This is a genomic window from Streptococcus sanguinis (assembly GCF_003943735.1).
Classification (GTDB): Bacteria; Bacillota; Bacilli; order Lactobacillales; family Streptococcaceae; genus Streptococcus; species Streptococcus sanguinis_E.
The window spans coordinates 1-57671 of the sequence record NZ_RJMV01000011.1 but is presented as its reverse complement, the minus strand read 5'-3'; the positions used below and the strand labels follow the sequence as shown (position 1 = coordinate 57671).

57 protein-coding genes, 12 tRNA genes and 1 rRNA gene (1 of these 70 running past the window's edge) are annotated in these 57671 nt (G+C 44.3%); 7 read left to right on the top strand and 63 right to left on the bottom strand.

Annotated features, from left to right (window positions below; genetic code table 11):
* The 3 genes from D8877_RS10115 to D8877_RS10105 all read right to left on the bottom strand — a co-directional run.
* On the bottom strand, positions 1 to 480 hold the 5' portion of the coding sequence (locus D8877_RS10115) for a sensor histidine kinase (RefSeq protein WP_125341193.1). The gene continues 834 nt to the left of window position 1, outside the view; the window shows 480 of its 1314 coding nt (coding positions 1-480); it begins with the start codon at positions 478 to 480; its stop codon lies off the left edge, out of view.
* A complete protein-coding gene (locus D8877_RS10110) occupies positions 480 to 1466 on the bottom strand; it encodes a substrate-binding domain-containing protein (protein WP_125341194.1) in 987 nt (328 codons plus the stop codon). The genes D8877_RS10115 and D8877_RS10110 overlap by 1 nt, the downstream gene beginning before the upstream one ends.
* A 280-nt stretch (positions 1467 to 1746) precedes the next feature.
* Positions 1747 to 2142, bottom strand: coding sequence for a single-stranded DNA-binding protein (locus tag D8877_RS10105; protein ID WP_002896737.1), 396 nt, complete (start codon positions 2140 to 2142; stop codon positions 1747 to 1749).
* Between the two features lie 128 nt (positions 2143 to 2270).
* On the opposite strand from D8877_RS10105, the gene D8877_RS10100 reads away from it, so the two are divergent.
* Positions 2271 to 2858: a hypothetical protein gene (locus D8877_RS10100; RefSeq protein WP_125341195.1), complete on the top strand. Its 588-nt coding sequence runs from the start codon at positions 2271 to 2273 to the stop codon at positions 2856 to 2858.
* 89 nt (positions 2859 to 2947) lie between these two features.
* On the opposite strand, the gene D8877_RS10095 is transcribed toward D8877_RS10100, so the two are convergent.
* From D8877_RS10095 to D8877_RS10075, 5 genes are all read right to left on the bottom strand, one after another.
* Complete coding sequence (locus tag D8877_RS10095; protein WP_002910814.1) at positions 2948 to 3307, bottom strand: rhodanese-like domain-containing protein; 360 nt, start codon at positions 3305 to 3307, stop codon at positions 2948 to 2950.
* Positions 3300 to 3731 carry a MarR family winged helix-turn-helix transcriptional regulator gene (locus tag D8877_RS10090; RefSeq protein ID WP_125341196.1) on the bottom strand — a complete coding sequence of 144 codons (432 nt, stop codon included), beginning with the start codon at positions 3729 to 3731 and terminating at the stop codon, positions 3300 to 3302. Before D8877_RS10090 ends, D8877_RS10095 begins: the two co-directional genes overlap by 8 nt.
* A gap of 84 nt (positions 3732 to 3815) precedes the next feature.
* On the bottom strand, positions 3816 to 4442 hold the full coding sequence (gene ytpR, locus D8877_RS10085) for a YtpR family tRNA-binding protein (RefSeq protein WP_125341197.1): 627 nt from the start codon (positions 4440 to 4442) through the stop codon (positions 3816 to 3818).
* The gene (locus tag D8877_RS10080; RefSeq protein WP_125341198.1) at positions 4439 to 4774 is read right to left on the bottom strand and encodes a thioredoxin family protein; all 336 of its coding nucleotides are present in this window, start codon (positions 4772 to 4774) and stop codon (positions 4439 to 4441) included. Before D8877_RS10080 ends, ytpR begins: the two co-directional genes overlap by 4 nt.
* Positions 4771 to 5058 (bottom strand): DUF4651 domain-containing protein, encoded by a 288-nt coding sequence (locus tag D8877_RS10075; RefSeq protein ID WP_002903480.1) that lies wholly within the window; start codon positions 5056 to 5058, stop codon positions 4771 to 4773. Before D8877_RS10075 ends, D8877_RS10080 begins: the two co-directional genes overlap by 4 nt.
* Positions 5059 to 5228: 170 nt before the next feature.
* Here D8877_RS10075 and pepA point away from each other — a divergent pair, with 170 nt between their 5' ends.
* Both pepA and D8877_RS10065 read left to right on the top strand, forming a co-directional pair.
* Entirely contained in the window at positions 5229 to 6293 is a 1065-nt protein-coding gene (gene pepA / locus D8877_RS10070; protein ID WP_125341199.1) for a glutamyl aminopeptidase, read from the top strand.
* A gap of 119 nt (positions 6294 to 6412) precedes the next feature.
* Entirely contained in the window at positions 6413 to 7897 is a 1485-nt protein-coding gene (locus D8877_RS10065) for a DUF1846 domain-containing protein (RefSeq protein ID WP_125341200.1), read from the top strand.
* 54 nt (positions 7898 to 7951) lie between these two features.
* Here the strand turns inward: D8877_RS10065 and D8877_RS10060 are convergent, their stop codons facing one another.
* From D8877_RS10060 to pbp1b, 32 genes are all read right to left on the bottom strand, one after another.
* Positions 7952 to 8386, bottom strand: coding sequence for a DUF2178 domain-containing protein (locus tag D8877_RS10060; RefSeq protein ID WP_002901684.1), 435 nt, complete (start codon positions 8384 to 8386; stop codon positions 7952 to 7954).
* A 9-nt stretch (positions 8387 to 8395) separates the two neighbouring features.
* Positions 8396 to 8560, bottom strand: a complete 165-nt coding sequence (locus D8877_RS10055) for a hypothetical protein (RefSeq protein ID WP_125341201.1) — start codon at positions 8558 to 8560, stop codon at positions 8396 to 8398.
* The gene (relB, locus tag D8877_RS10050; protein WP_002901686.1) at positions 8557 to 8760 is read right to left on the bottom strand and encodes a type II toxin-antitoxin system RelB family anti-toxin; all 204 of its coding nucleotides are present in this window, start codon (positions 8758 to 8760) and stop codon (positions 8557 to 8559) included. Before relB ends, D8877_RS10055 begins: the two co-directional genes overlap by 4 nt.
* Positions 8761 to 8909: 149 nt before the next feature.
* Complete coding sequence (locus tag D8877_RS10045) at positions 8910 to 9947, bottom strand: sensor histidine kinase (RefSeq protein WP_125353231.1); 1038 nt, start codon at positions 9945 to 9947, stop codon at positions 8910 to 8912.
* Positions 9914 to 10612: a response regulator transcription factor gene (locus tag D8877_RS10040; RefSeq protein ID WP_125341203.1), complete on the bottom strand. Its 699-nt coding sequence runs from the start codon at positions 10610 to 10612 to the stop codon at positions 9914 to 9916. The genes D8877_RS10045 and D8877_RS10040 overlap by 34 nt, the downstream gene beginning before the upstream one ends.
* A 12-nt stretch (positions 10613 to 10624) precedes the next feature.
* Positions 10625 to 11347, bottom strand: a complete 723-nt coding sequence (locus D8877_RS10035) for a lantibiotic ABC transporter permease (protein ID WP_125341204.1) — start codon at positions 11345 to 11347, stop codon at positions 10625 to 10627.
* A complete protein-coding gene (locus tag D8877_RS10030) occupies positions 11347 to 12135 on the bottom strand; it encodes a lantibiotic ABC transporter permease (protein ID WP_125353229.1) in 789 nt (262 codons plus the stop codon). Before D8877_RS10030 ends, D8877_RS10035 begins: the two co-directional genes overlap by 1 nt.
* A gap of 1 nt (position 12136) precedes the next feature.
* Positions 12137 to 12844 (bottom strand): ABC transporter ATP-binding protein, encoded by a 708-nt coding sequence (locus D8877_RS10025; RefSeq protein WP_125353227.1) that lies wholly within the window; start codon positions 12842 to 12844, stop codon positions 12137 to 12139.
* A gap of 94 nt (positions 12845 to 12938) precedes the next feature.
* Entirely contained in the window at positions 12939 to 13751 is an 813-nt protein-coding gene (gene folK / locus D8877_RS10020; RefSeq protein WP_125353225.1) for a 2-amino-4-hydroxy-6-hydroxymethyldihydropteridine diphosphokinase, read from the bottom strand.
* Positions 13752 to 13838: 87 nt separating this feature from the next.
* A complete protein-coding gene (gene folE / locus D8877_RS10015) occupies positions 13839 to 14393 on the bottom strand; it encodes a GTP cyclohydrolase I FolE (RefSeq protein WP_002903492.1) in 555 nt (184 codons plus the stop codon).
* Positions 14374 to 15768: a bifunctional folylpolyglutamate synthase/dihydrofolate synthase gene (locus D8877_RS10010; RefSeq protein WP_125353223.1), complete on the bottom strand. Its 1395-nt coding sequence runs from the start codon at positions 15766 to 15768 to the stop codon at positions 14374 to 14376. The genes folE and D8877_RS10010 overlap by 20 nt, the downstream gene beginning before the upstream one ends.
* 1 nt (position 15769) lies before the next feature.
* A complete protein-coding gene (gene folP, locus D8877_RS10005; protein WP_125353221.1) occupies positions 15770 to 16726 on the bottom strand; it encodes a dihydropteroate synthase in 957 nt (318 codons plus the stop codon).
* Positions 16727 to 16919: 193 nt separating this feature from the next.
* Entirely contained in the window at positions 16920 to 17558 is a 639-nt protein-coding gene (locus D8877_RS10000) for a CPBP family glutamic-type intramembrane protease (protein ID WP_125353219.1), read from the bottom strand.
* Between the two features lie 117 nt (positions 17559 to 17675).
* Positions 17676 to 18425: a CPBP family intramembrane glutamic endopeptidase gene (locus tag D8877_RS09995; protein ID WP_049538928.1), complete on the bottom strand. Its 750-nt coding sequence runs from the start codon at positions 18423 to 18425 to the stop codon at positions 17676 to 17678.
* A gap of 142 nt (positions 18426 to 18567) precedes the next feature.
* Positions 18568 to 19761, bottom strand: coding sequence for an acetate kinase (locus tag D8877_RS09990; protein ID WP_061592324.1), 1194 nt, complete (start codon positions 19759 to 19761; stop codon positions 18568 to 18570).
* A 36-nt stretch (positions 19762 to 19797) separates the two neighbouring features.
* Positions 19798 to 20763, bottom strand: coding sequence for a class I SAM-dependent methyltransferase (locus D8877_RS09985; RefSeq protein ID WP_125353215.1), 966 nt, complete (start codon positions 20761 to 20763; stop codon positions 19798 to 19800).
* 81 nt (positions 20764 to 20844) lie between these two features.
* On the bottom strand, positions 20845 to 21237 hold the full coding sequence (comGG, locus tag D8877_RS09980; RefSeq protein ID WP_125353213.1) for a competence type IV pilus minor pilin ComGG: 393 nt from the start codon (positions 21235 to 21237) through the stop codon (positions 20845 to 20847).
* Positions 21218 to 21655, bottom strand: coding sequence for a competence type IV pilus minor pilin ComGF (gene comGF / locus D8877_RS09975; RefSeq protein ID WP_002927109.1), 438 nt, complete (start codon positions 21653 to 21655; stop codon positions 21218 to 21220). Before comGF ends, comGG begins: the two co-directional genes overlap by 20 nt.
* The gene (comGE, locus tag D8877_RS09970) at positions 21639 to 21932 is read right to left on the bottom strand and encodes a competence type IV pilus minor pilin ComGE (protein WP_048771942.1); all 294 of its coding nucleotides are present in this window, start codon (positions 21930 to 21932) and stop codon (positions 21639 to 21641) included. Before comGE ends, comGF begins: the two co-directional genes overlap by 17 nt.
* Positions 21898 to 22332: a competence type IV pilus minor pilin ComGD gene (gene comGD / locus D8877_RS09965; protein WP_048771939.1), complete on the bottom strand. Its 435-nt coding sequence runs from the start codon at positions 22330 to 22332 to the stop codon at positions 21898 to 21900. The genes comGE and comGD overlap by 35 nt, the downstream gene beginning before the upstream one ends.
* Positions 22292 to 22609, bottom strand: coding sequence for a competence type IV pilus major pilin ComGC (gene comGC / locus D8877_RS09960; RefSeq protein WP_048771936.1), 318 nt, complete (start codon positions 22607 to 22609; stop codon positions 22292 to 22294). The genes comGD and comGC overlap by 41 nt, the downstream gene beginning before the upstream one ends.
* On the bottom strand, positions 22609 to 23643 hold the full coding sequence (gene comGB, locus D8877_RS09955) for a competence type IV pilus assembly protein ComGB (protein WP_260468727.1): 1035 nt from the start codon (positions 23641 to 23643) through the stop codon (positions 22609 to 22611). Before comGB ends, comGC begins: the two co-directional genes overlap by 1 nt.
* On the bottom strand, positions 23573 to 24514 hold the full coding sequence (gene comGA, locus D8877_RS09950; RefSeq protein ID WP_002927124.1) for a competence type IV pilus ATPase ComGA: 942 nt from the start codon (positions 24512 to 24514) through the stop codon (positions 23573 to 23575). Before comGA ends, comGB begins: the two co-directional genes overlap by 71 nt.
* 130 nt (positions 24515 to 24644) lie before the next feature.
* Entirely contained in the window at positions 24645 to 25025 is a 381-nt protein-coding gene (locus tag D8877_RS09945; protein WP_125353209.1) for a DUF1033 family protein, read from the bottom strand.
* Positions 25026 to 25402: 377 nt separating this feature from the next.
* Complete coding sequence (locus D8877_RS09935; RefSeq protein WP_185760215.1) at positions 25403 to 26509, bottom strand: family 8 glycosyl hydrolase; 1107 nt, start codon at positions 26507 to 26509, stop codon at positions 25403 to 25405.
* A gap of 8 nt (positions 26510 to 26517) precedes the next feature.
* Positions 26518 to 27828 (bottom strand): glycosyltransferase family 2 protein, encoded by a 1311-nt coding sequence (locus tag D8877_RS09930; RefSeq protein ID WP_125341215.1) that lies wholly within the window; start codon positions 27826 to 27828, stop codon positions 26518 to 26520.
* Positions 27821 to 27964, bottom strand: coding sequence for a hypothetical protein (locus D8877_RS09925; protein ID WP_002896778.1), 144 nt, complete (start codon positions 27962 to 27964; stop codon positions 27821 to 27823). The genes D8877_RS09930 and D8877_RS09925 overlap by 8 nt, the downstream gene beginning before the upstream one ends.
* A gap of 11 nt (positions 27965 to 27975) precedes the next feature.
* Entirely contained in the window at positions 27976 to 28764 is a 789-nt protein-coding gene (locus D8877_RS09920) for a hypothetical protein (protein WP_125341216.1), read from the bottom strand.
* On the bottom strand, positions 28757 to 29914 hold the full coding sequence (gene wecB / locus D8877_RS09915; protein ID WP_125341217.1) for a non-hydrolyzing UDP-N-acetylglucosamine 2-epimerase: 1158 nt from the start codon (positions 29912 to 29914) through the stop codon (positions 28757 to 28759). The genes D8877_RS09920 and wecB overlap by 8 nt, the downstream gene beginning before the upstream one ends.
* Before the next feature lie 762 nt (positions 29915 to 30676).
* Positions 30677 to 34324 (bottom strand): DNA-directed RNA polymerase subunit beta', encoded by a 3648-nt coding sequence (rpoC, locus tag D8877_RS09910; RefSeq protein ID WP_125341218.1) that lies wholly within the window; start codon positions 34322 to 34324, stop codon positions 30677 to 30679.
* A 40-nt stretch (positions 34325 to 34364) separates the two neighbouring features.
* Positions 34365 to 37931 carry a DNA-directed RNA polymerase subunit beta gene (gene rpoB, locus D8877_RS09905; RefSeq protein WP_002910862.1) on the bottom strand — a complete coding sequence of 1189 codons (3567 nt, stop codon included), beginning with the start codon at positions 37929 to 37931 and terminating at the stop codon, positions 34365 to 34367.
* A gap of 394 nt (positions 37932 to 38325) precedes the next feature.
* Positions 38326 to 40740 carry a penicillin-binding protein PBP1B gene (pbp1b, locus tag D8877_RS09900; RefSeq protein WP_125353207.1) on the bottom strand — a complete coding sequence of 805 codons (2415 nt, stop codon included), beginning with the start codon at positions 40738 to 40740 and terminating at the stop codon, positions 38326 to 38328.
* Between the two features lie 154 nt (positions 40741 to 40894).
* On the opposite strand from pbp1b, the gene tyrS reads away from it, so the two are divergent.
* A complete protein-coding gene (tyrS, locus tag D8877_RS09895) occupies positions 40895 to 42151 on the top strand; it encodes a tyrosine--tRNA ligase (RefSeq protein WP_125341221.1) in 1257 nt (418 codons plus the stop codon).
* 91 nt (positions 42152 to 42242) lie between these two features.
* Positions 42243 to 43091, top strand: coding sequence for a putative RNA methyltransferase (locus D8877_RS09890; RefSeq protein ID WP_125341222.1), 849 nt, complete (start codon positions 42243 to 42245; stop codon positions 43089 to 43091).
* An 83-nt stretch (positions 43092 to 43174) separates the two neighbouring features.
* On the opposite strand, the gene D8877_RS09885 is transcribed toward D8877_RS09890, so the two are convergent.
* Positions 43175 to 44305, bottom strand: a complete 1131-nt coding sequence (locus D8877_RS09885) for an ABC transporter ATP-binding protein (RefSeq protein ID WP_111676967.1) — start codon at positions 44303 to 44305, stop codon at positions 43175 to 43177.
* A 171-nt stretch (positions 44306 to 44476) separates the two neighbouring features.
* Positions 44477 to 46705 (bottom strand): SIALI-17 repeat-containing surface protein, encoded by a 2229-nt coding sequence (locus D8877_RS09880; RefSeq protein WP_125341223.1) that lies wholly within the window; start codon positions 46703 to 46705, stop codon positions 44477 to 44479.
* A gap of 355 nt (positions 46706 to 47060) precedes the next feature.
* On the opposite strand from D8877_RS09880, the gene D8877_RS09875 reads away from it, so the two are divergent.
* Together D8877_RS09875 and D8877_RS09870 are read left to right on the top strand one after the other, a co-directional pair.
* Complete coding sequence (locus D8877_RS09875; protein ID WP_125353204.1) at positions 47061 to 47663, top strand: TetR/AcrR family transcriptional regulator; 603 nt, start codon at positions 47061 to 47063, stop codon at positions 47661 to 47663.
* Positions 47664 to 47875: 212 nt separating this feature from the next.
* The gene (locus D8877_RS09870; protein WP_125353202.1) at positions 47876 to 48448 is read left to right on the top strand and encodes a TetR/AcrR family transcriptional regulator; all 573 of its coding nucleotides are present in this window, start codon (positions 47876 to 47878) and stop codon (positions 48446 to 48448) included.
* A gap of 142 nt (positions 48449 to 48590) precedes the next feature.
* Here the strand turns inward: D8877_RS09870 and D8877_RS12290 are convergent, their stop codons facing one another.
* From D8877_RS12290 to rrf, 21 genes are all read right to left on the bottom strand, one after another.
* Positions 48591 to 49193 (bottom strand): DUF6287 domain-containing protein, encoded by a 603-nt coding sequence (locus D8877_RS12290; RefSeq protein ID WP_185760214.1) that lies wholly within the window; start codon positions 49191 to 49193, stop codon positions 48591 to 48593.
* An 85-nt stretch (positions 49194 to 49278) separates the two neighbouring features.
* Complete coding sequence (locus tag D8877_RS09855) at positions 49279 to 49497, bottom strand: heavy-metal-associated domain-containing protein (RefSeq protein WP_125353200.1); 219 nt, start codon at positions 49495 to 49497, stop codon at positions 49279 to 49281.
* A gap of 4 nt (positions 49498 to 49501) precedes the next feature.
* Complete coding sequence (locus tag D8877_RS09850; protein ID WP_125353198.1) at positions 49502 to 51763, bottom strand: heavy metal translocating P-type ATPase; 2262 nt, start codon at positions 51761 to 51763, stop codon at positions 49502 to 49504.
* Complete coding sequence (locus D8877_RS09845) at positions 51763 to 52206, bottom strand: CopY/TcrY family copper transport repressor (RefSeq protein WP_011836340.1); 444 nt, start codon at positions 52204 to 52206, stop codon at positions 51763 to 51765. The genes D8877_RS09850 and D8877_RS09845 overlap by 1 nt, the downstream gene beginning before the upstream one ends.
* Before the next feature lie 148 nt (positions 52207 to 52354).
* Positions 52355 to 53857, bottom strand: coding sequence for a metal ABC transporter solute-binding protein, Zn/Mn family (locus tag D8877_RS09840; RefSeq protein WP_125341227.1), 1503 nt, complete (start codon positions 53855 to 53857; stop codon positions 52355 to 52357).
* Between the two features lie 9 nt (positions 53858 to 53866).
* Positions 53867 to 54673, bottom strand: a complete 807-nt coding sequence (locus tag D8877_RS09835) for a metal ABC transporter permease (protein WP_002919889.1) — start codon at positions 54671 to 54673, stop codon at positions 53867 to 53869.
* A complete protein-coding gene (locus D8877_RS09830; RefSeq protein ID WP_125341228.1) occupies positions 54666 to 55376 on the bottom strand; it encodes a metal ABC transporter ATP-binding protein in 711 nt (236 codons plus the stop codon). The genes D8877_RS09835 and D8877_RS09830 overlap by 8 nt, the downstream gene beginning before the upstream one ends.
* A complete protein-coding gene (locus tag D8877_RS09825; protein WP_002919891.1) occupies positions 55373 to 55816 on the bottom strand; it encodes a zinc-dependent MarR family transcriptional regulator in 444 nt (147 codons plus the stop codon). Before D8877_RS09825 ends, D8877_RS09830 begins: the two co-directional genes overlap by 4 nt.
* Before the next feature lie 362 nt (positions 55817 to 56178).
* Positions 56179 to 56262: transfer RNA gene (locus D8877_RS09820), tRNA-Leu, on the bottom strand.
* 12 nt (positions 56263 to 56274) lie between these two features.
* Positions 56275 to 56346: transfer RNA gene (locus tag D8877_RS09815), tRNA-Gln, on the bottom strand.
* A 13-nt stretch (positions 56347 to 56359) separates the two neighbouring features.
* A tRNA-His gene (locus D8877_RS09810) sits at positions 56360 to 56432 on the bottom strand.
* Positions 56433 to 56442: 10 nt separating this feature from the next.
* A tRNA-Trp gene (locus D8877_RS09805) sits at positions 56443 to 56513 on the bottom strand.
* Positions 56514 to 56521: 8 nt separating this feature from the next.
* Positions 56522 to 56602, bottom strand: a tRNA-Tyr gene (locus D8877_RS09800).
* Positions 56603 to 56615: 13 nt separating this feature from the next.
* A tRNA-Phe gene (locus D8877_RS09795) sits at positions 56616 to 56688 on the bottom strand.
* 5 nt (positions 56689 to 56693) lie between these two features.
* Positions 56694 to 56767 (bottom strand) — tRNA-Met (locus tag D8877_RS09790).
* A 19-nt stretch (positions 56768 to 56786) separates the two neighbouring features.
* Positions 56787 to 56876: transfer RNA gene (locus tag D8877_RS09785), tRNA-Ser, on the bottom strand.
* A 7-nt stretch (positions 56877 to 56883) separates the two neighbouring features.
* Positions 56884 to 56955, bottom strand: a tRNA-Glu gene (locus tag D8877_RS09780).
* Between the two features lie 15 nt (positions 56956 to 56970).
* A tRNA-Ile gene (locus D8877_RS09775) sits at positions 56971 to 57044 on the bottom strand.
* 33 nt (positions 57045 to 57077) lie between these two features.
* Positions 57078 to 57148 (bottom strand) — tRNA-Gly (locus tag D8877_RS09770).
* A 7-nt stretch (positions 57149 to 57155) separates the two neighbouring features.
* A tRNA-Val gene (locus D8877_RS09765) sits at positions 57156 to 57228 on the bottom strand.
* Between the two features lie 104 nt (positions 57229 to 57332).
* Positions 57333 to 57448: ribosomal RNA gene (gene rrf, locus D8877_RS09760) — 5S ribosomal RNA — on the bottom strand.
* Positions 57449 to 57671: the final 223 nt, after the last annotated feature.

The following is a 57671-nucleotide window of genomic DNA, read 5'->3' as shown; positions in this document are numbered from 1 at the left end:
CTTGATAAAGAGCGACATGAGGTCATAGTTGGACAAGAGCAGCATGCCAAAGCTCAAAATAATGAAAGAAAACCAATACTTCTTGTCCTTGGAAGAATTGAACTCCTTAGATCCATAGAAAATATCCGCAAACACCAAGAGAATCAAGCCATTGTAGGACGAATGCAGGACGGAAAAGATGACCAGCATGAGCAGGATTTCAATAATGGTTGCCTTGTCATAGACGGACAGCTGATTGGGGTGGCGCTCGCGATAGTACATGACCAAAAGCAAACTACCATAGAGGCTAATTGATACCCAGAAAATCAAGCTGGGAGAGCCCGGAATAGCATCCAAACGCTCCAAAAGCGAATGACTGAAGCCCTTAGCTGCTACATAGTTGGTCGCAAAGAGATAGATGGACGCATTATAGACAATGGCAACCAGATTGATGACCATCAAGGCTATTTTGCTGTAAAATATACTTTTTTGAGGTCTCATTATTGCCACCCTGTAACTGTGTATTGACTGATATTATCTCTATTAACCAGATGAACTGGAATCAGGTATTGGCTGTCGTAGGATTTCCCCTCTTGCATCAGCTCAATTACCTGCGCCACCTTGCGTCCCATCTGAATGGGCGATTGGGCCACGGTTCCCTCTATATCGCTAGTCGTAGCCAGAAAGTTTTTGATATCTGGTGAACCATCCACGCCATAGATTGAGATTTTCTTATCAAGACCTTGATTTTTAATAGCAGCCAAGGCCCCGATGGCTGCCCGATCATTGAGAGCCATAACTACATTAAAGTCCAACCCCTCGTCTAGAGCCCCTTTAACCTGCGGCATGGTTTCCTCGGTCTGGCCCAGTGTTTCTTTCTGAGAAATAATCTTGTAGCTGGGCTGTTTTTCAATCGTATCAATAAATCCCTGAATCCGATCCATGGCAGAGACGGCATTGCGGTGCTCTAAAAGGAGAATGTTGGCAGAAGGCAGACGCTTCATCATGTCCTGGGCAATCAGGACGCCTGCTTGGTAGTTATCAGACACAATGGTCGTATCCACTTTTACATCCTGACTGATAGGCGCATCCACTACGATGATTTTAATACCAGCTTTCTTGGCCTTTTGAAGAGAGGAAATGATACTTGGACTATTGCTTTTCACCGGATTGATGACAATGACATCAACCTTTTCTCGGACAAAAAAGTCAATCTGCTGGCTCTGCTTGCCCTCATCCAGCTCAGGATCCCGAACGTAGAGCTTGCTGCCCTGCTGGTTGGTTTTCTTCTCCAGCTCCGCATTTAAGGTCTTGTAAAAGTCATTGTTCATGGTCATGTAGGTCACCCCGATCTTGACCTGCTTCTCATCTGGCAAAACGCCCTTGAAATAAACAAAAAGCAAACTCAAGATAAGCAGAATGAAAAGCGGCCAGAGAGCCTTTTTCTGATAATGCTGTATCCGTTTTTTGACCTTAGCTGATACCATTTTTCACCCCCTATGCCGTAAGCACCTTTATGAAACATATAGGATTATTATATTACAAAGCCGGCAAAAAGCAAAATCTTTCCAGAAATGACTATAATAAAAGAGGCGAGACAGAATCTAAAAAATCCATGATTTTTGATTCTTGGTCCCACCTTGATGATCATAATTAAACTTTTAAAATCTTGATAGAAAGAGACTTTCACTCACACAGATCTTGCATCCTGCAAAACTGAATGATGATTTTTTAGAGCAAGGTCATTTCCCAGTCTTTGCTTCTTGCTTAAAAGGGAAGTTCCTCTTCTTCCAATACTAAATCTGCTAAATCAGCTCCGCTATTATTTTCACGCAGAGCGCGCTGAGCCCGACTTTCCAGGAGCTGGAAGCTATGACAGAGCACCTCTGTCACATAATGAGTCGCCCCCTCCTTTTCATAGCGACGAGTCCGCAGCTCACCATCTAGAGAAATCAAGCTGCCTTTACTTGCATAGCTGGCTAAAGTCTCAGCTAGACGACCCCAGACAACGACATTTACAAAATCCGCCTCACGCTCACCACTCTGAGATTTATAACGGCGATTAACCGCGACCGTTGCGCGGGCCACAGATTTTTCATTCGCAGTCTTGTGCAGTTCAGGCGTAGCCGTCAGCCGGCCGATTACAATTACTTTATTATACATTTTATATCCTCCTAACTTATCATTCGTAATAGGAGGCAAAAAGTGAAAAAAATGTGGTATAGTATAGATAAAAAGGAAAGTTGCAGCTTCTGCCCCTTTCCTACTAGACTTGTGCAACGGAGGCCCCGATGACCATTAAACATTCCCCTGTGAAAAATATTCTTTTTATCCTGATTTCTCTGTGGTTCGGAGGCTTTTCTGCCTTAGCTGCCGTAGACTACCTGACTAGCTCCAACCCCTACAAAGACACTAGTTTCTTTGTCCTTAGTCTGCTGGTTGCTGCTTTCTTCTTACTGCTCCTTATCTTTGCTATTCGCAGGCTAACCATTCATGCGACTATCCTCTCCTTTGACCACGAAAATGTAACCTACTATTATAGCGGACTCTTATCAGCTGCCACCTACTGCATTCCTATGCAGCAGATTAGTCATGCTCGCTACAGCCGAGACAGTGAAGAATCCGAGATTAGTCTTTGGATGGAGGACGGTTTCCATGACTTTGCAGCCTTTAACCATCCCCACCACAAAATTTATGCCTATCCTGACAGCCAGCTCATCGGCATTGTTTTCAAGAGAAAGCGCCTCAAAGCATTGGAAGACTACAGCCTAAACAGCCTTATCTACCAATACAAATACAGCACTCCGAGCCAGATTCCCACAGCCACTCCTCAATCATCAACCGACTCGCAAAGCAATAGCGACAGCGTCTTCTTTTGAGACAATGTGAGGAAAATTTTTAAAATACTTACAATCATTACAGCAGTGAAGCAAATGAGAAATTAAGCTCATTTGCTTCACTGCTATTGTTAATTATGCAAATCTTCTGTAGATAAACCTAAAGTTTTCCAAGCAGCTATACCACCAGATAATTCTCTTACTTTGAAATGATTTTCCAACAAGATAATGGAAGCTTTTTTAGCCATATTGCACCAAACATCCCAACAATAAACAACAATTTCCTTATCCTTAGGCAACTCCTCTAAACAGGAAGCTAAGTTATTCAGAGGAATTTCTATCGCTCCTTGAATTTTTTCTTTCTTCAAATGCGGAGGGGCATTTCGCACATCAATTAACATGAACTCTGTTCCTGATTTAGCTTGTGCCAAATAGTCCATCGGACTAATAGTCAACTCTGTTTGCAGTTTTAAAAACTCTAATTTATCCATTGTTCTTCTCCTTTATAAATTGAGCAATATCTAAGATAACCTTCTCTTGAATACCTGATAAGTCATTCAGCACTTCTTTCTCGACTTCTAGCATTTTTAGCCACATTGTTTCTACAAGTTCTCTACCGCTATCTGTTAGCAACACAATGTTTTGCCGGCGATCCAGTGGATTCCGCTTCCGAAAAATTAGTCCTTTCATTTCCAAGCAATCAATTAATTGTCCAATAGTTGTTCTATCAATTTTAAGCAAATCGCCAACATTTATTTGCGTTAGATCTTCCTTGTTAGATATGGCCAACAGTATTCCATAATCTCTTGAATTTATTTGATATTCTTTCAACAATTCTGAGAAACGCCAATCCATTTCCTGAGCTATTTTGCTTAATTGAAAACCCAACGATTTATTTACATCTATATTAATCACCCTTTCTGATAATCAGTTTAACTGATTATACAACAAAAATATTCTTTTGTCAAAAAAAGAACCTGCAATTTTGCAGATTCTTATTTATCCCTGCCAATGCTTGGCTGGGTCAAAGGCAGTTCCAACTAGTTCGCTATCGACTAATTCAATGATGCCACGTTTTTGAGGCGCATTAGGCAGCTGAAGTTCCCGTGGGCTGCACATCATACCAAAACTCTTTTCGCCTCGAAGTTCTCCAGGAAAAATCAAATTCCCTTTAGGCATCATGGCACCTGGCAGAGCCACAATCGTTTTGAGGCCGACTTTGGCATTAGGAGCACCGGCCACGATTTGAACAGTCTTATCAGCAGCTACCTGCACTTGGCAGATATTCAGGTGGTCACTATCTGGATGAGCTACCATATCAACGATTTCTCCAACCACAAACCTCGGTTGGCTGTCATTAACCAAGTCCGCTGGGAAGCCTGCCTTGCTCAACTCCTGATTGAGAATGGCCACTTGCTCATCTGTCAAAAAGACCTGTCCGCGCTCTGCAATTTTAAAAAGGTCTGACTGCTCAAAAATATTCCAAGCTACTGTCTGGCCATTATCTTCACGGTAAACACGCGCTACTCGTCCTTTGCGCTCAGCTGCCAGTTTAGCTCCTTGATTGTCCGCAACAATAATCATCAGCACGTCGCCGACATATTCTTTATTATAGGTAAAAATCATTTTACGCTCCCTTTTTCTCTTATACTCGCTAAAAATTCATTGATTTGACCCTTGGTCTTGCGTTCACGATTGACCAGACGGCCAATCTCCTGTCCCTTTTCCAGCACTACTAAGCTGGGAATCCCGTAAACGTCCCACTCTTTGGCCAGACCCAGATAGGCATCACGGTCCACTTGGATAAAGCGATAGTCAGGATTTCCCGCTTCTATCTCTGGCAGAAAAGGTTTGATAAATCGGCAATCTCCGCACCAGTCAGCCGTGAAAAAGAAGACAGTCTTCTCCCCATCATTGACATAAGAAGCCAATTCCTCTAAATTTACAGGAAAAATCATGCTTCTTCCTCGTAGCTTAGCTGACCATTTTCATAGACAAAAGCAAAATGACGGTCGTCCTCTAAGACCAGACCGCCAACCAAGCGGTCATCTGTGGACTCGTAGAGCTTGACATAAAGGCAGGAAATAGTACCCTGACTGGAAAAGAAATCTCGCACAAGCTCGACGATTTCCTCCCGATTACGCAGTCGTTTCTGCTCCTGTACGACTTTGGCTGCCCCAAAAGCCAGTGCTCCAGCCCCCAAAAGGGCGGTTGTGGTTAAAATGATTTTTTTAGCTTTCATGTAGAATATTTTAACACAAAAGAGCAGAGGCGACAAACAATATTCCAGATTTTCCTGGGAGAAGCTGGATTCTTGGGCGGGCAGTCCTCTTGATTCAGGCAAGCTATAAGATTTTCCTACTCATTTACCATAAAAAGTGATAAAATAGGGGACAGAAAGAAGGTAAGTTTATGACAACATTATTTTCAAAAATCAAGGAAGTAACAGAGCTTTCTGCTATTTCGGGTCACGAGGCACCTGTTCGCAGTTACCTGCGGGAAAAACTCACTCCCCATGTCGATGAGGTTGTCACCGACGGCCTAGGCGGTATCTTTGGGGTACGCCATGCAGAAGCTGAAAATGCTCCCCGTGTATTGGTAGCGGCCCACATGGACGAGGTTGGCTTTATGGTCAGCGAGATCAAAACTGACGGGACCTTCCGCGTGGTGGAAATCGGCGGCTGGAATCCGCTGGTCGTTAGCAGCCAACGCTTCAAACTTTTTACCCGTGAAGGTCGGGAAATCCCTCTTATCTCAGGCTCTGTCCCTCCTCATCTGACGCGCGGATCTGGCGGACCAGTTATGCCACAGATTGCGGATATTGTCTTTGATGGTGGCTTTGCGGATAAGGCAGAAGCTGAAAGCTACGGCATCCGTCCAGGAGACACGATCGTGCCAGACAGCTCTGCTATTCTCACAGCTAACGGGAAAAATATCATCTCCAAAGCCTGGGACAATCGCTACGGCGTCCTAATGGTCAGCGAATTAGCTCAAGCCTTGTCTGGTCAACCACTAGACAGCCAACTCTATGTCGGTGCCAATGTTCAAGAAGAGGTTGGCCTGCGTGGTGCCCATGCTTCTACGACAAAATTTGCCCCTGCGGTCTTTTTGGCTGTGGACTGCTCCCCAGCAGGCGACATCTATGGCGGTCAAGGAGCCATCGGCGACGGAACGCTGATTCGCTTCTTTGACCCTGGTCATCTCATGCTGCCAGCTATGAAGGACTTCCTCTTGACAACTGCTGAGGAAGCTGGCATCAAGTATCAATACTACTGCGGCAAGGGCGGAACGGATGCTGGTGCTGCCCATCTCCAAAGCGGCGGCGTACCATCTACTACCATTGGTGTCTGCGCCCGCTACATCCATTCCCACCAAACTCTCTATGCCATGGACGATTTTCTGCAAGCCCAAGCTTTCTTGCAAGCGCTGGTCAAAAAGCTGGATCGCTCAACGGTGGACACGATTACCAACTATTAATTTCAAAAGGCAGCCCGTTCTTCATTCGGGCTGCTATCTCTTTTGTCTGATACTTGCCCTTTCAACTTTCCAATTTGAAGAAAATTTTGTTATAATGCTTAGCAGAGGTGAAAATATACATGAAAAAAATTGCTTTTGATTCTGAGAAATACTTAAACCTGCAGCGCGACCATATCTTGGAGCGCATTAATCAATTTGAGGGCAAACTTTACATGGAATTCGGCGGTAAAATGCTGGAAGACTTCCATGCTGCCCGCGTCCTGCCAGGCTATGAGCCGGACAATAAAATCAGACTTCTCAAAGAGCTCAAGGACCAAGTAGAGATTGTCATTGCTATCAATGCCAACAACATTGAGCATTCTAAGGCGCGTGGGGATTTGGGCATTTCCTATGACCAGGAAGTGCTGCGACTAATCGATACCTTTAACGAGCTGGATATTTATGTAGGCTCAGTGGTCATCACCCAGTATTCTGGCCAGCCAGCAGCTGACCTCTTCCGCAGCCAGTTGGAAAAGAATGGCATCGCCTCCTACATCCACTACCCAATCAAGGGCTATCCGACCGATATGGACCATATCATCTCACCTGAAGGTATGGGGAAAAACGACTACATCAAAACCAGCCGTAATTTAGTCGTTGTGACCGCACCTGGTCCTGGTTCTGGTAAATTGGCTACTTGCTTGTCCAACATGTATCATGACCAAATCAATGGCATCAAATCAGGCTACGCCAAGTTTGAAACCTTCCCCGTTTGGAATCTGCCCCTACACCATCCGGTCAATTTAGCTTATGAGGCGGCGACAGCAGACCTGGACGATGTCAACATGATTGATCCTTTCCATCTGCAGACCTACGGAAAAACCACTGTTAACTACAACCGCGATATTGAAATTTTCCCAGTCCTCAAACGTATGCTAGAGCGCATCCTTGGAAAATCACCTTATGCTTCTCCAACGGATATGGGCGTCAACATGGTCGGCTTTGCCATTGTAGATAATGATGCGGCTATCGAGGCATCTCAACAGGAAATCATCCGTCGCTACTACCAAACTATTCTGGACTTCAAGGCGGAGCGCGTTTCTGAATCTGCTGTCAAGAAAATCGAACTTTTGATGAACGACTTGGGCATCACACCGCTGGACCGTAAAGTAACAGTTGTTGCGCGCGATAAAGCTGAAACCACTGGCGAGCCAGCTCTGGCCTTGGAATTGCCAAACGGTGAAATCGTAACCGGTAAGACCTCTGAACTCTTTGGCCCTACGGCAGCTGTATTGATTAATGCCATTAAGAAATTAGCCAATATCGCCAAAGGGACCAAGCTGATCGAGCCTGAGTATGTCAAGCCAATCCAAGGCCTGAAAATCAATCATCTGGGCAGCCGCAATCCTCGCCTCCACTCAAACGAAATCTTGATGGCTCTGGCAATCACAGCCATGGAAAATCAAGATGCGGCAAATGCCATGCAACAACTCGGTAATCTCAAGGGCAGTGAGGCCCACTCCACTGTCACTCTGACAGATGAAGACAAAAACGTCCTGCGCAAACTAGGCATCCATGTTACAATGGACCCCGTTTACCAGTATGATAGACTCTATAGAAAATAAAAACAAGCTCTGTTAAAAGCTTGTTTAGAAAGCTGGCGACGCCAGCTTTTTTTGTTAATAACGCCTAGACAGGAGAAAACGCAAGAGATAGTAAAGTCCCAAAACCAGGATAATGGTCAAGGTCAGAAACTGATTGAGATTTAAAATGATTGGGAAAACCATAGACAGGACACTCAAGCATGCTGCCAGAAGCAAAAGAATATTAAAAAGCAGTGTGCGAGTCTTTTCGTCAATCATGCGATTGCGCTCATCAGTCACCTGAATGTAGAGCTTCTCAAAATTTTCCTCCCGTCTTAGGACCAGATTATACCGAATGGTCATCAAAGAAAGCCCCAGCAGGATGCCGACCATGACTCCTTCCTGCTGATCATCCAGAGAATGAAAGTGGCTCCAGGCCAGTCCTAGCAAGATGATAAAGGTTAAGATACGCCCCACGATAACTTTCCTTTGAAGTTTTTTCCGAAATTCTTGTTTAGTTAATGTTTCCATGTCAGCCTCCTATTTTTCATACGCTTGAAAAATTTTTAACATCACCACAATCAGGAACATTCCTACAAAAGGCAGAATTTCCTTAGGGATAAAATTGGCTTGCAAATGGAGATAAAATAAGCCAACAACAACCAAAATAGCCAATAGCCATTTACACAAATAAGTCCATTTCATGATTCATCCTCCTCAAAGAGAAACACTTCTTCAATCCTTAAATTGAAAAAGGATGCAATTTTATGAGCCAAAAGCAGCGAGGCATTGTAGCGGCCCTTTTCCAAAGAAATAATCGTTTGTCTCGTAACTTCTAGCTTCTCAGCCAGCTCCTCCTGGCTGAGATTTTTTCTTTTTCGTAATTCTTGAATTCGATTTTCCAAGGCTGCCTCCTTTTCATGATGTAAAACAAACTTTACTTTTTAAATATAGTATAGCTCTCTTTACATCTTTTGTCAAGAAGAAAGCGGCAAAAAAAGGACTGAAAATTTAAACATTGCAGTCCTTTCATCATCTTTATTGATTTCCTTTGTTATTTGCTTTCCAAAGCTACAGCCAATTCTACACAAGCTCCTCCTTGGTCTGGATTGAGCAGGGTCAGACGACCACCGTGCAAGAGAGCTACCTGCTTAGAAAAGGCTAAGCCGATTCCATGATGGGGATTAGCTGAATTGCGGCTTTGGTCACTCTGATAAAAGAGCTGTTCCGCTCCCAGCAGCATCTCCTCTGAAAATGCAGGGCCATTGTTCCAGATAGCAAAAACCAACTGGTCCTGCTGCACTGATACCGTTAGCTTGACTTCCTTTTGGTCCTGGTCAGCATGTTCAAGCGCATTCAGTAAAATATTGAGCAAAGCTCGCTTGAGATAGTCCAAATGAATTGACAAAATCAGACTAAGATCACAATCTTCTTGGAGATAGAAACGATAGCTTTCCTGTTTGCTGAACAGTGCCCAGTCGTCCTGGAGATAAGCCAAAAAATCCTCCAAGGAAAGCTGACAGAACTGATTAGAATCAATCTGAAAAGTCTTAGCGTAATCAATCAAAGAGCCACAATACTCTTCCATCTTGTGACTGGCCTGCAAAATCTCAGCAGCATAGTCTGCCTGTGGCTGGCCCAACTGCGCCAACTCCAAGAGCTCAGCATTCCCCTTAATCACAGTTAGAGGCGTCTTCAAATCGTGCGATGTCGCTGATAGTTGTAAAATCAACTCCTGATTATGCTGCTGCTCTTTTTCTAGAAGACGAGTATTTTCTTGATGGCTGCTCCGTAAATCGCTATAAACTTCGAGCATTTCCTCGATCCGAAAAAGCTGGCTTTGATTTTCTTCTAAAAGCTTCTCACTCTTTAGCATTTTTATTTCCCTGTCGATTTTTCGGAGCAATTTCAAAATATGATAAAAAGTAATCAGCAGCAAGCTCCCTGCCCAAAAGGACAAGGTGAAAAGAACGTGATTACTTCCTTGCGTAAATTCATAGCCTATAAGCACAAAAATCAAAACATGGAAAAAGACGATTTTCAAGCTGGTTGTCCAGACTAGGCTTTTGAAATTTCGGGTTCTAATTGCCATCTATAGCCTACTCCTCTCACTGTTGCGATTGCTTGCAGCCCTTCTTGTTTGCATTTTTGGCGAATTTGATATACGTATTCTGAGATGGAGCGAAGCTGTGTTTCTGAGCTTTCTGGGTAAAGCAAGATATGCAGGCGTTCAGCTGAAAAGGTCTGCTTGGGATTGCTAGCAAGTAAATGCAGTAACTTAAACTCTCGCTCTGAAAATTTCAAGACTTTACCAGAACAGGCAACTTCATAGCGCTCTGGATAAAATTGACAAGAAGCAATTTCAGAATAGCGCTCCTCACGTCTTTCCTCCCGCCGAAGATGAGCTCTGACACGCGCCAGCAATTCTTTGGTCCCAAAAGGCTTGACAACATAGTCATCTGCTCCGCGAAAGAGCCCTTCCACTTTGTCCGCCTCCAACTCCTTGGCCGTCAGAAAGATGATTGGACACGAAATATGAGGACGAATGTAGGAACACAGCTCAAAACCATTAACAGGATCCATCATCACATCCAGCAGAATCAAGTCATATCCGACAAAATTCGTCAGCTCTAACTCTTCTATCCGATCAAGCGTCGTCACATCATAAGCATCGAGCTCTAGGACGTTTTTCACCAGCTTCAAAATGCTCCGGTCGTCATCAACCACCAAAATACGATACTGTCTCATAATTTCCATTATAGCATACCTCTAGCGAACATCTCGTTTCAAGCTTAAGAATATAGCAGAGCTCAAAACCAAAGCTAACCATAACAGCTGTATTCCCAGCCCTGATAGATCTATTGAATGCTGAAGCCCTTCATACTCAAAAAGATTTAGGGTAGCCAGATCGGGCAGGTATTTTGCTTCCTTGATGAAAGTTGCCAACAAACGACTGAGACCAATCAAGAGAGGAAAGAGCACCGACACCGGCACAACCCAAGATTGAAATAGCAAAGCGAGGCCGGCAGTTAAGAAAGCCAGAAAAAGATTGCTGAGAAGACCAAAAGAGCTGTAATAGAGGAATTTCCCCAGTAAGGACCAGCTAAAGTCTAGGTCAAATCGAGCCAGCATAACAAAGAAACAGCTACTTATAATGACACTATAGAGAACCAAGAGCAGCAAGAACAGAAAAAGGAATTTCCCAGCCAACCAAGCCTTTCTATTTGATACAGTTAGAAAATTCGTTCGCATCCCAGACTTGACAAACTCTTGGGCAAAATAGAGCGAAGTAAAGATGACGATGACAGGCTGCGCCAGATAGAGGGCATGCAAAGCCTCGCTCAGAGCCTTCGTCTGGCCAACTGCTGTCTGACTGTAGTCAAGATTCATCAGAAAAAATGGAACGATTACCAGAGCCACCAAGGCTGCACCAAGAGCGAGATAGTAAGAACGGAATTTAATCCATTCACTTCTAATCAGAGCTATTATCATCAGTATCGCCCTCCTAAATCCGTCTTCAAAAAGCGCAGAGAGGTCATGCCGCCGATGACTAGTAACCATGCACCAAGTATCAACAACCCTTGGAAGGGATTGTTGGCATATTGGGAAGTTGGCGTTGCCGCAAACAATTCTCCAGCTGGCTGTGGCAGATAAGCTCCCCAACTCGTGTGAGCTGCCAGGTAGTTTCCCAGATTATAGATCTGTGGTACGAGAAAAAGCAGAGGAACTAGCATGGTCCGAGCCAATAAACCTAACAAAAACGAAAGGATTCCCAAGAGGGTTAGAGATAAGGTTTTCCACAAAATCAAACTCCAAGCTGCCTGATTGAGCAGAATTGGATTAAGCCCTTCCTTTCCTAAAGCCAGGTGCATGACCATATAACTAAAGTAGATTGATAAAAAGCTAGTGGCAAGAGAAAAGCAAGCAAAGGTCATGAGTTTACCCACAAGCAACTTCAGGCGGTTATTACAGGTCAAGAGACTGGTTCTCAAGCTATGAGACTGAAATTCCATAGCTCCCAAAATTCCAGCTAAGATAACCAAAACCATGCCTGCCATAGAAGCCCCATTGAGGCCTAGATATTCCAGCGGGTCAATGGCTTCTGCCAGACCGGGAACCGTCTCAGGTGTGGCATCCAAGCCGACAGATAAATACTGCCGACCCTCCAGCCAAGATACGGCAGGCACCAATAGCAGCATGAAGGCCATACTCACTTTGAAAGCCTTGGTTGAGCAAATTTTCAACCATTCTGAATGCAGTAAGGACATCGTTTCTTTCATCTTAAACCTCCTCTGTCAAATCAAAGAAGAGATCTTCTAGACTGTCTGAATCTTGCAGCACCTCTTCCAATCGTCCCTGCTCAATAATTCGCCCATGATGAATCAAGACTACATCATCTGTCACCATTTGCACCTCTGATAGGATATGAGAAGATAGAAGTACCGTTTTCCCTAAATCAGCCTGCTGACGGATGAACTTTCTAAACCACTTAATCCCGCTTGGATCTAGTCCATTGGTCGGCTCATCTAATATAAGAAACTGAGGATCACCCAGCAAAGCTGCTGCCAAACCCAAGCGTTGACCTTCCCCCAGAGACAGACTTGACAAGAGGTCCTTCCTCTTATGAGCGATTCCAGTCATCTCCAAAACCTCATCGATCCGAGACTTGGGAATAGCATTACTCGCCGCAATAATCCTCAGGTGGTCATAGACCTTTCGATTTGGCAAACCGCCAATGCCGTCAAAGGCTGCACCTACCGTTCTGAGCGGATAGGTCATTGACTGATAGGTTTGCCCATCAAAAGTCGCAGTACCAGACGTTGCTCGATCTAACCCCAACAAAATCCTCAAGGTTGAACTTTTCCCTGCACCATTTGGACCCAGAAAGGCTGTAATCCGACCGCTTCTAGCTGTAAAAGAAATATCTTCTAAAATCTGCTTGCTGCCATGCTTTTTGCAGACTCCTTCTATTTTCACCATATGTTCCATATTGAACTCCTTTTGATTTTTCTTTAGTATACAAGGACAAGTTCAGAGAAAGTTCAGACAATAAAAAAACTTGCCTTACGACAAGCTTCTTTTCTCATTTTTCAACCGCATCCCAGAGCTGGCGGGTGCTTTTTTTCTGCACGGGATCGACAAAGTGTGGGGCGATTTCCACCAGAGATTGCAAGACAAAAGCTCGCTCAGCCACATAAGGATGAGGAACAATCAAATCTGGACTATATATCTCCTCCTGCCCTATGTAAAGGATATCCAGATCAATCACACGAGGTCCCCATTTGATCTCCCGCACGCGCCCTAGATCCGCTTCGATAGCCAAGAGCGTCTGCATTAACTCCTCAGGATTGAGCCAAGTTTCAACTTCAACAACTTGATTGAGAAACGGATCCTGCTCAACCCCACCCCAAGGCTCCGTCTCGATACGACTTGATGCCTGCAAAACTCTTATATTTTGCTCTGCTATTTTTTCCAAAGCTGCATCCAGATTGGCAGCTGGGCTGCCTTGATTGCTGCCCAGAGCAATAAAGGCTTTCCGCTTTTGACGCACTAACTTAACTGAGCAGGTCTCTAAAGGCAGCGGAACTGGTGCCCAAGGCTTCTTGACCTCCAAGCTGACCTTTTGCACCAAAGGATGAGTCAGAAAAATCCGATCAATAAGCTTATAAGCCAGCGTCTCAATCAAGTCTTCCTTGCTTTCCTGACACCAGTGGGTCAAATCCTGAGCCAATTCTCCATAGTGGATAGAAGCTGTCAGGTCGCCTGTTTTAGCAGCCCGAGTCATATCATAGTCCAAAATAAGATCCAGCACAAAACGCTGGCCCAATTCCTTCTCCGCTCCAAACAGACCGTGATAAGCATACACTTCCAAATCCTTAATGCGCAGCTGATCCATTTTCTTATCCTTTCTGATTCAAGTTTCTGCATTTCATCCTTAATAAAACTATTTAGCCTTTCCTAACATGCTCCACCACTAATAAGATCAATGTCCCATCAGTTTGTAAGCTTCATTTTTTAGGTCCTTGTCCGTCGCTAAAATGCCACGCGCCGCTGTAGTAACCGTTGCAGTGCCAGGCTTTCTGACTCCTCGCATATTCATACACATATGCTCAGCTTCCACCCAGACCAGGGCCCCTTGAGCACCCAGATAGTCCATCAAGGCCTCAGCAATCTCTACGGTCAATCGCTCTTGAATCTGCGGTTTCTTGGCATAGACCTCTACCGTTCGGGCCAGCTTGGACAGGCCTGCTACCCGACCATTAGGCACATAGGCGATGTGAACCTTCCCGTAAAACGGCAGGAAGTGATGCTCACACATGGAATGAAAGAAAATATCCTTCTCCACTACCATATTATTGTCAATGATTTCAAAAGACTTGGCCAGATGCTCCTCAGCTGTCTCACCCAGCCCAGCAAAGATTTCCTGGTACATTTTAGCAATGCGCTGTGGCGTCTCCTGCAAACCTTCGCGGCTTCCGTCTTCTCCAACCGCCTCAATAATCTGGGCAACAGCTGCTTCAATTTTCTTCGTGTCCATATATGCTCCTATGTTCATTTTTATTTTTTGATAATTGACTTGACTGAGAAGGACGCTCAGCAAAGTTTAACTTGCGATTCTCAAGAATTGATTTTCTAACCTGAGCTAGAAAATAAAGAGAACCCGTAATCAGCAAAAGCTCATCTGACTCATGCTCTACTGCTAAATAATCTGCTAAATAATCCGGCCATTCTTTGTAAGACAGCCCTTGCTGCTCAGCCAGGGCTTGCATGCTCTCTTTAGAAAAACTCCGCGGATCAGCAAAAGCTGTCAAGCTTATAGCTGCTTTGGGAATCTTTTGCAGCAGCTCCACCATATCATCCAAGGCCTTGGTTTGGATACAAGCAAATAAAATGTGCTTCTTATAAGTCGGATAATGCTGGTCCAGTGTCGCAGCTAGCAACCGCAGGGCATGGGGATTATGGGCTCCATCCAGAAAGATAAGCGGCTGATCCGATATCCTTTCCAAACGCCCAGGCCACTCGGCAGCAAGCAAAGCCCTCTCAACCTCTTCTTTTGTCAATAAGGGCAGCGACTGCAGCTGGCAGTATAGGTCACACAAGTGCAGAGCTAGTCCAGCATTGTCCGCCTGATGCAGTCCCAACAGAGCTGTTTGATACGAGTCTTTGGCCCGATAGGCATTCGAAAAGGAAAAGCACTCCCCCTCCTCTGACTCTTGAGGTTCCACTTGATAAGCTTGAGACCAAGAAAAGAGCGGAGCATCTTTTTCAGCAGCCTTTTGCTCGACTACTGCCTGAGCCTCTGGCTCCAACCTACCGGTCACAATGGGAACTCCATGCTTGATAATGCCAGCTTTCTGCTGGGCAATAGCCTCTAGACTGTCGCCCAGCAAGGCCACATGATCCAGATCGACTGTTGTGATTGCAGTCAGCAAGGGCTGACAGACATTGGTACTGTCCAAAAGCCCACCCATGCCGACCTCGATAATAGCCACATCCACCTGCTGCTGGGCAAAATAATCATAAGCCAGAGCAGTTACAATCTCAAACTCAGTCACACCCTGCAAACTAGAGTCTGTCGCATGCTGGGCCAAAAGCTCTTGGTAAAGAGACAACAATCGCTGAAGGTCTTGGTCGGAAATCGCATTGCCATTAATGGCAATCTGCTCATTGTAGCTGACTAGGTAGGGAGAGGTGAAGGTGCCAACCCGCAGGTCTCGCACCTCCAAAAGTTGGCGCAGATGGGCAATGGTTGAACCCTTGCCATTAGTCCCCGCAATATGAATGACTGGCAGCCGCAAATGCGGATTCCCCCGCAGCTCCAGCAAACGCTCCATCCGCTCCAAGCCAAAATTGGGACTGGCTGTCCGATAGGCTTCCAGCCAGCTTAAATCAGGTAATTCTTGTTTTTTCATCTTACTTATACTGACCTAGATTGAGATCTTCTGTCTGCTGTGCTAGACGAATCGCATCGCCAACGGCAGCAGCCATCCGGTGCTTAGCCACTTCGTGCACTCTGACAACTTCAACACCTCTGCTGGCCGCAAGGCTAGTCAGATGGGCTGAAGCTGTATCTCGGTTTTCAAAGCCTTCCTGAGTCTCAGGATTGACCTCAAAGTCGTTTTCTTCTAAGATACTAACGAGAAACCGCTTACGAGAAACCCCAAGAAAAATAGGGAAACCAGCCTGATGGAGACTACCCAGCTCCTGCAAAATGAGAAGATTCTCCCGCTTGGTCAAACCGAAACCAATCCCTGGATCCAGCATGATATTATCACGCGAAAGGCCAGCGTTTTCGGCCACTTTCAAAGATTTCTCAAAACACTTCCACATCAGTTCTGCAATCGGCAAGTCTGCAAAAAGAGACAATTCTTCCTTGCTAAAAGCAGGGGCAAAGCCAAATTCTGGGAAAATCCTTGAGCTGGCATGTTGAGGACGAGCCATCACTGGATTAAACATGACAATAACCGGCGCACCATATTTCGCAGCTGTCTCTGCCATCTTTTCATCACCCAAAAGACCAGTAATATCATTGATGATATCTGCACCCGCAGCCAAAGCCGCTGCAGCCACTTCCGACTTCCAAGTGTCCACAGAAATCACAATATCACTTTCCCGACGAATAGCTTCAATGACTGGCACGACTCGCTCTATCTCTTCTTGAATAGCCACAAAATGACTACTGCCTGGCCGAGTAGACTCACCACCAATATCCAGCATGTGAGCTCCCTCAGCAATCAACTTTCTAGCCTGAGCCAATGCCGTCTCAACCGTGTTGTAGCGCCCACCATCTGAAAAGGAATCCGGCGTCGCATTGATAATGCCACAGAGGCCCGTTCGGCCATCTGGAGCGATTGCTTTTAGATTCACCATTGATTTTCATCTCATTTCTATTGACTGCCCTGCTCTTCAACAAAAAAGGCACACTCATCTAGTGTACTGCAAAGCTCTCAGCAGATGCAGCATCCAGTCCTATGAACTGCACTCGACTTCACAAGAAGACCTTATCTAGTCCCTTGTTTCATTTACCATTTTACCATAATTCTTCTATTTGACAAAACACTTTCTAAAAGCAAAAGGGTAAAAGGCTGAGAATAATCATATTTCGGAGAATATGGGCCAGCATAGACAGCTCCAAACGCTGAAAATAAGGCCTGAGGAGATGGGCAAAGACCAGTCCCAAAACTAGATAGGAGAGAAAACACAGAGTTTCCTGAGGATTTTTCGCAAGGGAAAAGCAGAGCAAACCTAGTGCAATCCCCCAGCTCTTCCGATAGCGAAGAGAGGAGTCACTGTCAATAAATTTCGGTGCTGCAGGGGATAAAACGGCGATGTCAATCCCCAGAAGCAAAAGAGAAGATGACAGAAAACTCTCCGTCAGCATCTGCTCCACCGCCTGTCCTGACTGCGCCTCCTTGCCACACAGCAGAAGAACCCCCGCAGCATTAACCAAAATCATCAAAAAATACAAGAAAAGCAGGTGTCGATAGTTGCTTGACTGACGCAGAGAACCTTTGATTTCCTGCAGATCTCTGGCAAAATAAAAGGCACAACAAAAAAGCAACCCCAGCAAGCCCACCATAAAAAGCAGATTAGCCTGACTAAAGACCAAGCGATGAGGCATTGGATGAAGCATGAGCAGCAGTCCCGTCTGAGTCAACATAGCCAGTAGTAACAATTGAATGATTTTTTCTAATTTCAGCATATTCTCTCCATTCTTCTCTTATCATTATAGAAGAAGTAAGAGCCAGCTGGGAGAAATCCCCTCAAATGTCCTAATTTGTGCCTCAAATGACAAAAAAAGCAGATATTCTCTGCTTTCTTACTTGTTCACCAAACCTGTCAGTATCATAATGAGTACTGCAACTCCATTTCTCAGCATGTGTGCTAAAATAGACATTTCCAAACGCTTAAATATGTAAGCAACAGCAGCTAAAACAGCACCCATACCTGCATATATAACAAAACTGCCGATATTGGTCGGACCATGAAAAAGACCGAAAAGAATGACTCCTACAACCAATCCCCAAACATAATGCTTGGTAAAAATCTTCTGAGGAATCAAGCCACGAAAGACCACCTCTTCCAAGATAGGAGCCTGAATCACAGCACCTACCACTAATAAAATCTTGGGTACATGCTGAAATAAAGCATTCAAGGCATCCTGATTAGCAGTGGAAATAGCCTGACCTTCCAGCAGCATGATAATTGCTCCCAGCATGTTGACGCCAATCATGACAACATTAGAAACAGCTAACCAGCCAAACGAAGACCATTTGAAAAAGCTAAAGTCAAGGCTCAGCAGTTCTTCTTGCTTAGCCATTCTCAGAACAAAAAAGACAATCAAAAGATATACAACCAGCACAAAGATAGTCTGTCCAGCTGAAAAATTCTTTTCAGAAGCAGTCATCTGTCGGATAAATATAAATGGTATCTGGCTGAGAAATAAGACAAACAAAGTCAGTAGAATGTACTCTAATTTTTTTAGAATTGCTTTCATGTCTTCCTCCTTTTCCTTCCTAGTATAGCTCAATTTTCTTATTTTGTATAGACAATTCTTAACTGCAAGCATTTTATATATCACGTATTGAGAGCCAATACTGATAGTGACTATGAGAACGAATCGCTCAATGTTTTCAAGGCCAGCAACCAAGAAAATCCTTTCTTAAAGCATATAAAAAGCCCAGTCAAACTGAGCTTTTGGATTTTTTGTTTTATTGATTTTTGAAACGTTCAACATCACGGGCAATGACCAACTCTTCGTCAGTCGGGATAACCAAGACTTTGACCTTGGCATCAGGACTGGAAATCACGCCCTCTGCACCACGCACATTCTTTTCTGGATCTACGTTACAGCCAAACCAAGAAATACCATTAATAACCAGTTCACGAATGGTCACAGAATTTTCACCGATTCCTGCGGTAAAGATGATAGCATCAGCTCCATTCAAGACGGCAAGATACTGACCAATGTATTTTTGAATCCGGTCCACAAAAATGTCATTAGCTAATTGAGCCTTGGCATCACCTGCCCGCATTGCTTCATGAATATCACGCATATCACTTGACTTCTCAGAAACTCCAAGCAAGCCAGATTCACGATTCAAAACGCGGCTAATATCTTCCGGAGTATTAAAGTCATCTGTGTATTGCATCAGGTAAGGAATGATGGCTGGGTCGATATCCCCTGTACGTGTTCCCATCATGACACCGCCAAGTGGTGTGAATCCCATAGATGTATCTACAGAAACGCCCTTGTCAACTGCTGTGATAGAAGCTCCGTTACCGATATGGCAAGTAATAAGTTTGAGTTCTTCAATCGGACGTCCCAAAATTTTAGCAGCTTCCTTGGCTACATACTCATGGCTGGTACCGTGAGCTCCGTACTTGCGAACCTTGTTTTCAGTGTAATATTTAGTCGGAATCGGATAGCGATAAGCTTTTTCCGGCATAGTTGTATGGAAAGAGGTGTCAAAGACTACCACGCTGGTAATGTCTGGCAGAATTTCTCTAAAAGCACGGATACCTGCAGCGTTGGCTGGATTATGCAATGGAGCCAGAAGAGACAGCTCTTCTACCTTTTGAATCACTTCTTCATCAACGAGGGCTGAATCCTTAAAGTATTCACCGCCAGCCACAACACGGTGGCCCACACCGGTAATCTCATCATAAGATTCAATGATATTGAAACGTTTCAAATCGTCCAGCAAAATTTTTACGGCCTGCGTATGATCTGCAATATCAAGAACCTGCTTTTCTGAACGACCATCAAATTTCACTGTTGAAATAGAATCCTTGAGACCAATCCGTTCCAGCAAGCCCTTAGCCAAGACCTTTTCTTCCGGCATCAAGTAGAGTTGCCATTTTAAGCTTGAGCTCCCTGCATTAATAGAAATTGTTTTCGACATTTCTTCACCTCTTTAAGCGTTTTCAAAATCATTATATCAAAATTTTGTTTGAATTTCACTATCTTTGTACCAGTTTTGAAAACTTTGACGGAATTTAAACATTTCATCATGATCCTGCAAATCCCGCAGAGGATAGATAAAAGGCTGAATGTTATTCGCTTCTTGCTTCCTCAAGACAAAAAGGGTTTTGGCATGCTTGCTGCTTGAGAAAATAGACTCTGGCAAGGTTATCATCGCGATAAACTGAGCCTTGGCGAGGAGCCATTTTTTCAGCAACGGTGCTTGAGCGCTGGTCAAGAGGTCATTCGGCGCCAGAAATATAGCATAACCACCTGGCTTTAGATATTTGAGCGACTGCTCCATTAGAAGATGATGGGCATAAGTGTGCTCATCCAAACTAGCCACTTCATAGCGAGAGGCGATACTGTCGTCCGGATAATAACCGACCGGTAAATCACTGATAATGATATCACTCTCTTTCAGAACCTGAGGCCGAACTGCATCCCCCTGAGCAAAGTGAGCCTTGGAGTTCATAACCTCTGCAATACTGGCAGAAAGGTCGATTAATAAATCATCTAGTTCCAGACCTAGGTAGTCAATCTTCCTTTGGGTATGATTGAGAATAGTTTCAGCTAAATTTCCGGTTCCGCTGCCGATTTCTAATACATCAGCTTCCTCTCCGTGAGCTAGCTGGTCCAATAAGAAAGTAATCAGAAAACCAATTGTGTCAGGTGTGAATTGATGATTGACCTGCATGGGTTCCGTCTGGGCAGCCTTCATCAGGATAAACTGATAGACTCTCCGCCACTCTTCCTTGGTCAAATGCAGAGCGCGGATTTTTTCATCATTGGTCAGAACCTCTTGTAAGTCTGTATCTCCATCTAGGTAAATGCCGTTCTGCTCAATCAGAGCATCGTAAAAATTGGTCGCCAGAGCGTTTTGGATATTCTGGACGTTTTCGAGAATCAGAGTATAAGCTTGTTCTATCTTTTCAAAATTCATGGAATCCTCCGTTCATCCTATCATACCAAAAATAAGGCCCCTTTCCAAGATATATAAAATTACAAAGATTTTACAGTTATATTAGTCCGACTTACCAGCTTTGTCCGAAACCGCTTTCTCCTTTTTCTCAGTTGCTTTCTTGTCTTCCTTAGCTTTCTCTTCCTCCTTCTTAGAAATGGTAAAAGTAAAGGAATAGGAATGCCCGCTGCTGAGCTGACTGCTGATTTCCAGTTCCTTCCCTTTCTTACGGTAGACCGCCTTGCCCTGCTCAAACTCCATCTCACCGCTATCATCCTTGGCTGTAGCTTTTGTCAGAACTGCCATTGCATAGGCTTCCGTCCTTTCCCTGTTGAAAAGCTGCAAACGCTGACTGCTGACTTGACGGTTGAGATAAAACTGCAGGAGCAGGCTAAAGACAGCGGCCATCAATAGCGCATACAGTAAAATCCCAGCCTCAACTTTCTTCTTCCACACGATAGACGAACTCCCTCTCTAAGCCTTTTTCAAAGCGAAAATGAAGATGGACAAGCTTACCGTCCTGACGGACGTCAGCTGCTTCTAAACCATAAATCATGGGCTGGTAGCCGCGACCACTCTTATCTGTTTTACGGAAATCATCGCCCTTGGATTTACCCAAGGCCAAGTCCCTGCCATCTTGTCTGATGTAGATTTTATTGTCTTCTACCTTGTCAAATTGACTTCGCGAAAGCTCCGTCTCCAGTTGGTCGGTAAACAAAAGCCACTCTTGCTGCTGATTGTTTTCCTGCTGATGCAGTTCTGAAGATAAGAGCTGGGTCATGGCCTGAAAGACTAACACACCGCCACTGAGAACCAGCAAGGCTACTAAAGCCTCCAAGAGAGTAAAGGCCTTGACTTTAAGGTTTTTGGACACGAATAACTACCTCCCCTTCGTGATAGACCAGCAGCTGCTTATCTGTCTTAAGCTGACGCACTGCAATTCCATTGATATGAAGCTCTTCTTGTCCTGTTTGCAGGGCCATACGAGCTACCCGAAGCACCTCTTCCTGCTGCAGAAGGATCTGCTGCTCTTTACGAGACTGGCTAATCTGTCCCAGAAGCAGACTGGCAATAGCCGCAAAAACTGCCATGGCTACCAGAGCTTCCAGCAGAATGCTAGCTTGAAGCTGTCGTCTTTTTAAACTTACCATTGCCCATATAAAGCTGGTAAACAACTGTCCTGTCCTCCGTCTGAAAAGTAATTTTGCTGAGTGATGAATTCCCACCAGCCCGGTCAAACTGAATGACCTGCTGCTCATGTTCCTGCAAAGTTTGTGGAAAGTCCAGCTCTTGATAGCCATTGGAAATCTGACGTCCCGAAATCTTGAGAGAAAGCTTCTCATGACCGGCTAAGCTCAGCCTCTGCGTCTCCTGGTAGAGCCGCTCAAATTCTAAAAAGAAGAGTTGCTCTTGAACTTGATTGAAGCCAGCCCTCACCGAGCCAGATAAGCCTAGTAGTAGAAAACTAACGACAAAAAGAGCGAGGAGACTTTCCAGCAGCGTAAAAGCCTTAATTGGCAACCACTTGAGTTTCGCCACTGTGTTTTCCATAGTAAGCCTTATATGAATCCGCCTGCTTCTGGCTGATATTTCCTGCGCTGACTAGCTTGCTTAGGCTAGCCTTTTCATTGGTATTCTTCAGTTCATACAGCTCCGCCTGGCTTTCTACTACCTTGACCACCGCTGCAGTTCCTGTATCTGAAACAGCATCTTTTTGCTTGGTCAGATTAGGCACAAAGAGCAGCAAGAGTACGCTGATAACCAGCAAGACAATCAGCATTTCCACAAGGGTGAATGCTTGAACTTTTAAGGTATTAAGTTTTTTCATTACAAATGAACCTCCATATTCTGATAAATGGGCAAGAGCATTGCCGCATAAAGTAAAACAATCACTAAGGCAACAAAAATAAATACTAGGGGCTGAATGAAATTCATGGCTCGGTTGATACGTAGGAAAAATTCCTCCCATGTCTTTTCAGCATAGACTTCCAGTTCACTCCCCAGCTTGGACTTGACCTCACCATACTCGATCATCAAGGACAATTCTTTCTTAAAGAAAGGATAGCTCGCCACCTTGTCCGCATAGCCTTGACCGCCTTGCAAAGCAGCAGCCATATCTTCTCCTATTTCCTGAAAGAGCTGGGAAGGCTGCTCCTGCATAATCGCAAAAATCTGACTCAGTTCCAAGCCCTGACCAATCATATTTCCCCATTCACGAGCATAATAAGCGGTCAAGTAAGCCTGTACCAAACGTCCAATAAATGGCAGAGCTGCTAGTTTGCTGAAAAAACGAATCTTGGATGACTTTCGATAGTAAAAGACAGCCAATGAAACCAAGACAGCTAAAGCAAAGCTGCTCCACAAAAAGATCTGAGGCAGGTGATTAATCAGCCGGGTAGCTAGATTCTGGCTGTCTAATTGAGGCAGAAGATAGTTGCGCAAGCCCAGCATGATAAGGACCAAAAAGCCCAGCAGCATGAGAGGATAGGTCCCTACCTCTATCAATTTTTTCTTAACCTTGGACAGATTTTCCAGATAGGCCTCAATTTTGCCCAGACTAAGTGTCAGATTGCCATGCAGCTCAGATAAGGAAAGCTGGGTTACAACGCTGTCGGAAAATCCCAGTCGACTGACAATCTCTGAAAAGGACTGACCAGCTGACAAGCCTGCCCGCATTTCTGCGACATACACTTCCTCCAACAAGGCACTTCGTCTCAGAAAGTCTACAATCTCTGCTAAGTGAAAACCGCTGCTAAAGAGATTATGAAAGAGCTCAATAATCTTTTTCTGCTTAGGCGTAGACAATTTTTTCTGTCTGCCTTTGCTCAGCACTGATATGTCCTTCTGCAAAAAGCTGATCAATCTGCTGATTCCAGACTGCGGCTTCGTGCTCTTGATAGTTTTGACTGACAAAATCAACGACACCTCCTCCCCCAATTAAACGCTGGTAACAAACACCTTGAAGCACCATTCTTAGCTCGTCCTCACTAACGTCTAATTCCAAAAGCCGCTCATAGACACCGCGAACACTCTTGGCATGAATCGTTGAAAAGACCGTAGCTCCGGTCAAACTTGCCCGAACCACTGCCCTAGCTGTCTCTCGATCACGGATTTCCCCGATAATCAAGAGATCCGGCCGATGTCGCAGAGACAGCTTAATCAGACTGTCATAAGTCATGCCAATGGTTTCGTTCAGCTGCAGCTGCAGCATAGCCTCTTGCTTAATTTCAACCGGATCTTCAATTGACATAACCTGCTGGCCAGAAAATTTGAGCTGAGCCAAATGATACATCAAGGTCGTCTTGCCGCTGCCGACTGGTCCTGAGAATAGATAGAGGCCGCGAGCCTGAATTTTCTTGCGCAGCTCCGGCAATTGCTCAAACCAAAAGCGCAGCTCCCTGTCTTCGTCATGAAGGAGTCGGATAACCAGACTTTCAAAACCACGGTAATCCCCAACTGTCGACAGCCGGATTGAAACCTTGGCTTCCTCGCAGTCATAATCGCAAGACCCAAGCTGACTGCGGCGCTTCTCTCCAACATTCATACCTGCGACAAACTTAAAGTGGCTGATAACAGCTGACAGAAGCTCGAAATCATAAGTCTTTATAAAACGACGTTCATCACCGATTCTCATATAAAGCTCATAGCAAGTAGTCTTAGGAATGAGGTAAATATCCTGCGCCCCCTCTTGCCGAGCCTGCCTAATCATTTCTTTTGCAATTTCTTGAACCATACATCCTCCTCACCTTACTATTCGCAAAAAATCCAGAAAAAGAAAAAAACAGCGGAAGAAACTTAACTTCTAACAAGTTAGGTCTCTTCTGCTGCTCTAATATCAGATTTGTAAAATATATTCTGTCGATTTAAAGAGGCTTAGCGGATTTTAGTTTAGTTGAGCAAGCTCGGTGCTTTTCAAGACCGTTCTGCTTAGTATAGCCCGGGCGGTATTTGCTTTTAGGAATCTTGCACTCATTCTCCAGCAAAAACAGAGAGTGGTATTGCTGAACATTCTCATCGCACTCCTCACACCAGCGCTGATCCTCCGGATCCCAAAAAATTGTCATTAAATCACTGCGGCTCTTATACAAAGGTGACTGGTCTGCCATTTGCAGCCAGCGGTTTTTATAATATTTAAGGGCTTCATAATAATCGTTGAACTGCTTCTTTGCAACAACATCTTCTTCCCAGCCATCCAGGAACCACCACGGTTCATAGTCCCCGTACATCTCAATTACACAATACATACTCGTCCTCTCTTTGTACCGTATATTATATATGAATTCTTTGACGAACAAAACTATTTTGCTCAGAATCAGAGAGCAAGAACATTATTGGAACGAAGACAAGCACATTACTCTTCATAATATGAAGATTAACATCATGGATGGTGCTCTTATCCATGCGAACAAATAGTGTCGGACCATTTACACATACGACAGGTTTCTCAATATCTAGAAACTGGATAAGTCCTGATTTTGCATAAATACAGGCTTTCTTTTGTAACGCTTTGCGAAATAAATCTCAATCCTTTTATTCAAAAAAGGATGAGACAAACATTATTCTGTCCCACCCTATTGTCTGCATGATCTTAAGCAAAATTTTCATCTTGCTTGTTTCTGCATTATAAAGTTTCTAAAGCAATCATTGTAGTCACAGCTGCGTCATAGTAATTATCTGACGGTAAGCCTTGCATGAAGAGATATTTATTCTGCTGCACTAATTTGCGGAATTCAATGTTGTTATTAGCCGCATAGAATACTGGAGCAGTAAAGCTGCCAGCCTGATTACTATTGAGAGCCTTCCCTTTCAGAGTGTAGCCCGCATAGATCTTTTCTTGACTGAGGAAGAAGTTTAACATCTTCTTCAGCATTTTTTGACTTTTTTCATCCTTGCTTTGAGCCAGGTTGTAAGGAAGTCGGCAGGCATTATAAGAATAATAGCCATCATTTGCAGACTCAACTGTATCAGCATCAGCTGCCCGAACTTTGTCACCGTCAACCCAGATAAAGTCTGGTATCAAACCAGTCTTATTATCAGCACTGATTGCTTCAAGTTTGCTAAGCATGTTATCTCGGATTGTCAGCCACTGCTTATCCTTTGTCAACTCATAGAAAGCTTGGAACTGCTGCGGCAATGTATCAGAAGTCCGCATGAGATTATAAAATTTCGATTCTGCATTTGCCCAGTTCCCAACCGTCAAAACACCGTTGCTTTCATTATAGTTATATGCCAAGACATCTTTCAGAATAGCCTGAGCCTGATCTTGGTATTCTTTCGCCTTGTCCGGCCACTGTTTAGCTGCCTGAATCAAAGCATAGGCAATGTAAAGATCGCCGTCTGTAGCATTGTTTTCGTCTTCATGATTGCTCTTACCATCCTTAATCGTCTGCTTCCAAGACATGAGCTGGGTATCTTTCAGACGATGAGCTAGATAATATTGGTAGAGCTTTTCAAAATCAGCCGAACTGGCATCACCTTGCTTAGCTGCATCCACAGCAATCACCATGCCATAACCCTGTGCCTCAGACAACACAACGTCTTCAGTCTTACTGTTTGTCGTCCTGATATAAGACAATTTGTCCTTGGTTACGACATATTCTTTAGACCATTGGCTGTATATCTTCTTTTTGATATTAGGAGTACTGCCCATACGGGTGTACAAGAGGATACTAGCCAAGACAGCCAGAATTATCACAAACCAAATAAATCTTAATCTTGTTCTTTTCACACTTTCTCCTAACCTGCAAATCGTTTTGTTTTAACCCACTTGGTTTCTTTCCGCTTCAAAATCTTGTCCAAGATAACAGATCCTACTGCGTCTAAAGAGACAACGATAAAGAGCTGAGAGTAAGTCAAATAGGACAAAAGGGCCAGCCAAATCTGTTTGGTTGTCGCCTGTCCAAACTGAGAAGCCAGGGCGATATTGATCTGCAAAAGATAAAGCAAAATCATCAGAAGCCAGTTAAAGAGCATCAGCTGGACGATATAGATATTCTGAGCATCAAAAGCGAAAGGAATCCGCACATCCGGTATAAAGAGCTGGGTAATCATCGCCGCTACATTGGCAAAGAAAACCAAGTCAGATAGGACAATCGCCAAATTGAACCAGAAGAAGATACAAGAATAATTAAACACTTCCAGTTTCACACGCCAGTTACCGCCGCTAAAAAGATGCTTGAAGTTGTCAATAACCACCTCATAATTCCCCTTAGCCCAGCGCTTACGCTGCAAGTAGTAGGACTTGAGGGTTTCTGGTTCTTGCTGGAAAGCCTCTGAGTTATAAGCCAAAGCAATCAGTTTGCCGCTCTGCATAATCTTAAAGGAAATTTCCGTATCCTCTGTCAAGGCACCATTTTTCCAACCACCAATACTCTTAACAAACTCAGTGTTAATCAAGAAGTTTGTACCTGGAATCCGTCCAATCTTGAAGAGATGCCACATACCTACGTGGTAAACACGCTGAGTTACAACGATTTCTTGGTTGATACAACGGGTCAGGAAGTTCTGGTTGGCATTACGGGTCTTATTGCGTCCAAAGGAAGCAACGTGACGTTCTGGATCTTCTAAAACTTTCTTAACTAGGAAGTAAAGAGCATTCTTTTCTGGCATGGCATCCGCATCGTAGACACAGATATATTCACCCTTGGCCATCTTCAGGGCATCATTCAGCACCCCTGCCTTACCTCCCGTACCTGTACGGTCTGTAATTATAACATTGCGTCCAGCATACTCAGGCATAGCCTGTACTTTCAGCATTTCCTGATAGGTATCGTCCGAGCAGTTGTCCGCAAAGAGCAGAACTTCCACTCGGTCATGAGGATAGTCCAAATCAAGAATGGCCTTAGTTGTCTGAGCGATAACCACATCTTCATTGTGGGCAGGGACAACGACTGTAACCATAGGATAATGTTCCAATGGGCTGGTATCCACGTTGAAGTCACTGCGTTTCATCCAGAAATGTACGGAAGAGCATAGAATAACCAAAGCCCAAGCCAGAGACATCCAGATTGAGAACAGGGTGATAATCATAATAAGCTGACTAATCATGACGAGTCACCGCCCTAAAATTTTTATTGACCCGATTGTAAATAACCAGATAATAAATGAAGAGGACCAAAAAGCTAATAGCAAAAAAGATACTTAGCACCATAGAGATGATAAAAAATACTTCTGTTAAAGACATGTGTTTACCTCCTAGTATTCTACGATAATGTCGGTTTCAAGCTGACGCTCCAGATTGCTCAAAGCGTCATCAAAATTATGGAATTTGTCAATGTTTTGAGCGTTCAATTTTAAACTGCCGGACTGAAACTGAATTTTTTGGTCAGTTTTCTTATTCTCAAAGTGCATCATCGTTAAATCGTCACGCACTTTCTCTTGGAAATATTCCTTGACTTCCTGATCGAGATCTTCTACCAGAACGAGAAAGTTACCATTGGATACATAGTAAACTGTTTCTACATTCTGGAAGTCCCAGTTAAGCAGTCGTAAAATTCTCTTGAGCATCCGCTTGTACTCCCGAGAGTGAATTTGATAAAAATGATGATTGTGTGCCCAATGGACCAGCAAAGCCTGAAAGGCTGGAGCTTGTTTCTGATTTACTTTCTGAACCATTTCTTCATAAGCCTCAGCAGCATCTTCACTGTCATCCTGCACTAATCCCAAGCGCTGATGGAGATAGAAATTCACTCGGCTGGTCAGCCAAGCACTGACAGGAAAGACATAAAGCAAGAAGAGAACTTGATTGTCCGGTAGATAGGTTACATCAAAGATCAAGATTAGAGTTGCGATAACCACACCCAGAATCATAGCCCATGTCACCAAGAGATCAGATAGGACAAAGACACTAAAAATACCTAATAAAATCAGCGCGATTCCGATATAAAATATGTTAGCTGCAAAATTCCAACTGTAGAAAAGAATTAGTCCAATTGCCAGTACAAAGACGGCTAATGATTTTTCTAGTCCTTTTTTCCTAAACATTTTTTACTCCTGTCTTAAATTCTTCCGGCCTAGCCGTCTGCTTAAAATAGTGGGCAATAGCTTGAGCAATCCGCTCAGAAGCCTTACCGTCACCATACGGATTGCTGGCTTGGGCCATTTCCTGATAGAGTGACTCATCTGTCAGCAGGGCTTCCATTGCCTCTGCTACTGCTTGAGTTTCTGTACCGACCAGCTTCAAGGTGCCGGCTTCAACTCCTTCTGGCCTCTCTGTTGTATCACGAAGTACCAGTACAGGCTTACCTAAGGAAGGCGCTTCTTCCTGTACTCCACCTGAGTCTGACATGATAAAGTAGCTTTTAGCTGCGATATTATGGAAATCCAACACATCTAAAGGCTCAATCAGATGAATTTTCTCATTGTCACTCAGAATTTCTCTAGCCGCTTCCTGAACTGCTGGGCTCAGGTGAACGGGATAGATAATTTCCACATCATCATGGGCATCTACAATCTGCCGTAGAGTTCGAAAGACCCTTCTCATTGGCTCTCCTTGATTTTCCCGGCGATGCATGGTCACCAAAATCATCTTGCGAGCTGGATTAATACGGTCAAGCACCTCGTGATGATAACCAGACTGGACGGTCAGCTTGAGAGCGTCGATAGCTGTATTCCCTGTCACAAAAACTGTTTCTGCCGGATGGTTTTCCTTGAGCAAGTTAGCCTTACTCTGATCCGTTGGCGCAAAATACAAGTCAGTCAAAGAGTCGGTCATCTGACGATTCATCTCTTCTGGGAAAGGAGAGTATTTATTCCAAGTCCGCAAGCCAGCTTCTACGTGGCCGATACGAACTTGATTATAAAACGCTGCAAGACTAGCCGCAAAAGTCGTTGTCGTATCACCGTGCACCAGCATAATATCTGGCTTATTTTCCTTTAAGATGTCATCTAGCTTATGCAAGATCTTGACAGTAATATCTGTCAGGGTTTGATTCTTCCCCATAATATCCAAATCATAATCAGGCTTAATCTTAAAAGTTTCAAGTACCTGATCCAGCATCTGACGATGCTGAGCAGTCACAACTGTTGTCGTTTCAAACAAGTCTGCCTGCTTCTTCAGTTCAATAACCAGTGGAGCCATCTTAATTGCTTCTGGACGAGTTCCAAAAACAACCATTACCTTAATTTTCTTCATTTTTCCTCACCAAAAATCAACATTGTTATATTAACTTTTTACTAAAAAATGTTTGTTTTAAGTAACCTTAGTTATTTTACCATCAAGCGTTTCAATAATCAAAGCATGAACTATTATTTTATACTTTCTTAATAGTAATTTACATGTTGGTAACTTATTTAAGATTATTTTAATTTTCTTAACTTAACTGTAACTTAAAATTGCTGAAATTTTTCGGTTTTCTCAAAAAAATAAATAAAAAGGAAAGAACTTATAGGCTTAAAGCCCTAATTTATGCAGAATTTTGTGTTTTTTACCTATATTTTTTAATCTTTATTCATTGTAATAAAATATTATTCTATTTGTAATCTAATTGTTTTCTATTCTTTATATTTCAAAATCCTCCCTTCGTGAATGAGCTAGCTAGATAAACGCCAGCTACTGTTCTCCACAATCTTCGACCACCACCATTAAAACCAACCTCCTCTTTTTTAAAATTTCAAACCTGCCCCTCCTACTATTTTAGGATTTTTAAAATAGTATAACCTAGCGCTATCATACTACAAAAAACCAGCTACCTCCGTGATTAAAAATAAATATGGCATCTCGCATCATAGAAAAACTGAAACAGGAAATCTTGAATATTTCTTCTATAGTCGTTGATCCATAAAGGAGAACTTAAAAACAACTTTCTAAGTATATTATAGGATAATATTTAGTTGCGAGCAAGAAATTATCGGCTGCAACAAAAAATCCCTCCCGATTTTCGGGAGGGAAAGTTCTTTATTTAAGAACAATATTTTCTTCAGTTTCAAATCCATCTGGCAGTTCTGTCACTTCGTTGATAATTTCAACTTCATTGACAGCCTGAGGTTCCAGATTGCGGTAGCGGGCCATACCAGTACCAGCTGGGATAATCTTACCGATGATAACATTTTCCTTGAGTCCGAGCAGATGGTCTTTCTTACCACGGATAGCAGCATCTGTCAGGACACGAGTTGTTTCCTGGAAGGAAGCTGCAGACAGGAAGCTATTTGTCTCAAGGGAAGCTTTGGTGATTCCCATGAGGACTGGACGGGCTGTCGCAGGTACACCACCTGAGATAACCACATCACGGTTAGCATCTGTGAAGTCTGTAATATCCATGAGAGTTCCCATGAGAAGATCTGTATCTCCTGGATCCATAACTCGCACCTTGCGAATCATCTGACGAACCATTACTTCGATGTGTTTGTCGCCGATTTCTACCCCTTGGCTGCGGTAAACTTTTTGTACTTCAGCAAGCAGGTAAGTTTCAACAGACAAGACATCGCGGACAGCCAGCAAGTGCTTAGGTTGGATAGAACCTTCGGTCAAGGTAGCACCGCGAGAGACTTGATCTCCCACTTCTACCTTCATGCGGGCTGTAAATGGCACTACGTATTCACCTTCGCCAGTTTGGCCTTTAACAAAGACCTTCTTGGTACGAGTAGATGCATCTTCTTCGATGGCAGTAACTTCACCCTTGACTTCAGTAATGACCGCTTCCCCTTTCGGATTGCGGGCTTCAAAGATTTCTTGGACACGAGGAAGACCTTGCGTGATATCGGTATTAGAGGCAACACCACCCGTGTGGAAGGTACGCATGGTCAGCTGTGTACCAGGCTCCCCGATAGATTGAGCAGCGATGGTTCCGACTGCTTCACCAACTTCAACCGCATCACCCGTTGCCAAGTTGATACCGTAACAATGACGGCAGACACCGTGGCGGGTGTTACATGTAAAGACTGAGCGAATCGTCACTTCGTCAACACCAGCATTAACAATCTCGCGCGCCTTGTCTTCTGTGATCAATTCATTTGGACCAATAATGACAGCACCAGTTTCTGGATGTTTAACCGTCTTCTTAGTGTAACGACCATTGAGACGCTCTTCCAGAGACTCGATCATTTCCTTACCTTCTGTGATAGAAGTTATGAGCAAGCCGCGGTCTGTACCACAGTCGTCTTCACGGATAATCACATCTTGAGCAACGTCAACCAAACGACGTGTCAAGTAACCCGAGTCGGCTGTCTTAAGGGCCGTATCGGTCATACCCTTACGAGCACCGTGGGTTGAGAAGAACATTTCCAGAACGGACAGACCTTCACGGAAGTTAGACAAGATTGGCAATTCCATGATACGTCCATTTGGCGCAGCCATCAGACCACGCATACCGGCCAACTGGGAGAAGTTAGAGATGTTACCCCGGGCTCCAGAGTCCATCATCATAACGATAGGGTTCTTCGGATCCTGGTTGGCAACCAAACGTTTTTCCAATTTCTCACGAGCTGCCCGCCACTCAGCAGTAACTGCATTGTAGCGTTCGTCATCAGTAATCATACCACGACGGAATTGTTTAGTAATTTGTTCAACACGCTTGTGGGATTCTTCAATAATCTCAGCCTTGTCTTCGACAACTGGGATATCAGCGATACCCACTGTCAGACCAGCCAAAGTAGAATGGTGATAACCCAAGTTCTTCAAGCGGTCAAGAAGAGCAGATGTTTCTGTTGTACGGAAGCGTTTGAAGATTTCCGCGATGATATTTCCTAGATTTTTCTTCTTAAACGGAACATTGATCTCAAGCTGTTCAATGACTTCCTTGACGTCTTGTCCTGACTCCAAGAAATACTTAGCTGGCACACCTTCTGTCAAGTTAGCATTAGTTGGCTCTTGCAGGTAAGGCAATTCCTCAGGCATAATCGCGTTAAAGAGGATTTTACCAACAGTTGTAATCAAAATCTTATGCTTCTGGTCTTCTGTCCAAGGCTTATTAAGGCTGTCGGTTGCAATACCAACACGAGTATGCAAGTGAACATAGCCATTGCGGAGAGCCATAACCGCTTCATCCATATCCTTGAAAATCATGCCTTCGCCTTCGCGGCCAGCCTCTTCCATGGTCAGGTAGTAGTTCCCCAAGACCATATCCTGAGACGGTGTTACAACTGGCTTACCGTCTTTGGGATTCAAGATGTGCTCAGCAGCCAGCATGAGGATACGAGCTTCAGCTTGCGCTTCCTCTGACAACGGTACGTGGATAGCCATCTGGTCACCGTCAAAGTCGGCATTGTAGGCTTCACAGACCAGCGGATGCAAACGAAGAGCTTTACCGTCAATCAGAACTGGCTCAAAAGCCTGAATTCCCAAACGGTGAAGAGTCGGTGCGCGGTTAAGAAGCACTGGGTGTTCCTTAATCACTTCTTCCAGAATATCCCAGATACGCTCATCTCCACGCTCTACCAAGCGTTTAGCAGCTTTCACGTTCTGCACAATATCGCGAGCAACGATTTCCCGCATCACAAACGGCTTGAAGAGCTCAATCGCCATTTCACGCGGCACACCACATTGATACATTTTCAACGTAGGACCAACGGCAATAACGGAACGACCTGAGAAGTCAACCCGTTTACCCAGCAAGTTTTGACGGAAACGACCTTGTTTCCCTTTAAGCATGTGGCTCAGGGACTTGAGCGGACGGCTGCCTGGTCCCGTAATTGGACGGCCGCGGCGACCGTTATCAATCAACGCATCCACCGCTTCTTGAAGCATCCGCTTCTCATTTTGAACGATGATACCAGGTGCATTCAGCTCAAGCAAGCGAGCCAAACGGTTGTTCCGGTTAATAACCCGGCGATAGAGATCGTTGAGGTCAGAAGCCGCAAAACGACCACCGTCCAGCTGAACCATCGGACGCAAATCTGGCGGAATAACCGGAAGGATATTGAGAACCATCCATTCTGGCTTATTGCCAGACTTGTAGAAGGCATCCAAGACATCCAAGCGACGGACAGCCTTGATCCGTTTTTGACCTGAAGCAGTTTTCAATTCTTCTTTGAGGACAGCAATCTCAGCTTCCAAGTCCACTTGTTTCAAGAGGTCTTGAATAGCTTCTGCTCCCATTTTGGCTACAAATGAGCCTGCACCGTACTCGCGTAAGCGTTCACGGTACTCACGTTCCGTCATGATTGACTTGTGCTCTAGCGGTGTATCCTTAGGATCAATCACCACATAAGCCGCAAAATAAATGACTTCTTCCAGGGCACGTGGGCTCATATCCAAAGTGAGACCCATGCGGCTTGGAATTCCTTTAAAGTACCAAATATGTGAAACAGGTGCCTTCAATTCAATGTGGCCCATACGCTCACGGCGAACCTTAGCACGAGTTACTTCAACACCACAGCGGTCACAGACGATTCCTTTGTAACGAATCCGTTTGTACTTACCGCAGGCACATTCCCAGTCCTTGGTTGGACCGAAGATCACTTCGTCAAAAAGGCCTTCGCGTTCTGGTTTCAGGGTTCGGTAATTGATTGTTTCAGGTTTCTTCACTTCCCCATAAGACCATGAACGAACCTTATTCGGAGAAGCTAGGGTGATTTGCATACTTTTAAAACGATTTACATCAACCACTATTTCTTACCTTTCTTCATTTTCTAATCAGTGTGTATTCTTATTCTTTTCCTTCAGCCTCAAAAGCTGCTTTGGCTTCTTGAGCTGCTTTTTCACGCGCTTTTTCAAGATCATCAACGTGGATCACATCATCATCTTCACCTTCGTCTAGGTCACGCAGTTCTACTTCATTGTCGTCTTCATCAAGAACGCGCATGTCCAGACCAAGAGATTGCAATTCTTTGACAAGAACGCGGAAGGATTCTGGCACACCTGGTTTTGGAATTGGTTTTCCTTTGGTAATAGCTTCATAAGCCTTCAAACGTCCGTTGACATCATCTGACTTGTAGGTCAGGATTTCTTGCAGAACGTTAGAAGCACCGTAAGCTTCCAAGGCCCAAACTTCCATCTCACCAAAACGTTGTCCACCAAACTGAGCTTTACCTCCGAGCGGCTGTTGGGTAACCATTGAATAAGGTCCTACTGAGCGGGCGTGGAGTTTGTCATCTACCATGTGGTGGAGCTTGATCATGTACATGACACCGACAGATACACGGTTGTCAAACGGCTCACCGGTACGTCCGTCGTAGAGAATAGTCTTGGCATCGCTGTCCATACCAGCTTCGCGGACAGTATCCCAGAGATCTTCTGAGCTTGCTCCATCAAAGACTGGTGTTGCAATATGGATGCCCAAGTTACGTGCTGCCATACCAAGGTGAAGCTCCATAACCTGACCGATATTCATACGAGATGGTACCCCAAGTGGGTTCAACATGATATCAACTGGTGTTCCATCTGGCAAGTAAGGCATGTCTTCCACAGGAACGATACGGGATACAACCCCCTTGTTTCCGTGACGACCGGCCATCTTATCTCCGACCTTGATCTTACGTTTTTGAGCGATGTAGACGCGAACCAGCATATTAACACCAGATTGCAGCTCATCACCATTAGCACGGGTAAAGATCTTCACGTCACGAACCACTCCATCGGCACCGTGCGGCACACGCAGAGAGGTATCACGGACTTCACGAGACTTGTCTCCGAAGATAGCGTGCAAGAGACGTTCCTCAGCCGAAAGGTCTTTTTCACCCTTAGGGGTAACTTTACCTACTAGGATATCACCTTCCTTGACTTCCGCCCCGATGCGGATAATACCCATTTCGTCCAGATTGCGCAGGGCATCTTCCCCTACGTTTGGAATTTCGCGGGTAATTTCTTCAGGGCCAAGCTTGGTGTCGCGAGTTTCTGATTCGTATTCTTCCAAGTGAACAGAGGTATAGACGTCGTCTTTCACTAGACGTTCACTCATGATAACCGCATCCTCGAAGTTGTAACCTTCCCATGTCATGTAAGCAACGATTGGGTTTTGTCCCAGGGCCATTTCTCCATTTTCCATAGAAGGTCCGTCAGCGATAAAGTCGCCTTTTTCAACGACATCGCCAACTTTCACCAAGGTACGTTGGTTGTAAGCAGTTCCCGAGTTAGAACGGCGGAATTTTTGAATTTGGTAAACATCAAGAGAACCATCTTCACGGCGGACTTCAACCTTGTCTGCATCCGCATAGGTAACCTTACCATCATGCTGAGCAATGACCGCTGCACCAGAGTCGTGGGCTGCTTGGTATTCCATACCAGTACCAACGTAAGGCGCTTTTGGATCAATCAAAGGCACAGCCTGACGTTGCATGTTGGCACCCATGAGGGCACGGTTGGAGTCGTCATTTTCCAAGAAAGGAATACATGCTGTCGCTACGGCAACTACCTGCTTAGGTGATACATCCATGTAGTCTACTTGGTCTGATGGGAATTCTTGGTTATTACCTTGGTGGCGTCCCATAACGATAGGTTCCGCAAAGCCACCTTTTTCATTCAGCTTAGAGTTGGCCTGCGCTACGATAAATTCATCTTCCTCGTCAGCTGTCAGCCAAACGATTTCGTTGGTTACTACACCAGCTTCACGGTCTACCTTACGGTAAGGCGTTTGAATAAATCCGTATTTGTTAAGGTGTCCATAAGAAGACAAGTTATTAATCAAACCGATGTTTGGTCCTTCAGGCGTTTCAATCGGACACATACGACCGTAGTGAGTATAGTGCACGTCCCGCACTTCATAACCAGCACGGTCACGTGTCAAACCACCAGGTCCTAAGGCAGACAGACGACGCTTGTGAGAAAGCTCAGACAGCGGATTGTGTTGGTCCATGAACTGAGACAACTGAGAAGAACCAAAGAATTCTTTAATAGCTGCAGTTACTGGACGGATATTAATGATTTGCTGTGGAGTTAGTACTTCATTGTCTTGAACACTCATCCGTTCGCGAACATTACGCTCCATCCGAGAAAGTCCAAGACGGACTTGGTTAGCCAAAAGCTCACCAACAGCACGAATACGACGGTTTCCTAAGTGGTCAATATCATCCACGCGACCGATGCCTTCAGCCAAGTTGAGGAAGTAGCTCATCTCAGCCAAGATGTCAGCTGGTGTTACAATCCGTACCTTGTCAGAAGGATTTGCGTTACCGATGATAGTTACAACGCGGTCTGGATCAGTTGGTGCCACAACCTTAAACTTCTGCAATTCTACAGGATCTGTCAAAACAGCTGAATCGTTTGGAATATATGTGATTTTGTTCAAGCCATTATCCAGCTGCTCTGCAATGCTGTCAATGACACTGCGGGTCATAACTGTACCAGCTTCAACCAAGATTTCTCCTGTTTCAGCATCTACCAATGGCTCTGCAATGGTTTGGTTCAGCAAACGTGTCTTGACGCTGAGTTTTTTATTAATCTTGTAGCGACCTACTGCTGCCAAGTCATAACGATGCGGATCAAAGAAACGCGCATCAAGGAGAGAGCGAGAGCTTTCAGCTGTCTTAGGCTCACCTGGACGAAGACGCTCATAGATTTCTTTCAGGGCTTCATCTGTACGAGAGTCCATTGGGTTCTTGTGGATATCTTTTTCAATGGTATTGCGCACCAAGTCGCTGTCACCAAAGATGTCCAAGATCTCATCATCTCCTGAGAAACCAAGCGCACGCACCAGAGTGGTAAAAGGAATCTTCCGTGTCCGGTCAATACGAGTGTAGGCAATGTCTTTTGAGTCTGTTTCCAACTCTAACCAAGCTCCGCGGTTAGGAATAACCGTTGAACCGTAGCCAACTTTTCCGTTTTTGTCAACTTTATCGTTAAAGTAAACCCCTGGAGAACGCACCAACTGGGATACGATAATCCGCTCACCACCATTGATGATGAAGGTTCCCATTTCAGTCATGATTGGGAAATCGCCAAAGAAGACTTCCTGAGTCTTGATTTCACCAGTTTCCTTGTTAATCAGACGGAAGGTTACAAAGATTGGCGCTGAGTAGCTGGCATCGTGGATACGTGCTTCTTCCAGCGTATATTTAGGCTCACGGATTTCATAGCCAACAAATTCCAATTCCATGGTGTCGGTAAAGTTTGAAATAGGAAGTACATCTTCAAAGACTTCCTTCAGACCATGATCCAAGAAATCTTGGAACGAATCCGTTTGGATTTCAATCAAATTTGGTAAATCAAGAACTTCCTTAATTCTTGAAAAACTACGACGGGTACGGTGTTTACCGTATCGAACTTCATGTCCTGCCAAGTTTTTACTCCTTTATGATAAGATACTAAGCCCTTGATAAAGCGAGAAGAAGCATATCTTTACCTCACGCTTTTTAGAGCGAGTTCTGTGAAATGTTTTCAGAGAAAAATCCTCTGTCATTTACAACGCTGCAAAACAGCCACAATCAGTCCCTTTTGTTTAATTTTCAGAAAAATTAAATTATGATTACATAACCCGTTTTTCCTAAAAATAGGCACAAAAAGAGCAGCTAAATCTGACTTATTCAAGTTTGATTTAACTGCTGTAAGCTTCTATTTGGACAATATTTCAAATAAAGCACACGACAAATTATTGTTATCATTATACCTTATTTAGCTAGAAATTGCAAGGATTTCATCCGCTTTCTGAAAAGTTAAAAACTGTTCTTGATGCGCTAGTTCCCCTGCCGATTATTATTGGAATTGGAGCTGGAATTAGAATTAGAGGTAGAACCGCCCAGTATAGCTGACCAAGCCTTCTGATAGTCCGCATCTGATGCCCCGATACCAAAGCGGTAGGTCGTGGTCGGAGCACCGTTTTTAGCCCAATAGCTAGGCACTGTCGGACCACTGAGATTAACAGAGCGGCCGTTTACCGTTACTGTACCTGGCTTTTCCCCTGTGGACTTGAGCACATCAGACTTAATGACACTTGGATCAAGAGTGAACTTATCACCAACACCCCAGGCATTTGGATCTGCCTGATAGATAGCATCTGCCATATAGGCCATGTAGGAGGCATTATTATTATAACCAGTCAACGCCGCCATAGAGCTATTATCATCATGACCAATCCAGCCTCCCAAAGTCATCTTAGGAGTAGAAAGCATCAGCCACATATCACCGTTGGTGTTGGTCGTTCCAGTCTTACCAATCCAGTCGGCTCCAGCCAAGGTTCCATTGACCTGACTGATTCTGGATTTATAGGTCGTAGTAGCTCCAGAATTGATAACTCCCCGCATGAGCTCCTGCATAATCGTAGCTGCTGCTGGACTGTATATCTGAACAGGGTTGGCCTTATGCTGGTAAATCACCTTCCCATCTCGGTCAGTGATTTTTTCAACCATGTATTTTTTCTGGTAGGTTCCATTATTAGCTAAAGTTTGGAAACCATTGGTGTGCTGAGCTACAGATACTTCGATGCCCCCGCCCATTGGGAGACTCTCAATGCTGTAGTCATCGATGTAATAACCCATTTTTTCCATATAGCCACGGACATTGACACCTTTTTCGCGTAATCCGCGGTAAGTCCAATAAGCCGGGATATTCCAAGAAGTATTAAGCGCTTCTTGCAGATCCATCATGGCTGTACCACGGCTGTCTACGTGCATAATCGGGTCACCGCTTGAAAAGTTAGTCGGATAATTAGAAAGAACGCTGGCGCTGCCCATCAGACCTTGGTCAATGGCAATTCCATAAGCCAGAATTGGCTTAATAGTCGAACCCGGCGACCGTTCCGTATCAAAGGCGTGATTGTTCTGATTGGAAGCGTAGTCTCTGCCGCCGACAAAGCCAATCACAGCACCGGTTTTATTATCCAAGAGGACATTTCCCACTTCAACTGCACCAGTTCCGTCATCCAAGATGCCGCCATAGTTGGCTACTGCATTTTGCATAGCGGTGTGGATGTTCTTGTTAATCGTGGTGGTAACAGTATAGCCACCATCGCTCAGTTCTTTAGCAGCTAATTCCTTGTAAGCCTTGACAGTGTCGTTGTTTTTCAGCTCTTGCTGAGAAACATTGTCCCGCTGAATCAAGTACTCGTACATAGTCTGCTGGGCTTCTTCGACCGCTGTGTAATAAAGGTAGCCATGTGAAGATTTTTCCGAGCTTTCAGACGGCTTGAAATCCTTGGTCAAGTCGTAGTCCTTGTAATCCTTGTACTCTTTCTCGCTTAGATGGCCCGTCCGATACATATTATAGAGCACATCCTTGGCACGTTCCAAGCCCAGAACCATGTCCCCTGCACTCTTGAGACTGCCATCCGCAGCATAAGGCGAATAAACAATCGGGCTCTGTGGCAAGCCAGCAATAAAAGCAGATTGGGGCACTGTCAAATCCTTAGCAGAAACACCAAAAATCCCTTGAGCAGCTTCTTCCACACCAGCGATATTCTGCCCCTTATTATTGCGCCCGAACGGCGAAACGTTCAAGTAGGTCGTCAAAATATCATCCTTGGACATGTAGCGCTCCAAAGCCAGCGCATCAACAATCTCCGCTGCTTTCCGCTTGAAGGTTGGCGCATCGCCCACTACCTGCTGCTTGATCAACTGCTGGGTAATGGTTGACCCACCGCTAGACGAGCCAACTCCAACAACTGAACCGAGCGTAGCCCGAAGCACAGCCTTGGGCACCACTCCGTTATGCGTCTCAAAATTCTCATCTTCTGTAGCGATAACAGCTTTTTTTACATTTTCAGAGATAGCGTCACTCTTAACCGGTATGCGGAGCAAATCATTGTCAACATCTGAAATCAAGCTGCCATCGGCATAGGTTAGCTTAGAAATGCCAGAGATATTATTCACCTGCTTGACTAGCTCTTCCTGCTTGGGCACTTCCACCTTACTGAAAAGACTAGCTGCATAGCCTACCCCAATCCCAGCACCGATTACGGCACCAAAGAAGATAAACACAAAAGCCATATTCATCAGAAGTTTAAAAGTCCGCAAGAAAACAGCAAAAACATCACCGATAGACCAGCCATTGTTGCCACTAACGATCTTCTTGCTCCATTCTGGAAGATGTATTTTTTTGATAAACTGCTGGGCTTTTCCCCAGAACTCTTTTAATTTCTCTATTATTTGTTCCAAGTTTGATTCTCCTTGTTATCTTCCCATTATACCAAATATCTATGATTTATTTCAAGGAAACATTGCTATTTAAAAGCTTTATGATACAATAGAGTAACATAAATTTAAAATATAGATAAGCCAATTTCTTGGCTTTTAGAATAGGAGAGACATGATGCACATTTTTGATGAGCTAAAAGAACGTGGCTTGGTATTCCAAACTACTGATGAAGCAGCTTTACGCAAGGCCTTAGAAGAAGGACAAGTCTCTTATTATACCGGATACGATCCAACCGCTGACAGCCTGCACCTAGGCCACTTGGTTGCCATTCTGACCAGCCGTCGCTTGCAACTAGCTGGCCATAAACCCTACGCTCTGGTCGGAGGAGCAACTGGATTGATTGGCGATCCATCTTTTAAGGATGCAGAGCGCAGTCTCCAAACCAAGGAAACCGTGGAAGGCTGGGTGAAATCTATCCAAAATCAGCTTTCTCGTTTTCTGGACTTTGAAAAGGACGATAATAAGGCCGAAATGGTCAATAACTATGACTGGTTCAGCAGCATCAGCTTTATCGATTTTCTGCGCGATGTTGGTAAATACTTCACTGTCAACTACATGATGAGCAAAGATTCTGTCAAGAGCCGGATTGAGACAGGGATTTCCTATACAGAATTCGCCTACCAAATCATGCAAGGATATGACTTCTACGTCCTCAATCAAAACCACGGCGTAACCCTACAAATCGGTGGTTCTGACCAGTGGGGCAATATGACAGCAGGTACAGAGCTCCTGCGCCGCAAGGCTGACAAGACTGGCCATGTGATAACCGTTCCGCTCATTACCGACGCTACTGGCAAAAAATTTGGCAAGTCAGAAGGCAATGCTGTCTGGCTCAATCCTGACAAGACTTCTCCTTACGAAATGTACCAATTCTGGATGAATGTCATGGACGCAGACGCTATCCGCTTCCTGAAAATCTTCACCTTCCTGTCCTTGGATGAGATTGAAGAAATTCGTCAGCAGTTTGAAGCGGCACCACACGAACGCTTGGCGCAGAAAGTCCTAGCTCGCGAAGTGGTCAGTCTGGTTCACGGTCAAGAAGCATATCAGGAAGCTCTCAACATCACTGAGCAGCTCTTTGCTGGAAATATCAAAAATTTGTCCGTCAAGGAACTCAAACAAGGTTTGCGAGGTGTGCCTAACTATCAGCTCCAAGCAGAAGACAACCTCAATATTGTAGAACTGCTTGTGACAGCCGGCGTGGTAAGCTCAAAACGTCAAGCCCGCGAGGATGTCCAAAACGGTGCTATCTACCTCAATGGCGAGCGCATCCAAGATTTAGACTATGTCCTCAGCACCTCAGATAAACTGGAAGACGAGCTGACAGTTATCCGCCGCGGTAAGAAGAAATACTTTGTCCTGACCTACTAAAGATAAAAATCCGATTACCTGAATCGGATTTTTCTATGTCTTACCAAAAAGAAGTCATTCAGCTATAAAAAACAATAGAAAGAGAGCAACTATGAAACCAAAACTTGCCCGCTTTGCTCAAGCTCCAGCTCTGGCCTGTCCGCTCTGCCAGCAAGGCTTGGCTATGGAAGAAAACAGCCTCAAGTGCGCCAATCGCCATTCCTACGACATCGCAAAATTCGGCTATGTCAATCTAGCTCCTCGGGCTAAACAAGCTAAAGACTATGACAAAACAAGCTTTCAAAATAGGCAATTCATCTTGGAAGCCGGCTTTTATCAGCATGTCCTAGACGAGTTGCAGGATCTGCTGCAGGATCTGCCTGAAGAACAGACCATTCTAGACGTCGCTTGCGGAGAGGGGTATTATGCTCGAAAAATTCAGGAAAAATTCCCCAACAAAGAAACTTACGCCTTTGATTTATCCAAAGATTCTATCCAGTTAGCTGCCAAAAGTGATCAGAGCCTTGCTGTAAAATGGTTCGTAGGTGATTTGGCACATTTACCCATTCAGGATCAAAGCATGGATGTCTTGCTGGACATCTTCTCACCAGCTAACTACCATGAATTTCAGCGAGTATTGAAAAAAGAGGGACTTATCATTAAAGTCATCCCAACAGAAAATCATTTGAAGGAAATTCGTCAAAAAGCTGCTCAATATCTGGACAAGAAAGATTATTCTAATCAAGATATCATCCAGCACTTCCAGAAACACTTTACGATCCTATCTAGAAAAACCGTAGAATCAACCCATACTCTGCATTCTGAGGAGAAAATTGCCCTGCTGCAGATGACTCCTTTACTCTTTCATGTTGAAAAAAATCTAATCAATTGGGAGCAGCTTACACATGCCACCATTTCAGCCGAGATTCTTATCGGAAAACTAAAACAAGAAAAAATCTGAACACCTTTCAGTAAAAAACGCTGTTATAACAGCCATTTTAAAAACGCAGACAAGCCTGTCTGCGTTCTTTATTTATCAATTAATTAATAGACTGTCTTTTCCGTCTCTGGATCAAAGAAGTGCGCTTTATTGAGGTCGAAGCCTAGGTCAATACCTGCACCAGTTTCTAGGTAATCCCGTGAATCTACACGCGCTACAAACTCACTAGAACCCACTTGGCAGTATAGATGAGACTCTGCTCCCAGCAATTCTGAAACAGAAATCTTGGCATGCACAACTGAATTCGGGAAAGTTTCCAAGAAAGCAGCTTCTGCATTAACATCCTCTGGACGAATACCGAAGATCAGCTCCTTGCCCTCGTAACCTTTCTCCCGCAGAACCTTGAGAGCTCCTTCTGGAACTGTCAAGCGCAGCCCTTCTGCGACAATCTCATTCCCTTCCAGCTTAACTGGGATGAAGTTCATAGCTGGGCTACCAATGAAGCCGGCAACGAACTTATTAACTGGGTTGTTATAGACTTCCTGCGGCGTACCAATCTGCTCCACTCGTCCAATCGTTCCAGTTCCAGCAGGATTCTTGGTCGCTGACATGATAACAATCCGGTCAGCCAGAGTCATAGCTTCAGTCTGGTCGTGAGTAACATAAATAGTTGTTGCCCCAATACGGCGGTGAATCTTGGCAATCTCCGCCCGCATAGAAACACGCAGCTTAGCATCCAAGTTAGACAGAGGCTCATCCATAAGGAAAACCTTTGCATCACGAACGATAGCCCGCCCCATGGCAACACGTTGACGCTGACCACCAGACAAATCAGCTGGCTTGCGTTGCAAGAATTCCTTCAAGCCTAGGATTTCTGCTGCTTCGTTGACCCGTTTTTCAATATCTTCCTTGCTGTACTTGCGCAGCTTGAGGCCAAAAGCCATATTGTCGTAGACAGTCATGTGCGGATAAAGGGCATAGTTCTGGAAGACCATGGCGATGTCCCGGTCTTTTGGAGCCACATCATTGACCACCGTACCGTCAATAGAGGCAGTTCCTTCAGTGATGTCTTCAAGACCTGCAATCATACGCAGCGTAGTTGATTTTCCGCAACCGGACGGACCGACAAAGACGATAAATTCCTTGTCCTTGATATCTAGATTGAAGTCTTCCACTGAGTAGTGGTCGCTGTTGGGATATTTTTTATAGATATTTTTCAGATTTAATTCGACCATAATAAGCCCCTTCTTTTGAATAAAAATATTTTCTTTTAAGCTCTCGTTTGCAAAGCGCTTTCACATTGTCCATTATATCGTTTTTTTTTAACTTTTTCAAGCACTTTTAGTAAAACGTTTGCATAATTTTTAAAAATTTTTTCCATCAAAAAAAGAGGCCACTGGGCCTCTTTAAAATTTATTCTTCTTTTTTCTACTACGGAGTATCAATCCAGCTGCGCTTAGAGCACTGATAGCTCCTGTAACTGTGAGAAGAGCATTAGAAGCTTGCCCCGTATGCGGCAAGACTGACAAATCACTCTTACTTTCCTTGTTTTTAGGCTGAACTAGCTGGGTAATCGTAGCTGATGAAGTCTGCTCTTGTACTGATTTGGAACCATCAACTGTTGACAAAATACTGGTCGTCGCTTGGTAAGCAGGTAAAGCTTCAGCCACAGCCGCGTCAGTGGCATTGACACCACCGATAAATTCTGGAAGAGCCGACATTTGAGGAGCGCTGTCTGGATGCGCACTCCTGACTGATGGCTGACCGCCAGCATCATAGGTTTTATGTTCTGTCATAGTTGGTTCAGAATCATTGACACCGCCAGTAAATTCAGGCCACGTTGCTGTTGCTGCTTCTGAATCATTAACGTTTCCACTAAATTCTGGTTGTGCAGACGCCTGTGGAGCTGTATCAGGATGAGTTCCAACTTCATGGCTAGATAAATCATACTCTGACTCTATCGCTGTTGTCGGTTCAGAATCACTGACCCCTCCACTAAATTCTTTCCTAGTTTCTTGTGGTGAATCACCTGGAATAGAAGAAGTCATCTCAGCTTTAGCAGCATTCTTGACAATTACTTCGAGAGTTGCAAGAGCTTTTGTCTGCTCAGCAGCGATTTGTTCCTGCAGCTTCTCTGCTTTTTCTGCACTGTCTACACTATCGTCTAGCTGTGCAATCGCATCTGTCACCGTCTTTAATACTGCTCGAATCTTTTCTTTAGCTTGCTTTTTATCGAGTTCTGAAAGTGTTTGGTGATGTTCAATCGCTTCAATCTGTTTGTCGACTTCTTCTTCAAGCTCATCTAAAACCAAATCTTTGCCAACTGGATGAATCGTATCCAAGCTAGCAATTCCAGCTGCCTCAATTCTCTCTAGTTCCTCTTCAGTATCAGCCTTTTCAAGCGCCGTTTTCGCATCTGCTAGAGTTGCTTCCGCTTCAGCTTTAGCCGTAGCCTGTTCTGCCTCTGACAGATTCGGGTTGCTCCGTAAGTCTGCTAGCTTATCAGACAGAGCAAGATCTAGTTTCAGACCAGTCGTAACTTTTAACAAACTTTGCTTCTCTGCAGCTACCTGTCCTTGAATTTTTTCAGCATCATCAGGACTTTCAACCCAAGCATTATAAGCTGCAATTGCTTTTTGAGCTATGGCTGCTGCATCTTCAATCTTCTTTTTAGCTGCAGTTTTTTCCTCAGTAGAAAGACTTTGACTCTTCTCAACAGCCTCGATAGTAGCTGTTTTTTCTTCCTGAATTTCTTTTAAGAACTGCTCTTTGCTAATAGGGTGAATCTTGGCTAAGTGGGCTATGGCTGTTTCTTTTGCCCGGTCATAGACTTCCTGAGAATCTGCTCCTTCAATAGCCTTCTTGGCTGTTTCTACCACTTGCTCTATTTCGCCTCTAACTGCTTTCTTTTCTGCTTCTGAAAGATTAGGATTTGCTTCCAAGTCAGCTAACTTGGCAGCCAGAGTGAAATCTACGGTTGAACTTGCTATAAATTTGAAAAACTTATCTTCCTCGGTTACTGCTTGCTCTTGAATCACTTCCGCCTGCTCTGCTGTTGCTGCATTAACATCTAATTTCTGAATTGCATCTTCTGCTTCTGCAGCCTTCCTCCTTACAGACTCTTGGAAGCTTTTCTTTTGCTCCTCAGGCAGCAAATCGCTACTATCTACAAGTTTGTCAAACTCTGCTTTCCCATTTTGGATTTCATCTAGAAGTAAATCTTTGCCGACTGGATTGATAGATTTGATGTCTGCCAATCCATCTTCTTTAGCTTGATCAATCCTTTCTTTATCCTCAGCTGCGGCAATTTCATTCTGAGCCTTTGCAGCTGTTTGATTGACTTCGTCCTTAGCTGCTGCAAGCTCCTCATCTGACAAATTTGGATTATTCCCAAGATCTGTCACTTTCTCAGCCAGAAATGTGCCTACTTCCGTGTTAGCAGCCTCCCTAACCGTTGTCAAATCCTGATTTACTGGCGATGCAGCAACTGGGTTCTCTACTGCATTTGCCACTGGCTGTTCCTCATCCGCCGCCACCAAACTGTGACCCAAAAATAGAGCACAAATAAGGACTGACCCAACACCTAAAACAGACTTCCGAATAGAATATCGCAAAACTTTTTCTGTTCTTTTCATCTTTTTCTCCTCTGAACATATTTTATTATCCTGATCAGTAACCCTTAATAAAAAGTCCAGTCAAACCTCCCATAAATCTTTCAGATTTGGTAATTTTTAAACTACACTTTCTATTTGACTTCTGATAAGATTTTTTATTATTTTATCATATTAACCTTTTAAAACAAAACAATTATCGGCTTGATTTATGTACATTAATTGTAAAATTGTACAGTTTTTAAATAGACACGATGTCCAGAAATCAAACTAAAATTTTTCCATTTAACAATGTGTAAACTTTTTTAGTAAAAATTCTGGGCTATTTTCTAGCTTATTTCAGACAGAAAAAGTAAAATGGTATAGGAGGGATAAAATTATGGCTCTTAATACACGAGATAGGATTTTGGATGCTTTTTTTGAATTAGCAGATAAACAACCAGATAGACCGCGTTTTACCTTTACAGAAATCGCTAAAGAAGCCGGTTTGTCAAGACAGGCTATTTACAAACGACACTTTAATAACACTACTGAAATTATCGAATACATTCGCCAAGACATGGTAAAGCAAGCCTTTGCTCCCAACTGGAATAGCAACAATTCTGAAGCGGACTTAGATCCTTTCACCTTTTTGGCTCAAACGATTCTTCCCGCTATTTATGAGCAACGCCAACGCATTAAAATATTATATACTAGTTCTGTCGATCCCTTGTGGAGCGATTTTATTACTGCCAGTTACAAGGACTGGATCGAGCAGAATCTAAATCTTGACCACCAAAAATTAGGTATTCCTGAAGACCTGGCCAATCAACTGCTGGCCGGCTGGATTAGTTCTCTTATCGAGAATTGGATCACTCAGGATGACCCCGTTCCTTGCAAGCAGTTTTCTAAGACATTTCTCAACCTTGTATCTTCGCCCCTAACCAGCTTTGCTGCCTATGATAGTCCAGCTGGTTCTTCAAACAAAATTGTTATCGCATAACCAACTAGAAGAAAAACAGAGAAATTACAGAACCGGTCCTTGTAAGGGAAGACTGGTTTTTTAATATTTTTATATTAAATTTTAAAAATAATTGGACATTTCCTCTATAAAGTGTTATCATTTTAGTTGACAAGCGGTAAACTATTTTGTTGGGATTTGCTCTATTTTTAGACAAACCAGCAAGAACTTAATATAAAAGAAGGAAGGTACTTATGCCCCAAGATACTCGAGACAAAGTCGTCAATGCCTTAATTGAGCTGGCAGAGCAAAATCCTGAAAAGTCTTATTTTACTTTTTCAGAGATTGCTAAACAAGCCGGTCTATCGCGCCAGGCTATATATAAAAAGCATTTTAGTAATGTTGAAGACATTATCCAATACATCCGCCAGACAATTATGACTCCGTTTTTGCCCCTGTATGAAAGCTACGAAGAAGGAAATGGAGAAAATCCATTCTGCTTCTTTGCCAAGCATATGATTCCTACCCTCTATGAACATAGGAAATGGATGAAGGTGCTCTACACTACAGCTATCGATCCTTTCTGGAGTGACTATCTATCTACCTTCTTCACTCAGTGGGTCGTACAAAATTTAGAAATTGACTCTAAGAAATTGGGGATTTCGAAAGAAATGGCTACTGAAATTGTCGTCAGATGGATTAATTCTCTCATTGAGATTTGGATCATCAAAGAAGATCCTATGCCCGCAGAGGATTTCGCCAAATTGTTCCTGAATGTAATTTCAACCCCTATGGATCAGTTTATAACGCCTCATAGTGAGTCCTAATTCAACTAAAAGCTATAAAACCTGCCTAATTTAGGCAGGTTTTTTTGTCGGTAAAATTCCTTACTTTACAAAAGAAAAAAGAGCAGATGTTTTTCTGCTCTCATCAACTATATAGATTTTAACACCAAAAACCAAGCTACGTTTAATCTACTCGATAATAGAAGCTGCCTTGTTCGTCAAAGCTATTCAGGCCAACCCCTGTCCAGATTCTATCCTGGCCAGCATCGGAGTTGTCTGTAAAGTTTTCCTTGTCTGCGACCTTAACTCCCTTAGGAAGAAACTCAATCAGAAAACCTCCGCTTTCTCCGCCGTAGACACCGCCAGCAGCAGTGCCATAGTCTGTCAGAGACGCTCCGTACAACTCATAACCACTTGAAACCAAGCCCTTGTCATCAAAAACAAGCTGATTGCCAGAAGCATCCTGCCAGGTTCCTTTAACGCTGGCATAATTGCCATTTGCAAGTGCTGAAATGTCCATCGCTTCCTTCTTTTCCTTGGTTTTTTCTGTGCTCGCACTCTCTGAGCTAGTGCTGCTAGCCGCTGAAGATGCTGCTGCAGTTGATTGACTGGATGCCTGCTCCACAGAACTTGTTACTGAGCCAGTACTGCTAGTAGGCGTCTCCGATTGATTCGTAGCACTGCCCTTTGAGCAAGCTGTCATAGCTAATAAAGCAGCTCCTGCTAGTAAAAAAGGTAAAGCTTTTTTCTTCATTTTTCTCCTCTTTCTCACGGTAAGATAAATCATGTGATTAGTAACATTATAGATTATTTTATCGCTTTTTACAAGAAGAATTCTAGCAGCTGGGCAGGCGCAAAGCTACTGACTTTATTCATTCAGCTTCTGCCACATCCAGAACCCTGTAGATTGTTTTTGCCAAAGCAGCTTCATAATCTGATGCACCATAAGGCTTATCAGTCGTGACTTGGGCTGTCTGCTTCTCTAGCTCTACTGCCACATCTGACACCCCCTCCATAGACAGGAAATGCTGGGTGACATGTTTGACACAATTTTGACAAGATAAGTTTTCTAATTGGACTCTTTGTTTCATAGATTCATTCCTCCGTATATTTCTTCATTTTAAAGCGTCCTAGACGCAGAGCATTGGCCACAACTGACACTGAGCTTAAGCTCATGGCCAGACCAGCCAGCATAGGATTGAGCAAGGGACCGCCAAAAAGATGCAGAAGCCCCATAGCAATCGGGATACCTAGTGTATTGTAGGCAAAGGCCCAGAAGAGATTTTCCTTGATATTGCGGATGGTCGCCTGACTGAGCTTGATAGCCTTGACCACATCCTGCAAATCACTATGCATGAGCACTACATCTGCCGATTCAATAGCTACATCTGCGCCTGAACCGATGGCAATTCCCACATCTGCCTGGACCAGAGCTGGTGCATCATTGATACCGTCTCCGACCATAGCCAGTTTTTTCCCAGCTTCCTGCAAGTTCTTGATAGCAGTGGCCTTACCATCTGGCAATACACCTGCGATAACTTTTTGGATTCCAGCTTTCTGGGCAATAGCTGTCGCGGTTTCTTCACGATCTCCTGTCAGCATGATGACTTCTAGTCCCATAGACTGGAGCTCCTGCACCGCCTTCAGGCTGCTGGACTTCATCTCATCTGCTACCGCTAAAATACCAGCCAGCTGTCCATCTACTGCGACAAACATGGCTGTCTTCCCTTCTTGGGAAAGCTCCAACAACTGTTCTTGAAAGGCACTGCTGTCAATGTTCTTTTCTTTCATCAAAGACTCATTTCCCACCAGAAGCCATCTGCCCTCAACCTGAGCTGACAAACCTCGTCCAACAATGGCCTCAAAATGACTGACAGGCAGCAAGTCAAGCTCCTCCTGCTGAGCAGCTTCCAAGATAGCCTGAGCCAAAGGATGCTCAGAATGCTGCTCAACACTGGCTATTAACCGCAACAAGTCAGACCGATTCAAATCACCCAAGGGCAGCAGATCTGTCAGACTAGGCTTACCAACCGTAATCGTCCCCGTCTTATCAAGAACAATAGTATCCAGCTGATAAGCCGCTTCCAAAGCTTGACCAGACTTAATCAGAATGCCATTTTCAGCCCCTTTGCCAGTCCCAACCATGATGGCTGTCGGAGTGGCTAATCCTAGCGCACAAGGGCAGGCAATGACCAGAACCGCGATAAAGATTGACAGAGAAAAGCTAAGGCTCTCACCAGCTAGAAAATACCAGCCCAGCGCAGACAAAGTAGCTAAGCTCAGCACGATTGGGACAAAATAAAGCGAAATTTTATCGGCCAAAGCCGCTATCGGTGCCTTAGACCCTTGCGCTTCCTCCACCAATCTAACAATCTGAGCTAAGGTCGTATCCGAACCCACCCTAGTTGCTTGGTAGTCAATACTACCATTTTGATTGATTGTTGCACTGGTAATGGTGTCGCCGACCTTCTTTTCAATCGGGACACTTTCACCAGTCATCATGGACTCATCCACAAAGGTCTGGCCCTCCGTCACAAGGCCATCTACAGGCATACGCTCCCCTGGCTTGATACGGATAATGTCTCCAACTCGGATATCCTCCGTATCAATGGTCACAGCCTCACCATAACGAATCACTGTCGCCTGACTAGGCACTAGCTCAAGCAAAGACTGAATTGCCTGAGACGTTCTGCCCTTAGCTGAACTCTCCAAATATTTGCCCAGAAGAACCAAGGCAATAATCACTGCAACCGACTCAAAATAGAGCTGATGAACAAAGGCATGATAGCCTAGAAAAACCTGCCCGACCGAGTAGAGGCTGTAAAAAAATGCTGCGCTGGTTCCCACCGCAATCAGACTATCCATATTGGGATGTCGCTTGATAAGATTGCGAAATCCTCTCTGATAGAAGCCGCGACCAATCCACACAGCAGGCAGAGTCAACAGCAGTTGTGACAGAACAAAGACCAAGGGATACGCCATATGATCCAAGAAGCTAGGCAGAGGAAGGCCGACCATACTGCCCATCGAGATATAAAGCAAGGGCAGAGCCGTGACCAAAAGAATTAGTAATTCTTGCTTTTTCCTTTTCAATTCCTTCGCTTTCATTGCAGCCTCTTCGCTCACATCGGACGGTCGGTCTTTTCCTTTTTCTTCTGCCTGATAACCAGCCTCGGCTACAGCAGCCAGCACTTGCTGGCTGTCAAATCCCGCCTTAGGAAGCAAACTGAGACGTTCTGTCGCCAGATTGACACTGACATCCTCAACCGTTTCTAAATCTTTGACCGCCATCTCCACTGTCATAGCACAAGATGCACAGGTCATTCCTGATAGCTTGTATTCTTTTTTCTCACTCATCAATGCGTCTCCTTTCCATGCCCGCACCGACACTGACCTTGCGGACAGTGGCATTTAATTTCCAGCGGAGCCGAAGCTCTTTTCTTATCAATGACCTGACTGAGCCGCTCCAAGTCCCCTTGACTGAACTGACTTCTCTCAATCATCGAAATCAAAAGATCTCCGTGTTTAGTATTACAGATATTGTCAAAAAGCGCCTGCCATGTACTTTCCAGATGGTCTGCTTCTAAAATCCGAGCATCGTAGTAAAACTTGCCCTCGATTTTTTCCATAGCGATAAATTCTTTGGTCTTCAGACGATTCAAAAGAGTCTTGATGGTTGCCGGCTTCCAGGAAAAATCAGCTTCCAAACGCGCTATGATCTCTGTACTGCGACTGTGTGGATAGGCCCACAACACACGCATCACTTGCCATTCTGCTTGGCTAATATTTTGCTGTTCCATTGTTTAACACTTCCTTAACATTTACATTTGTAATCTAACTCTTTATTAGTTTACATTTGTAATCGTGATTTGTCAAGTATTTTTATCGTCATTTCCTGATATACAAAAAAGAAGGCGGGATAATCCCGTCTTCTCAAGTTTGCCTATATTAATGCGCCAACATCTCTTGGGCAATTTCTTGACCGGTCAATTTACTTGGATAGTAGGTTGGCCAATTTTCCAGTTCATCAAAGAGTGCTTCCTGGCTCTCACCGCCATAGAAGATATGGAAATGAGCCGCCTTGGTCGGTGCAATGTTGTGGTCGCTAAACTGAACATACTTGTACTCTCCAGCATCCTCGTCTGTCGCTTCAAACATAAAGCGTACCCCTCGATTTCCCTTAGGGTAAGTCAGAGTATGCTTACCAACGTATTTATACGTATATTTCTTGGATTTTCCATCTACCACAAATTCCATAGTCTTGTCTGTGATATTGATATTGGATACATCCGTCTTGTAGCCCTTGTCATAGTAGTCCTTGTATTCAGCTGCCGTCATTTTCCCAGTCAGCTTAGCCTTGTAGTCAAAGACTTGGTCCAAGGTACCATCCTTCAGATAAGGGTAAACAGACTGCCACTCGCCAGCATAGTCAGACAAGGTCCGATCCTTGACAGCACTGTCTTCAAAGTAGCCGTTTTGGACTGTCTTATCGTCTTCTTCTTTCTCGGCTGCAATCTCCGCTCCCTCTTGGTCAGTTGTCTTCTTGAGAGCCTTTAGATTGGCCTGCATTATAGAAATATAGTCTGCCCCATCCTTGGTCTGCTCTTCGGTCAAGCTTTCCAGCGGATTCAAGACATCAAGTTCTACCCCTGTTTCCTTAGCCAGAGTAGAAGCCAAAGCCTGGGAAGCATTCTCTTCAAAGTAAATATACTTGATTTTATTTTTCTTGATATACTCAGTCAATTCAGCCAAGCGTGAAGCGGATGGCTCACTGTCTGGTGAAAGTCCAGAAATTGGCACCTGCTTCAAGCCATAGTCCAATGCCAGATAGTTAAAGGCTGCGTGCTGAGTTACAAAGCTCTTTTGCTTGGCATTTGCCAACCCATCCTCATATTCCTTATCCAAGTCTTCCAGCTTCTTGATATAAGCCGCTGCATTTTTCTTAAAAGCAGCTTTCTTGTCAGGGTAAGACTTGCTCAGGCTATCACGGATGTGCTCCACCATTTTAATAGCCCGCTTCGGAGATAGCCAGACATGGGGATCATAGGTATGATGATGCCCCTCTTCACCATGGTCGTGGTCTTCTTCCTCTTCACCACCAGGCAACAAGAGCATATCTCCTGTCGCTTTGATAACCGTTTCTTCCTTATTTTTCAATGTTTTTAACAGATCAGGAACCCAAGTCTCCATGTTTTCATTTTCATAGACAAAGGCATCTGCATCCTGAATAGTCGCAACTGCCTTAGCTGAAGGCTCATAATCATGCGGCTCTGTACCAGCCCCGATTAGAAGTTCAACATTGGCCTCATCTCCAGCCACCTGCTTGGTAAACTCATAAACCGGATAAAAAGTTGTGACAATATTGAGCTTGCCATCTGAATTTTTTTGATTTGAACAAGCTACTAAGAAAATACTCAGTAAACCTGCTAATAGTAAGCTAATTTTTTTCATTTCCTGCTCCTATTTCATAAATTTTTTGACTAGATTGACCAGCAAGAACAAGCTGACGAAGATAATCGTAATGCTGGCACTAGCTGGTGTCTCTGCATAGTAAGAAATATAAAGTCCGGCAATCATACCAAAGAAGCCGATAGCATTTGCCAGCAAAATGACCGACTTGAAATTTTTCCCAATCCGCAGAGCTATACTGGCCGGCAAAACCATGATGGTCGAAACCAGCAAGGCTCCCGCAGCCGGAATCATGAGGGCAATCGCAACACCCGTCACGATATTGAAGAGAATAGACATAGTCCGCACAGGCAGCCCATCCACAAATGCTGTATCCTCATCAAAGGTCAAGATGTACATAGGCCGAATGAAGAGGAAGGTTAAGACAAGTACCACAGCAGCAATAACAAAAAGAGAAATCACCTGCTCCCTACTGATAGTCACAATGGAGCCAAATAGATACTGGTCCAGACTCATCGAGCTAGAACTCTTGCCCTTACTCATAACAATCAAGGAAATAGCTAAGCCAGTTGACATGAGAATGGCTGTCCCGATTTCCATGAAATTCTTATAGATAGTTCGCAGGTACTCTAAGAAGACTGCTGCGGCAATGACGACAAGCACCGTTGTGAGAGTGGGCGATAGTCCAAGAACCAAGCCAAAAGCTACACCTGCCAATGAAACGTGACTGAGGGTGTCACTCATAAGGCTCTGCCGACGTAAAATCAGGAAGGTCCCCAGAATCGGTGAGAAGAGGCTCATAGCAATAACTGCCAAGAAGGCTCGCTGCATAAAATCATAAGAAAATAGATTAAGCATGACTCACCTCCTGACTATTGTCGCTTTCATGCACATTGAAACAGCGCCAAGGTGAGTCCTGATTACGGACCAAATGAATATTGCGATCGGCATATTTACGAACGTCTTCCGGATCGTGTGTAATCATAAAAACAGCTTTCCCATGCTGGTGAGCACTATGGTGCATGAGCTTGTAAAATTCATCCTTGCTGCCTGCATCCATCCCTGTTGTCGGCTCATCTAGGACAAAAATATCCGGATCCGAAGCAAACATCCGAGCAATCACAGCCCTCTGCTTTTGTCCGCCAGAGAGAGAACCAATCCTCTTATCCCGATGTTCCAACATTCCAACCGACTCCAGACTTGCCTTGACATGCTCCTCATCATGCTCATTCAAACGACGAAACCAACCCTTGCGCGGATAACGTCCAGACTTGACAAACTCATATACCGTACTAGGAAAACCTGCATTAAAACTAGCAATCTGCTGAGGTAGGTAAGCAATCCGCAGTTTCTTGCCTCGCACATTGGTCTTGGAAATCTTAACTTCCCCATACTTGGGCTGCAAAATACCCAAACTAGCCTTGATAAGCGTCGTCTTAGCAGCTCCATTTTCCCCCGTCAAAGTTACAAACTCACCACTGTCTAGAAAATAATGAATATGCTCTAGCACAGGCTCCTTGTCATAGTAAAAGGAAAGATTATCAACTGTGATATATCTCATTTGCCAATCTCTCCCACTAAGGCTTCCAAAAACTTCGCGATTGTCGCCTGTTCACTAGCAGAAAACTGCTCTGCCAATTTTTGATAAGTCTCCAAAGTATGTGCGTGATGATGCTGATGTTCCTTTGCAACCGGCTGAGCTAAGTCAGTCAAACGGTAAAAGGTAACCCGTGCATCTCTCTTATCTTTAAAAGCTTGCAGCATCTCTTGCCGAACCAAAGATTTCACAGCCTTAGTCACAGCAGCTTGACTCACATTCAGTTTTTTTGCCAAATCAGAATTTGTCAAAGATTCCTCAGACAAAAGCATCAAAATATGCTCCTGCGTATTGGTTAAAGGCACATCACTCGTGCAAGAACCAATCAGAATCTCATGCTGATTTTCTGCTTTCAAAATAACTTCATTTAAAAATTGATCGATCTTCTCTGCTAAATGAGTCATTTCCTCCTCCTTCTCTTAACCAGTTAAAGCTTTACTGGTTAATTATACCACAAAAAAGAAAAGAGTCAAGAATTTTCAGTAAAAGTCAGATGCTTTTCACAAAAAATATTTAATTAGACAATTAGATTCTTAAGCCCTAAATAAAACTCAATCAGAGAATAAAAGGAACAAACCAAGCTGCCTCGTATTAGCATTCTAGATCTTATAAAAAATTTAATGATAAAAGTCTTCAATATCCATCACACTAATTGAATATCAATTTACAAGCAAAATCAAGATTCAATCTTCCGCATTAGCTTACAAATAATTACTAAAGAGAAAACAAAAAAACGAAGCTAAAATGCTTCGCTAAACTTAAGCTATACCGGCGGCCGGGGTCGAACCGGCACGTCCGTGAGGACACTGGATTTTGAGTCCAGCGCGTCTGCCAATTCCGCCACGCCGGCTCAAGTTTTTAACTGGGGTAGCTGGATTCGAACCAACGCATGAGGGAGTCAAAGTCCCTTGCCTTACCGCTTGGCTATACCCCAATAATATTAAATAGGCGAGTGATGGGGATCGAACCCACGCATGCCAGAGCCACAATCTGGTGTGTTAACCACTTCACCACACCCGCCATATTTAAACACGGGCAGTAGGAATTGAACCCACACTGAAGGTTTTGGAGACCTTAGTTCTACCTTTAAACTATGCCCGTAAAGGTTATGGAAGGGGAGGGATTCGAACCCCCGAACCCGAAGGAGCGGATTTACAGTCCGCCGCGTTTAGCCTCTTCGCTACCCTTCCGATTATAAAATTATGGCGCGAGACGGAATCGAACCGCCGACACATGGAGCTTCAATCCATTGCTCTACCAACTGAGCTACCGAGCCAACTATTGCGGGAGCAGGATTTGAACCTACGACCTTCGGGTTATGAGCCCGACGAGCTACCTAGCTGCTCCATCCCGCGTCATTACTATTCGTCCCTAAGGAGGATGTGGGATTCGAACCCACGCACGCTTTTACACGCCTGACGGTTTTCAAGACCGTTCCCTTCAGCCGGACTTGGGTAATCCTCCGAATATATAGTCCGTACGGGATTCGAACCCGTGTTACCGCCGTGAAAAGGCGGTGTCTTAACCCCTTGACCAACGGACCATAATATTATTGAAATGGGCACGAGTGGACTCGAACCACCGACCTCACGCTTATCAGGCGTGCGCTCTAACCACCTGAGCTACGCGCCCAAGTTCGAAAACTTGGTATGAACTATCGTTCAAAGCGGGTGACGAGAATCGAACTCGCGACAACAGCTTGGAAGGCTGTAGTTTTACCACTAAACTACACCCGCTTGAATATGGGAGTTAACGGGATCGAACCGCTGACCCTCTGCTTGTAAGGCAGATGCTCTCCCAGCTGAGCTAAACTCCCAAAGGGTGGAGTCTAGCTCAGCCAACGGTGAGAAACTTCGTTTCTCTCATCCGCCGATTGTAATTTCGATTTCCTCTCAATTACAACTAAGCTAAACTCCCTTCGCTAAGCGACTTCCATATCTCACAGGGGGCAACCCCCAACTACTTCCGGCGTTCTAGGGCTTAACTGCTGTGTTCGGCATGGGTACAGGTGTATCTCCTAGGCTATCGTCACTTAACTATTGAATTAACGTTCCTGTCCTCTCAGACAAGCCTTGTCAACTCAAAATTGAATACAATATCAAATCTCACATTTCTCTAAACCATTCGCTGCACTCTGATGAAGCTCTTATTCTAGGATAAGTCCTCGAAACTCAAAATTGAATACAATATCAAATCTCACATTTCTCTAAACCATTCGCTGCACTCTGATGAAGCTCTTATTCTAGGATAAGTCCTCGA

Coding starts and splice junctions, on each gene's coding strand:
- D8877_RS10110 (WP_125341194.1), bottom strand. CDS start 1,466: ATGGTATCAGCTAAGGTCAAAAAACGGATACAGCATTATCAGAAAAAG.
- D8877_RS10105 (WP_002896737.1), bottom strand. CDS start 2,142: ATGTATAATAAAGTAATTGTAATCGGCCGGCTGACGGCTACGCCTGAA.
- D8877_RS10100 (WP_125341195.1), top strand. CDS start 2,271: ATGACCATTAAACATTCCCCTGTGAAAAATATTCTTTTTATCCTGATT.
- D8877_RS10095 (WP_002910814.1), bottom strand. CDS start 3,307: ATGGATAAATTAGAGTTTTTAAAACTGCAAACAGAGTTGACTATTAGT.
- ytpR (WP_125341197.1), bottom strand. CDS start 4,442: ATGATTTTTACCTATAATAAAGAATATGTCGGCGACGTGCTGATGATT.
- D8877_RS10080 (WP_125341198.1), bottom strand. CDS start 4,774: ATGATTTTTCCTGTAAATTTAGAGGAATTGGCTTCTTATGTCAATGAT.
- D8877_RS10075 (WP_002903480.1), bottom strand. CDS start 5,058: ATGAAAGCTAAAAAAATCATTTTAACCACAACCGCCCTTTTGGGGGCT.
- pepA (WP_125341199.1), top strand. CDS start 5,229: ATGACAACATTATTTTCAAAAATCAAGGAAGTAACAGAGCTTTCTGCT.
- D8877_RS10065 (WP_125341200.1), top strand. CDS start 6,413: ATGAAAAAAATTGCTTTTGATTCTGAGAAATACTTAAACCTGCAGCGC.
- D8877_RS10060 (WP_002901684.1), bottom strand. CDS start 8,386: ATGGAAACATTAACTAAACAAGAATTTCGGAAAAAACTTCAAAGGAAA.
- D8877_RS10055 (WP_125341201.1), bottom strand. CDS start 8,560: ATGAAATGGACTTATTTGTGTAAATGGCTATTGGCTATTTTGGTTGTT.
- D8877_RS10045 (WP_125353231.1), bottom strand. CDS start 9,947: ATGGCAATTAGAACCCGAAATTTCAAAAGCCTAGTCTGGACAACCAGC.
- D8877_RS10040 (WP_125341203.1), bottom strand. CDS start 10,612: ATGGAAATTATGAGACAGTATCGTATTTTGGTGGTTGATGACGACCGG.
- D8877_RS10035 (WP_125341204.1), bottom strand. CDS start 11,347: ATGATAATAGCTCTGATTAGAAGTGAATGGATTAAATTCCGTTCTTAC.
- D8877_RS10030 (WP_125353229.1), bottom strand. CDS start 12,135: ATGAAAGAAACGATGTCCTTACTGCATTCAGAATGGTTGAAAATTTGC.
- D8877_RS10025 (WP_125353227.1), bottom strand. CDS start 12,844: ATGGAACATATGGTGAAAATAGAAGGAGTCTGCAAAAAGCATGGCAGC.
- folK (WP_125353225.1), bottom strand. CDS start 13,751: ATGGATCAGCTGCGCATTAAGGATTTGGAAGTGTATGCTTATCACGGT.
- folE (WP_002903492.1), bottom strand. CDS start 14,393: ATGGACACGAAGAAAATTGAAGCAGCTGTTGCCCAGATTATTGAGGCG.
- D8877_RS10010 (WP_125353223.1), bottom strand. CDS start 15,768: ATGAAAAAACAAGAATTACCTGATTTAAGCTGGCTGGAAGCCTATCGG.
- folP (WP_125353221.1), bottom strand. CDS start 16,726: ATGGTGAATCTAAAAGCAATCGCTCCAGATGGCCGAACGGGCCTCTGT.
- D8877_RS10000 (WP_125353219.1), bottom strand. CDS start 17,558: ATGCTGAAATTAGAAAAAATCATTCAATTGTTACTACTGGCTATGTTG.
- D8877_RS09995 (WP_049538928.1), bottom strand. CDS start 18,425: ATGCTTGCAGTTAAGAATTGTCTATACAAAATAAGAAAATTGAGCTAT.
- D8877_RS09990 (WP_061592324.1), bottom strand. CDS start 19,761: ATGTCGAAAACAATTTCTATTAATGCAGGGAGCTCAAGCTTAAAATGG.
- D8877_RS09985 (WP_125353215.1), bottom strand. CDS start 20,763: ATGAATTTTGAAAAGATAGAACAAGCTTATACTCTGATTCTCGAAAAC.
- comGE (WP_048771942.1), bottom strand. CDS start 21,932: ATGGTAAGTTTAAAAAGACGACAGCTTCAAGCTAGCATTCTGCTGGAA.
- comGD (WP_048771939.1), bottom strand. CDS start 22,332: ATGGAAAACACAGTGGCGAAACTCAAGTGGTTGCCAATTAAGGCTTTT.
- comGC (WP_048771936.1), bottom strand. CDS start 22,609: ATGAAAAAACTTAATACCTTAAAAGTTCAAGCATTCACCCTTGTGGAA.
- comGA (WP_002927124.1), bottom strand. CDS start 24,514: ATGGTTCAAGAAATTGCAAAAGAAATGATTAGGCAGGCTCGGCAAGAG.
- D8877_RS09945 (WP_125353209.1), bottom strand. CDS start 25,025: ATGTATTGTGTAATTGAGATGTACGGGGACTATGAACCGTGGTGGTTC.
- D8877_RS09930 (WP_125341215.1), bottom strand. CDS start 27,828: ATGATTAGTCAGCTTATTATGATTATCACCCTGTTCTCAATCTGGATG.
- D8877_RS09925 (WP_002896778.1), bottom strand. CDS start 27,964: ATGTCTTTAACAGAAGTATTTTTTATCATCTCTATGGTGCTAAGTATC.
- D8877_RS09920 (WP_125341216.1), bottom strand. CDS start 28,764: ATGTTTAGGAAAAAAGGACTAGAAAAATCATTAGCCGTCTTTGTACTG.
- wecB (WP_125341217.1), bottom strand. CDS start 29,914: ATGAAGAAAATTAAGGTAATGGTTGTTTTTGGAACTCGTCCAGAAGCA.
- tyrS (WP_125341221.1), top strand. CDS start 40,895: ATGCACATTTTTGATGAGCTAAAAGAACGTGGCTTGGTATTCCAAACT.
- D8877_RS09890 (WP_125341222.1), top strand. CDS start 42,243: ATGAAACCAAAACTTGCCCGCTTTGCTCAAGCTCCAGCTCTGGCCTGT.
- D8877_RS09885 (WP_111676967.1), bottom strand. CDS start 44,305: ATGGTCGAATTAAATCTGAAAAATATCTATAAAAAATATCCCAACAGC.
- D8877_RS09880 (WP_125341223.1), bottom strand. CDS start 46,705: ATGAAAAGAACAGAAAAAGTTTTGCGATATTCTATTCGGAAGTCTGTT.
- D8877_RS09875 (WP_125353204.1), top strand. CDS start 47,061: ATGGCTCTTAATACACGAGATAGGATTTTGGATGCTTTTTTTGAATTA.
- D8877_RS09870 (WP_125353202.1), top strand. CDS start 47,876: ATGCCCCAAGATACTCGAGACAAAGTCGTCAATGCCTTAATTGAGCTG.
- D8877_RS12290 (WP_185760214.1), bottom strand. CDS start 49,193: ATGATTTATCTTACCGTGAGAAAGAGGAGAAAAATGAAGAAAAAAGCT.
- D8877_RS09855 (WP_125353200.1), bottom strand. CDS start 49,497: ATGAAACAAAGAGTCCAATTAGAAAACTTATCTTGTCAAAATTGTGTC.
- D8877_RS09850 (WP_125353198.1), bottom strand. CDS start 51,763: ATGAGTGAGAAAAAAGAATACAAGCTATCAGGAATGACCTGTGCATCT.
- D8877_RS09845 (WP_011836340.1), bottom strand. CDS start 52,206: ATGGAACAGCAAAATATTAGCCAAGCAGAATGGCAAGTGATGCGTGTG.
- D8877_RS09840 (WP_125341227.1), bottom strand. CDS start 53,857: ATGAAAAAAATTAGCTTACTATTAGCAGGTTTACTGAGTATTTTCTTA.
- D8877_RS09835 (WP_002919889.1), bottom strand. CDS start 54,673: ATGCTTAATCTATTTTCTTATGATTTTATGCAGCGAGCCTTCTTGGCA.
- D8877_RS09830 (WP_125341228.1), bottom strand. CDS start 55,376: ATGAGATATATCACAGTTGATAATCTTTCCTTTTACTATGACAAGGAG.
- D8877_RS09825 (WP_002919891.1), bottom strand. CDS start 55,816: ATGACTCATTTAGCAGAGAAGATCGATCAATTTTTAAATGAAGTTATT.